We start from the raw sequence: 55349 nt of genomic DNA, 5'->3' as shown, positions 1-55349 counted from the left end.
TCGGACGGCGTACTCCAGAGGTTCTACGTCGGCCCGTGGGAGGAAGTGCTCGGTGCCTACCGGGGCCACGACCGACGGACCCTCGGTGACCGCGTGGGGGCCCCAGGCAAGCAACTGGGCCCACTGGTTGTGGTCGGGGACGCCGACGACGTACGACGTGGTTGCGCCGCGCAACGTCCACGTCTTCACTTGACGGCTCCGATCGCGAGCCCGCCGACGAAGTGCTTCTGGAACCGGAGGAAGACCGCGACCGTGGGGACCGCGGCGATCACGGTGCCGGCGGCGATCACGTTCCACGACGAGACGAACAAGCCTTGGAGACCGAGCAGCGCCGGTGTGACCGGCATCTTCTCGCCGGAGCGGATCACGGTGATCGACCACAACAGGTCATTGAAGATCCAGGTGAACGACAGAGCACCAAGGGCGGCAAGCGCGGGACGCGTCAGCGGCAGGATCACACTCGCGTAGATCTTGCCCGGCCCCGCACCGTCGATCGTCGCCGCCTCCTGGATCTCCCGCGGCAGATCCCGCATGAACCCGTGCAGCACGAACGTGTAGAACCCGAGCCCGAACCCGACATGAACGGCGATCAGCGCGATCAGTGTGTCGTAGTACCCGATCAGTTCGACGAACCGCGAGATCGGGATCAGCAGGATCTGCGGCGGCAGCAGGTTACCCATCAGCATGAGCAACAGGATCGTCCGCCGCAACGGGATGCTGTACCGCGCCAGCCCGTACGCCGCGATCGACGCCAGCCCCAGACTCAGCAGCACCGCCGGGATCGTCACCAGCAGACTGTTGATCAGGGCCCGGAACTCGTCCGCGTCCTCCCACGCCGACTTGTACGTCGAGAACGTGAACGAGTGCGGCAGTGATCCCAGCCCGTTCGCCGCCACATCGTCGAAGCTGCGGAACGAGATCACGATCACCCAGAGAATCGGCGCGACCCACAGAATGGAGACAAGCCCCATCGCCACGTGGTAGCCCGAGGTCTTCAGGCGGTTCATGTCTCCTCCCGGAAGGCACGGATCAGGTAGCCGAGGATCACGGCCAGGGCGAGCAGGAAGATCACCACGGCCAGCGCGGACGCATAGCCGAGCTGGGTGGACTGGAACGCGGTCGAGTACATGTAGGTGCTGAGCAGCTCGGACGAGTGGTACGGGCCGCCCTTCGTCATCGACCAGACGATGTCGAACGATCTGAGCGAGTCGATCACGATGACCGACAGCACGACCGAGTTCACACCCTTGAGCTGTGGGATCGTCACGAACCGGGTCCGCTGCCAGGCCGAGGCACCGTCGACCTTTGCCGCCTCGTACAGCGCGGGGTCGACGGCCTTCAAGCCGGCCAGGTACAGCACCATCACGTACCCGATCTGCCGCCACAGTGCCGGCACGATCACGGCGTACAGGGCGGTGTCCGGGTCAGCCAGCCACGGCCGGACGAAGTTGCCCAGACCAACAGACCGGAACACCGTGTCGACCAGGCCATCGGGTTGGTAGAAGACCCGCCAGATCAGGGCGGTGACGACCAGCGAGAAGACCACCGGGGTGAACAGAGCAGCCCGGTAGATGCCGACGCCACGACGTTCGCGCTGCAGCAGCAACGCCATCCCGAAGCCACCGATCACACTGAGTCCACCGAACAGCACCAGCCAGATCGCAGTGTTCTTCAGCGCGGTCCGGAAGATCGGATCCGACACCATGTCGCTGAAGTTGCCGAACCCGACGAACGACGGCGCCGACAACCCGTCCCAGTTCGTCAACGCCAGCCAGAACCCTTGCAGCGCGGGCCAGAACACCCACACCGCCTCGATCGCGAACGGCACCAGCACGAACGCCAGGATCAACGGCGACACCCGCCGCGGGCCGGAGCGCCTGGTACGGCGGGACGCGCCCCCGCCGGCCCGTGGTGCGGACCGGCCGGGAGCTGTCTCTGTCAGGGTGGAAGTCACGCCTTGAAGACCTTCTGGGCGGCGGTCTGCCAGGTCTTGAGGATCTGGTCGATCTGGTCCGGCTTGTCCAGGAACTTGGTCAGGGCGGCGTCGGCCGTCGGCTGGAGTGCGTCGCTGGAGTCGCGGTTGAAGAACTGGGTCAGCTCCGCCGCGCTCTCGATCATCGCCTTGCCCTTCTTCACCAGCGGCGTGTCCGCGGACTTGCCGTCCGGGTTCGCGGGGATCGCCGTACCGGACGAGCTCTGCACGTAGATCTCCTGCGCCTCGGCCGTCGCCAGCCACGTCATGAGCTTCTTCACGCCCTCGGGATCCTTCGCCTTCTTCGAGGCGAAGTACCCGTCCGTCGGCGCCTCTTCGGCCACCGGTACGGCGGGATCGATGATCGGGAACTGGAAGAAGTCGATGTCGTCCAGCGCGTCCTTCGGCGCGGAGTCGGCGAAGAAGGTGCCGATCAGGAACATCCCGGTCTTGCCGGCCAGCAACGCCGACGTCGCCTCCTGGAACGGGAAGGACTTGCCCTTGGGGTCGAAGTACGGCAGCACCTCGCGCCACTTGGTGAAGACCGCCTTCACCTTCGGGTCGGTGAAGTCGCCCTGGCCGGCCAGCAACTGGCGGTGGAACGGCGCGCCGTTGATCCGGATGTTCAGGTAGTCGAACCAGGCCGACGCGACCCACGGGGTGTCGCCGAGACCGATGCCGATCGGCGGGATGCCCTTGCTCTGGATCGTCTTGCAGACCGCGACGAACTCGGCCCAGTTCTTCGGCGGCGTGACGCCCCACTTCGCGAAGTTCGACTTGCGGTAGAACATGCCCCACCAGTAGTAGCTGGTCGGCACGAAGATCTTCTGCCCGGCGCTGCTGGTGGACAGCGTCTGCATCGACTTCGGGTAGTTCGTCATGCTGTCCCACACGCTCGACACGTCGAGCAGCAGGTCCTTCTTCGCGTACGAGTCCGCGACCGACCCGGCGTACCAGGTGTAGACGTCCGGCGGGTTGGCCGAGGTCAGGTACGTCGGCAACTGGGTCCGGAAGATCTCCGCCGCGACCGTGTTCAGCTTGACCTGGGACCCACCGGTCTTGTTGGCTGCACCCATTTTGTTGTAGGTGGCAACGAGCTTCTCCATCGCGGCCTTGGCCTGCTCGCTGGAGAGGTTCGACTGCAGCGAAAGCTCACCAGTGGCCGCGCTGCCGCTGCCCGGACTGTTCGTCGAGGTCGCGCACCCGGGCACCAGGGCAGCTGCCCCGAGCAGTCCGAGTCCCTTGAGGAAAGTCCGTCGATCTGCTGCCAGACCCGTCATACCCAAACTCCTGAGATCTGCTCGACCAGCGTGCCAGTCGAGTGAGTGGTGTGTTGCGGACGATCTTGCGGCGGACGGTCGCAGGTGTCAATATTAATTCGTAAATTACGAGCAAATCGCTTGACCTGGCATCGCCGTCACGGTCAACTGGTGCCTCGTTCATCGTTGGAAAGCTCTGCCCGGCATGCTTGGGTGGAGCTGGGCTGTGGAGGAGGCGCACGTGCGGCTGGGTGGGCGGGTGATCGTGGTGACCGGTGCCGCGTCCGGGATCGGTGCGGCCTGCGTGGAGCGATTCCTCGCCGAGGGCGCGTGCGTAGTCCAGGTCGACGTGCAGCCGTGCAAGGAGATGCCCGGCCAGGCGATCGCCGTCCTCGGTGATGTCTCGTCGCCGGACACCTGGGCCGAGGTCCGGTCCCGCGGCCGCGACGAGCTCGGTCCGATCGACGGCCTCGTCAGCAACGCCGTCTTCGTCGACGTGAAGCCGGCCCACGAGCTGTCGCCGCCGTCCTGGCAACGACAGCTCGATGTGAACCTGACCGCCGCCTTCCTCGGCTTCCAGACCTTGTACGACGACCTCGCGGCCGGCCGCGGGTCCGTCGTACTGATGTCTTCTGTGCACGCACTCGCCGGCCTCCCCGGCCATCCCGCGTACGCGGCGACGAAGGGTGCTCTGGTCGCACTCGGGCGACAGCTCGCGGTCGAGTACGGCGGTTCGATCCGCGTGAACACCGTGCTTCCGGGCCCGGTCGAGACCGCGATGTGGGAGCGTGTCGACGCCGAGAGCCGCGAACGCAGCGCGAAGGCGACGGCGGTCGGCCGGCTCGGGCAACCGGACGAAGTGGCTCAGGCAGTCGCGTTCCTGCTGTCGTCGGAGGCGTCGTACGTGACCGCCACCACGCTGGTGGTCGACGGCGGCTGGTCCGCGGTGAAGGACTCGGCGTGAGGGAGAACGGTGTGACGGGGATTCAGCGCGGCGTGACGCGGGGACTGCACGGCCAGATCGTCGAGGTGATGGCCCAGCGCATCCTGTCCGGGCAGATCCCGGAGGGCTCGACCATCAACGTGCCGGACCTGCAGGCCGACCTCGGTGTCAGCCTGACCGCGGTCCGCGAGGCGCTGAAGGTGCTGACGGCGAAGGGGCTCGTCGACGCGCGGCAGAAGCGCGGCACGTTCGTCCGGCCGCGGTCGGACTGGAACCTGCTCGACGCGGACATGATCCGCTGGCACTTCGACGACGACGTTCGGCCCGAACTGCTGGAGGAACTGCACGAGGTTCGCGGCATCGTCGAACCGGCCGCCGCCCGGCTGGCCGCGCTGCGGGCCGACGACTCAGACCTGACCGCCCTGGACGCCGCGCTCGAGGAGATGGCGTCGGCGACCGACGACCTCGCCGCGGCGATCGCCGACCTCGCGTTCCACCGGGCGCTGCTGGCGGCGACGGGGAACGAACTGCTGACCAAGATGGAAGTGATCATGGAGACCGGCCTGGCTGACCGCGACCGGTTGGTGCACAAGGTGAAACCGTCGGACGATCCGTTGCCGAGCCACCGCCGCGTGGTCGACGCCGTCCGGGCGCACGACCCGGTCGCCGCCGAGCAGGCGATGCGCGAACTGCTGGCGAAGGCGGCCGAGGACCTCACCGAGGTCCGCGGATCCTCCCCGCGTGGGTCGAAGCCGCGTTGGCGGCGCGCGTGAAGATCGAGAGAATCGAGACGTTCCTGGTCCCCCCGCGCTGGCTGTTCTGCCGGATCGAGACGAGCGACGGCGTGGTCGGCTGGGGCGAACCCGTGGTCGAGGGACGCGCCGAGGTCGTCCGGACCGCGATCGAGACGCTGTCGGAGTACCTGATCGGCCAGGACCCGCTGCAGATCGAGCGGCATTGGCAGGTGCTGACCAAGGGCGGCTTCTACCGCGGCGGTCCGGTGCTGAGCAGCGCGGTCGCCGGCATCGACCACGCACTGTGGGACATCGCCGGCAAGGTGTACGGCGCTCCGGTCGCATCGCTGCTCGGTGGACGGGTGCGCGATCGGGTCCGGGTGTACGCCTGGGTCGGTGGCGATGAGCCGTCCGCGATCGCCGATCAGATCGGCGAGCAGGTGGCGGCCGGCATGACCGCGGTGAAGATGAACGGCAGCGGACAGATCCAGCCGTCGCCGTCGGTTGCCGAGATCAACGGCATTGTCACTCGACTGACCGCGGCCCGGGAGGCCCTGGGCGACTCGCGCGATGTCGCGATCGACCTGCACGGCCGTGTCGGGGTGGCCGGGGCCCGGCGGATTCTGCACGCGGTCGAGGGACTGCAGCCGATGTTCGTCGAGGAGCCGGTGCTGCCGGAGCACATGGTGCATCTGGCGGAGGTCGTCGGCAGTTCGACGGTCCCGGTGGCGTTGGGCGAGCGGTTGTATCACCGGTCCGAGTTCGTCGCACCGTTGAACGCTGGGATCGCGGTCGTGCAGCCGGACGTCTCCCACGCGGGCGGGATCTCCGAACTGCGCCGGATCGCAGTGCTGGCCGACGCGCATGGCGCTCTGTTGGCGCCGCATTGTCCGCTCGGGCCGATCTCGCTCGCGGCGAGTCTGCAGGTGTCGTTCGCGACGCCGAACTTCCTGATCCAGGAGCAGAGCCGGGGCATCCATTACAACGTTGCGAGCGACCTCACCTCGTACGTCACGGACCCGACTCCGTTCACGTGGGTCAACGGTCATGCGGAGTGGAATCCCTTGCCTGGCTTGGGAATCACGGTCGACGAGGCCGCCGTCCGCGCCGCTGACCAGACTGGCCACGCCTGGCGTAACCCCGTCTGGACCCACCCAGACGGCTCCTTCGCCGAATGGTGAGCGAGCACACCGACTCCGTCGGTTCGGTGTCCGTCGACGGCGCCGATGGCGGCCGCTGGACCTCGCTCCGGCTCGCGGGCCGTGAGTGGCTCTGGTCCGGCCCCGGCCTCCTGACCGGTCCCCGGACAGGACACCAGGCCTTCACCGACGCCGGTGGGCTGGACGAGTGCTTCCCCACCGTCCGTGGAACCCCTGACCACGGCGGCCTGTGGAACCAGCCCTGGGAAACCTCTGTCACCTACGCCGGCACCACCCTGACTCGGAGGTTCACGGGTGACGCGGAGACTGTTGCCGTCGACTACAGGTTGCAAGCCCCTCCTGGGTTCCGCTTCATCTGGGCCGCTCACGCACTTCTCGACTGCGCTGTCGGCGCCACCATCTCAGCGCCGCCCGGCTCCGCCTGTCGCCTGTACCCGGAAGCAGCTGGCCTGCTGCCGACCCCTTGGCCCGCCAACGCGCCGTGGATCACCGCGACCTGGCCGCGGCCAGGCGGGATCGACCTCGGCACCTACGGACCGTCCGACGCGACGGCTGTCGGTGCCATCCTTGTCGACTGCCCGACCGTGAGTATCCGGGACCGCGGCGCCGAGCTCACCTGGACATTGAGTTGCCCCGGGCAACCGGTCTCGACCGCGTTGTGGCGCAACCTGGCCGGCTTCCCCGACGAAGCGCCGTACCGGAGTCTGGGGGTGGAGCCGATGCTGGGTCGCGTCTTCGACCTGGCCGAGGCTGGGCCGGACGACGCTGCCGTCGTCCCAGCGAGCGGTGAGCTGGCCTGGCGGTTGACCGCCTCCGCCAGGCCGGTCTGATGTCACCCGAGCGGCAGATCGAGCACGGCGTTCGGAACCGTGGTGCTGTTGGTTGTGCGGATGCTGTTGAGCTCGGTCGTGGTGAGGGCTCGCTTGTAGATGCGAACCTCGTCCAGCGCGCCGTCGAAGTGATGCGCGCCGTCGAGCCGCTGGCCGACGTACATCTTGAACGGCCGCCCCGGACTGACCGAACCGGTCGGCGCGGCGACGGCCGCGGCCTGAGTTCCGTCGACCCAGATGGACAGCGTGCCGGCGTGGCGTTGCAGGGCGACGTGGTGCCAGGCGTTGTCGTTGTAGGACTTGGTCGTCGCGACCGACGCGGTCTGGCCGCCGGTGGTGATCAAACCGCGGATCCGGCTGTCCCCCGGCTCGGCGCGCAACCAGAACTGGGAGAACTCGTTGATCCCGTAGCCCCAGAAGATCGCCTGGTTCGCCGTACTGGCGCCGTACTTGATCCACGCCATCGCGGTGAAGTCGCCGGCGCCGACCGCGAGCGACTCGGCGAACGGGAGCTGGATGGCGTCGTCGACGCCGTCGAGGTCACGGGCCTGGCCGAACTTGCCGGCGACCGAGCTGGTGCCGCCGCGCAGGTAGCTGTTGTTGCCGAGACCCGAGAGGTCCGGGGTGGTCGTGCCGAGCGGCGCGTCCGGGTGACCGATGTCGTTCTCGGTGAAGCGTGCGAAGCGGATCTGATCACGGGCGTCGACCGTGCCGCCCTCGTACAGCAGGCCGATCTCGCCGGTGTCGAGGATCGCCAGATCGGAGTACCCGGACCAGTCGCTGGTGATCCTGGTGCCGTCGGCAACAGACTGCCAGGTCTTCCCTTCGTCGAAGCTGGACCGGATCGTCATGTACCGGCGCCGTTCCGGATCAGCCGGTGCGGCGAACAGAATCCGGTTGTACTTGTCACCGCGATCGACCGCCCGCAACCGTTGCAGCGAGCCCTGCACGACCGGCGTGGTCAGCCCGGGGATCGTCGCGTACGGCGCCGCGTAGGTCTGGCCACCGTCGTTGCTCACCGCAAACATCCGGCTGACTCCCGCGCTGCCGGCGTTGTTCCGGGCACCGGCATAGATGCCGCCGTCAACCTTCTCGACGACGCTGATCTCCTGCGGAGTGGCGTCGGTGCGCAGGTCGGTAGCGCCCTTGTGCCAGGTCTCGCCGTGGTCGTCGCTGTAGACCAACTGGCCCGCGTTCTTGCCGGCTCCGTTGTCGTAGTTGGTACCGGCGACCAGCCGTCCGGCGTGCGCACCGCGGGTCAACTGGATCCCGTGCACCGGCCCGGTCGCGTACCAGCCCCAGGCCGGATCGTCGATCTGATCACCGATATTTCTGGCCTTGCTCCACGTTCTCCCGTCGTCGCCACTGAACTGCACGTACGGCGTCCGCGGGCGGGTCGTCGTACCGGGATCCATCGTGCTGAGCAGGACGATGCGGCCGGTCTCGTAGTCGACGATCGGCGCCGGGTTGCCGCGGGTGGCGACCGCGTTCGGGTCGGAGTCGGTGCCGGCCAGCACGGTCTGGGCCGCCGACCAGGTGCGGCCGTCGTCGTCGGACCGGCGCATCACCAGGTCGATCTCCTGGGAGTCGGCACAGTAGGACCGGCGGGCCTCGGCGAAGGCGAGCAGCGTGCCCGCCTTGGTCTTCACGATCGCGGGGATGCGGTAGCAGCCGTAGCCGGCGTCGCCTTTGTCGAAGAGCACGGTCTGGGTGATGGCCGCCTGGGCGGGTGCGGCGGGTACGGTCAACCCGGCGACGGCGAAGCCGATCGCCGCGGCGGCACTGATCAGGGCTCGGAGTCTGGGCATGGGCGGATGCCTCCACGTGAGCTGAACCGGACAACAGGACGTTGCTTGCCATTTCACGATGCAGTACTCCGAGGGTATAGGACGTCCTATGTCCGGAGCGATCCCCTAGCGTGGACTTTCGAGGAGGAACCATGGACCTGCTGACCGAACTCCGGCACCGCAAGGTGCTGGCCATCATCCGCACCGACGGGCCGGATCGCGCCCTGGACTGCGTCCGCACGCTGATCGACGCCGGGATCACCGCTCTGGAGATCTCCCTGACCACCCCGGGCGGCGTCGACGCGATCGCGAAGGCGCGCTCGGAGTACGACCCGACGATCCTCATCGGGGCCGGCACCGTCGTCACGGCCGCGCAGGCCGACGAGGTCGCAGCCGCCGGGGCGGGCTTCGTCGTCACCCCCGCGATCACCCGCGGCGCTCATCGCAGCGTGGACCTCGGTCTGCCCCTCCTGTGCGGAGCTCTCACCCCGACCGAGGTTGTCGCCGCGCTGGATCTCGGCGCCACCGCGGTCAAGATCTTCCCCGCCAAGGTCTACGGCCCTTCGTACTTCCGCGAGCTCCGTGCGCCGTTGCCCGAGGCTCCGCTCCTCGCCGTCGGCGGGGTCGATGCGCAGACCGCACCGGAGTACCTGGCTGCCGGCGCGCTTGCTGTCGGTGTCGGCTCGCCGCTGCTGGGGGACGCGGGCACCGGCGGATCCCTCACCGCTCTCGCCGACCGCGCCGCCGGGTTCCGCGCCACCCTCGGCGTTTGACCTTCCGCGCACCGCCCTCGACGTCTGAACCACTTCGGAGTTGTGAGATGACCGACCTCCTGACGATCGGCGAGACCATGGTCTCGTTGCGGACCGCTCGCCCGATGCGGCTGGGTGGTGACGCGCACCTGTCGATCGCCGGCTCGGAAAGCAACGTGGCGATCGGAGTGTCCCGGCTCGGACACCAGGCCGCCTGGGTAGGTGCTGTGGGCAACGATGAACCAGGGCGGCTGATCCAGCGCACGCTCCGGGCCGAAGGTGTCGACACGAGTCGGGTGCGATTCTCGGACGAGTCCTTCACCGGGTTCATCGCCTTCGACCAGCCGTCGCACGACATCACCCGGGTCAGCTACCACCGTCGCGGCTCGGCTGGTTCGACGATCACTGCCGACGAGTGCACCGCCGCTCTCGAGGCGACCCGACCGCGCCTGCTCCACGTCACCGGCATCACCCCGGCGCTGTCTGCGACCACTCGCGCCGCGACGCTGGCCGTCGTACGGAACGCTTTCGCCGCAGGCGTGCAGGTCTCACTCGACGTCAACTACCGCGCGCGGCTCTGGTCCCGCTCCGACGCGGCCACCGCACTCCGCGAGCTTCTCCCCCATGTCCACACGGTGTTCTCCTCGGACGACGAACTCGACATCCTGACCGATGCACCCGATGCGGTCGCCGACCTGCTCGGTTCGAGCAGCGTGGACCAGGTGATCGTGACGGCCGGCGGCAAGGGCGCCTGGGCTCACACCGCCTCCGGCACCATCCACCGGCCCGCCCTCCCGGTCACCGTCGTCGACAGCATCGGCGCCGGCGACGCCTTCGTCTCCGGCTACCTCTCTGCCACCCTCGACAACCTCTCCCCCGACTCCCGCCTCGACCGAGCCACCACCTCCGGCGCCTTCTGCGTCACAGCCACTGGCGACTGGGAATCCCTCCCCACCCGGCCCGACCTCACCCTCCTCACCCACACCCAAGGCACCGCCCTCCGCTGACGCCAACTGTGGGACCCTCGAAGTGGTGGGAGGGGGAGCTGTGGACGACGCGGCCGAGAGGTTTGGAACGAACAGCGAGTTGTACGCCGACACGTCGTTGACCGAAGGCGTCGACTACGGACGGCGGTTCCGGCGGCACGAGTGGTTCGACGACGACCTGGCCGGGCAGGCCGAGGTCCAACGGACGGCGATCCTGGCGCCGCACGGTGGAGGGATCGAGGCCGGTACGTCGGAGCTGTGCCTGGGGATCGCCGGCTACCACCCGGCCGACCTCGAACCGACACCGACGGACGGGCCGGTCCACGACTACTGGATGTTCGAGGGTCTGCGCTCGACCGGCAACGCCGAGCTGCATGTCACGTCGACCGGCTGTGACGACCACGTCGCCTCGTCCCTGACCGGTGGATCGCTGAACGCCGTTGGTCTGCACGGATGTACGACGGCTCAGGCCGAACTACCCGACGACACCAAGGCAGTTCTCGTCGGCGGTCGCAGCACCGCCTTCAAGTCAGCTCTCCTCGAGCGCCTGATCGAGAGCGGAATCCTGGCGATCGACGCCGCCGCCGTCCCGGACCTCAACGGCGACGAGCCGACCAACATCGCCAACCGCACACTGCTCGGCGCCGGTGCTCAGCTCGAACTGACCACTCCGCTGCGCCGGGCCATGTTCCGCATCAACACCCGCGAAGACCGCAAGAACACCACCCGGCAGCTCTTCTGGACCTTCACCACAGCCGTCCGCGCGGCCATCGCGGACCTCGAATCCAGCCAGCCCATCCCCTGACCTTGCGCACCTCACCGCTCATCGACGAGTTCGCCGTTCGAGGCGGAGGAGTCCGTGGCGAGGGACCAGGCTGCGACGGCCTCCGGGGACTGGGCGAGAGGGAAGGCGGCGGCCATGGCCTGCATCGAGGACCACTGCCACGTGTCGGAATAGGTGCCGTCTTCGAGGTGGACGAGGCGGGTCGCGACCAGCCCGGGGTGGGCGGCACGGATCGTGTCGATCACCCTGGCGCGGGCCTTCAGGAACTCGGCGACGTTCTCCGGAGCGACGCTGTAGTTGTGCACTCGTACGACGGCCTGCTCAGTGGTTGACATCAGTCTCTCCTTCTCCTTGGGGTACGTCGTTCTGACGTTCCCCAGCAAGGGAATGTGACTGCTCTTCGACCGGGAAGAGGATCGGGCTGAGCAGGTAGCGGGCGCGGCCCGGCGCGGCCTCGTTGGAGAGCACGGGGAGGATCGCAGCACGCATGCCCTCGATCAACCGCAGCAGTTCCTCGCGGCTCAGCCACACCGCATGCTGCCGATACCCGACCAGGTCCGAGATCGGATCGGCGCCGTCACGATCGAGATAGGCGTTGAACTCGGCCACCAAGGCAGCCACCGCCACTCCGAAACCTTGGCGATGATCGTCGACCGTCACCTGCTCGGCCATCTCCGGCGTGATCGACGCACGGTCGAGGCGAAGCCGGTACCGCCGCTCGACCGCGCCGCGCACCCGCCGCTCCTCGGCGACCTCGAGAATCCCGCCGCCGGCCAGCAGGTCGACGTGGCGGTAGAGCGTCGCCTTCGAGATGTCCGGGACGCGCTCGCCGAGCTCCGCCGTGGTCAGCATCCGGCCGCCGCGCAGTGCGTGCACGATGCGCAGGCGGACGGGATGACCGAGCAGTTCCAGCGGACCCATCCCGCAACGATCTCATGTCCTGCTACCTTTCTCAAAGACTGAGAAAGGTGAGCCGATGACCGAGTGGACCACCCCGCCGTACGCCGACCCGACGCGCTTCGAGGAGCACGACGTCACCCTCGGCTCCGGCGCCCGCGCCGTCCCCGGGACGCTGACCCGGCAGGCAACCCGCAGCACGGTCGGCGTCGTTCTGCTGTCCGGTGGCGGACCGTTCGACCGCGACGAGACCAGCGGACCGAACAAGCCGCTCAAGGATCTGGCCTGGGGATTCGCCAGCGCGGGCATCGCCGTACTGCGCTTCGACAAGATCACCCACACCCGCCCGGACGTGATGACCGAACCCGGCTTCACCCCGTACGACGAGTACGTGCCGCACGCGATCGCCGCCGTGCAGGTGCTCCGCGAGCATGCGGACCAGGTCTTCGTGGTCGGCCACAGCATGGGCGGCAAGGCCGCACCGAGGATCGCGAGTGAGGACCCGTCGGTCGCCGGCATCGTGATCATGGCCGGCGACACCCAGCCCATGCACCACTCCGCCGTACGCGTCATGAGCTATCTCGAGACAACCAACCCGGAGGCCGTGCCGCCCGGCACCGCTGAGCTGTTCCGACGCCAGGCAGCCGTTGTCGACAGCCCGGACCTCTCCGCCGACACACCCGCGACGGACCTGCTGTTCGGGATGCCCGGCGCCTACTGGCTCGACCTCCGTGACTACGACCCCGTCGTCACCGCGGCGAAACTCGACGTACCCATCCTCGTTCTGCAAGGCGGCCGCGACTACCAGGTCACCGTCGCCGACGACCTCCCGGGCTGGCGAGAAGGCCTCCCCGACGCCACCATCAAGGTCATCGACGCCGACAACCACCTGTTCTTCTCCGGCACCGGACCGTCCACGCTGAACGACTACGCGATCGCGCAGCACGTGGACTGGGCAGCCCTCACCGCCATCCTCGACTGGTTGCCCTGAGCAAGGGCTAGGACAGCAGCGAGGCCTCGGTCTCGACCTCCTCCTCGGGATCGAGCGGCAGGATGATCTTGAAGCGGGTGTTGCCGGGCTCGGACTCGACCCGGAGGTCGCCGTGGTGCTTCTTGACCACGATGCGCCAGGAGATGTCGAGGCCCAGGCCGGTGCCCTCGCCGATGGGCTTGGTGGTGAAGAACGGCTCGAAGATGCGGCGCCGGATCTCCGGCGGAATGCCGGGGCCGGTGTCGCCGATCTCGACGAGCGCGTACGCGCCGTCCCGCTTGGTCCGGATCGTCAGGGTGCCGTGCCCGCCCATCGCGCTGACCGCGTTGTCGATGATGTTCGTCCACACCTGGTTCAGCTCGGCGGCGTACGCCGGGATCGGCGGCAGGTCCGGGTCGAAGTCCTTCACGACGTCGTACCCCTGCAGCTTGCCCGACATCATCACCAGCGTGCTCTTCAGCAACTCGCGCAGATCAACGGTCTGGTACGGCGCCCGGTCGATCTGGGAGTACTGCTTCGCCGCTCCGACCAACGTCGAGATGCGGGTGACGGAGTCGTCGATCTCGTTCATCAGCGACTCGGTGTCGATCGTGTACATCAGCCAGCGGACCGCGCCCTCGAGGTACGTCGGCCCGACCGCGGTCAGCACCTCCTCCATCCACGGCACGTCCAGCCCGGCCGCGGAGAGCACCGGCGCGACGTCCCAACTGGCCTGGACGCCATGGTCGTCGAGCCAATCGGTCAGTGAGTCCTCGGCGTCGGACAGTTCCATCGGCGAGATGTCCTTGTCCTTGTTCTTCTCCAGCCGCTCGACCGCATCGTCCTGCAGCGCGACGATCTGGTGCAGCTTCGTCGCGTCCAGGGTGCCGTCGGCGAGCATCGCCAGCTTGGATCGCATCCCGGAGACTCGCTGCCGCAGTGTCGCGGCGGCCCGGACCGCCGCGGCGGCCGGGTTGTTCAGCTCATGCGTGAGACCGGCCGACAAGGAGCCGAGGGCAAGCAACCGCTCGCGCTCGCCCAGCGTCTCGTTGGTCCGGCGCATGCCCATCACGAAGCCCTCGATCAGGTGCACGGCCATCGGGAACCAGGTGTTCATCATCGTCGCCATCGTGTCGGCACCGATGACGAAGAACTCCGACGTCTCGGTCACCCGCATGGTCGCGGTGTAGGCCTTGCGGTCGGCGGCACCGAAGAACGCGTTGAACGCACCGGCGTAGACGCCACGCTGTCCGGTCCGGTTGATCTCCACCTCTTCGCCGTGCGACAGCTTGCACAGCCGGATCTCACCGGAGAGCAGGACGTAGCAGCAGGTCGCCGGGTCGCCCTCGTTGAACACGAGGCCCTCGGGGTAGGTCTCGACGTACCCGGCGTCGGACAGCCACTGCAACTGCTCGTCGGTGAGGCTCTCGAACAGGAAGAGCGTGCGCAGTTCGTCCGGGCTCAGCCGGCGCGCCTCGGTCTCGGCAGTCATCAGAGCATCTCCAGGTATCGGTGCACCAGTGTCACGGCCATCGCTCCGTCGCCGACCGCGGAGGCGACCCGCTTGACCGACTCCGCCCGTACATCGCCGGCGGCGAACACACCAGGCATGCTCGTCTCCAGGTGGTACGGCTCCCGGTCCAGCGCCCAGCCCGGCGGCTTGCCGCGCAGGTCAGGACCGGTGAGTACGAAACCGCGCTCGTCGCGGAGCAGGTCGCCGGGCAGCCAGTCCGTCCGTGGGGCCGCGCCGATGAACACGAACATCCACTCCGTGTCCACCTCGCGGCTCTCGCCGGTCGCACTGTTCTGCAGGGTGACGCGCTCGAGATGCTCCGAGCCCTTGCAGGACACCACCTGCGTACAGGTGTGGACCTCGATGTTGTCGATGTCGTCGATCTGATTGATCAGGTACGACGACATCGTCGCCGTGAGCGATGGTCCTCTCACCAGCATATGCACGGTCTTGGCGTGTTTCGAGAAATACACCGCGGCCTGGCCGGCGGAGTTCGCCCCGCCGATGATGTAGACCTCCTGGCCGGTGCAGCTCGGGCCCTCGGTGGTGGCGGACCCGTAGTAGATCCCGCGGCCGCACAGGTCGTCGACGCCGGGCGCGTCCAGGTGCCGGTAGGCCACCCCGGTCGCCAGGATCACCGAGTGGGACGAGATCTCGCTGCCGTCGGAGAACATCAGCTTGCGGGCCGACCCGAGCGTCTCGAGGCCGACCACCTGACGGGCGGTCAGCAACTCGGCGCCGAACCGGACCGCCTGCCGCCGGGCCCGATCGGTCAACTGCGCCCCGGACACACCGTCCGGGAAGCCCAGGTAGTTCTCGATCCGGCTCGACTGGCCGGCCTGACCGCCGGTCGCCAGCTGCTCGACGAGGACGGTCCGCAGTCCCTCACTGGCGCCGTACACCGCGGCGCCGAGGCCGGCCGGTCCGCCGCCGACCACGACCAGGTCGTAGAAGTCCTTCGTCGGTGAGGTGGAGAGCCCGACCTTGTCGGCGAGCTCCGCCTCGCTCGGGGCAACCATCACCGTGCCGTCCGGGGTGATCACCACGGGCAGGGTCGAACCGTCGATCCCGGCCGCGTCGAGGAGGCGCTTGCTCTCCTCGTCGTCGACGCTCAGCCAGCGGTACGGCACCGCGTTGCGGGCCAGGAAGTCGCGGGCCGTGAACGACGGCGCCGACCAGCGGTGACCGATCACCCGGGTCTCGTCGCTGGACGGCTCCGGGGTCGTCTTCCACAGGTCGAGCATCGCGTCGACGACCGGGTAGAGCTTCTCCTCCGGCGGGTTCCACGGCTTGAGCAGGTAGTGGTCGAGGTCGACCACGTTGATCGCCTGGATCGCGGCGTCGGTGTCGGCGTACGCCGTCAGCAGGACCCGGCGGGCGAGCGGGAACAGGTCCATCGCGGCCTCGAGGAACTCGATGCCGGACATCTGGGGCATCCGGTAGTCGGCGAGCAGCAGGGCCACCGGTTCACCACGCAGCTTGAGCTCGCGAAGGGCCTCCAGCGCCTGGGACGGGTGCTCGGCCCGGACGATGCGATTCTCCTCGCCGTACCGACGGCGAAGGTCACGGGCGATAGACCGGGAAACACCCGGATCGTCGTCCACGGTGAGGATCACCGGGCGGGTCGTCGACGCTGTCATGCCTCCTTCATACCAGCGCGAACCCACAAAGCGGGATCGGTAATCCACAGGCACTGGCCCGGTTCGCGGGGCTGGTCACGAACCGGGCCGGCCTGGGCGGGCCTCAGGGCAGGGCCGCGAGGTACGGCGCGTGGCTGTTCCGGAACTCCCAGTTGTAGTAGCGGTCCCAGTTGACCGACCACGTCATCAGCCCGCGGAAGGCCGGTGAAGCACCCCCGCGCAGGCTGTAACCGCCGCAGTTCTGGCCCTTCACCAGGCAGTCGAGCGCTTGGTGAACGACTGCCGGGGCGGTGTAGCCGTTGCCCGCGCTGACCGCCGCCGGAAGCCCGAACCCGATCTGGTCCTCGCGCAGTCCGGGGAAGGTCTGACCGGTGTTGGCGACCGGGAATCCGGCCTTGACCATGTCCGTCATCGCGATGTGGAAATCGGCTCCACCCATGGTGTGGTACTGGTTGTCGAGCCCCATCACCGGGCCGGAGTTGTAGTCCTGGACATGCAGCACCGTCAGGGCGTCGCGCAGTGCGTGGATCACCGGCAGGTAGGACCCGGTCCGGTTGTCGCCGCCACCCGCACCGCCGTAGAACTGGTAGCCGACCTGCACGAAGAACGTCTCCGGTGCCATCGTCAGCACGAAGTTCGCGCCGTACCTGGCCTTCAGCGTCTTGAGCGCCGAGATCAGGTTGACGATCACCGGTGTGGTCGGGTTGCGGAAGTCGGTGTCGCCGGAGTTGAGGTACAGCGAGTGGCCCTCGAAGTCGATGTCCAGCCCGTCCAGGCCGTACCGGTCGATGATCGCGCCGACCGAACTCACGAACGCGTCCCGGGCCGCGGTGGTGGTGAGCTGCACCTGCCCGTTCGCACCGCCGATCGAGATCAGCACCTTCTTCCCGGCCGCCTGCTTGGCCCGGATCGCGGCGATGAACTCCGCCTCGCTCTCGACGTTCGGGCACTCACTCGCCGGGCAGCGGTTGAACCGGATGTCCCCGGACGTGACCGACGTCGGTTCGCCGAAGGACAGGTTGATGATGCTCCACTCACTCGGTACGTCGGCCATCCGGACATACCCGGAGCCGTTGGCGAAGCTCGCGTGCAGGTAGCCGATCAGCGCGTGCTTAGGTAATCCGGTACTCGCGCAGCCGCCCGTCGTACCTGTCGTCGCCGCTGACTTGGCCGACTCCCCGACGCTGTTGTACGCCGCCACGGCGTACGTGTGACTGCTACACGTCTGCAGCCCGCTGAGGGTGGCCGTCGTACCGGTGACGGTCTGTACGACGTTCGAGCCTTCGTAGACGCGGTAGCCGGTGACTGTGCCGGTGGCTGCCGGCCAACTCAGGGAGATGGCGGTGTTCGTCGTACCGGTGACGGTCGGAGTGCCTGGAGCACTCGGAGCGCCCGGAGTACCGCCCGGACCGTCCAGACTGATGTCGTCAGCCTGGTACGCAGGTTGGCCGTACCAGCCATGCACGTAGATCTGGGCCGACGTCTGACTGGCGCCAGTAGTAAAGGACAGAGTCAGCTGCGTGTAGCTGGCTGCCGACGGCGTCCAGGTCGACGTGCCGCCGGTGACACCGAGGTAGACGTACGACCCCCGCACCCAGCCCGACAACGTGTACGACGTACTCGGCTGCACGGACACGGTCTGGCTGCACTGCGCGAAGTCGGAACTCGACACCGCTCCGTTCAGCGCGTGGCTGCCGCTGCGGACGGGGCTGGTGACGACCGATCCGCCGGAGCATGTCCAGCCACTCAGTGAGCCGGTCTCGAAGCCGGGATTGGACAGGATGTTCGCGGCCTGGGCCGGCACCGTGATGCCGGTCAGCAGGACCCCGACGACAACCGCAAGCCATCGTGCACGCATCAGACCTCCTCGAAGGTCCATTTAGTAGAGACGCTCCATAACTAGAGGTCAATGCGTCACCGGATCGGCTTCCCGACGTTGTCGGGAAGCCGCCTGCTGTTTGGCAGGTTTTCGCCAGCGGCTAGTTGAAGCCAAAACAGTGTGGTCGGCGCCGCGGGTTGGCAGGCTCTTCCGCGTCCGGGCTCGGGGGCGGGCGGCCGGGGCGACAGCCGCGGTCAGGACCTGAGGGACGCACATCCGCCCGTCCCTCCAGCACTGGAGGAATCGCGTGAACCACCTGTCCTTGCGTCGACGGACCGCGCTGATCGCGGCCGCCGTCCTCAGCACCGCCGCCTTCGCGGCGCCGGCCGGGAACGCCGTCACCACGGCTCCCGCGCCCGGCTCGCCGCCACCGGACGATCTCGCCACCTCGATGCGGCTGCCCCACTTCGCCCCCGGCCGGTACGTCGTGACCCTGGCCGACAAGCCACTGGCGACGTACTCCGGTGGTGTGGCCGGGCTGAAGGCCACCAAGCCGGCCAAGGGCCACAAGGTCGACACCGCGAACCCTGACTCGAAGCGCTACAGCAACTGGCTCGACAGCCGCCACAACACGGTCGCCGCGGCGGTCGGCGCGAAGGCGACCCGGCACTACTCGACCGCGGTCAACGCATTCGCCGCCAACCTGACCAGCCGGCAGGTCAGCGAACTCAGCAAGACACCCGGCGTCGTCGCGGTCACTCCGGACCAGTTGCACCAGGCCCTGGACGACAAGAGTCCCACCGACTTCCTCAAACTGTCCGGCAAGAACGGCGTCTGGTCCGCCCTCGGCGGTAACGCCGAAGCCGGCAAGGGCGTCGTGGTCGGCGTCGTCGACACCGGCATCTGGCCGGAGAGCGCCTCACTGTCCGGACCGAAGCTGGGCACCACGCCCGCCACTGCGGCCGACCCGTACCGGCCGTACCGCTCCGGCGACAACATCGTCATGCACAAGGCCGACGGCAACGACTTCACCGGCTCCTGCGAGGCCGGCGAGGACTTCACCGCCGACCTGTGCAACACCAAGCTCATCAGCGCCAAGTACTTCGGCGACGCCTGGCTCGGCGCCACTCCGCCCGAGGCCCGCGCCGACTACGCCTCCCCGCGCGACGGTGAAGGCCACGGCACGCACACCGCGACCACCGCGGCCGGCCGCGCCGGTGTGGACGTCGCGGAGAGCGGCATCAACTTCGGCACAATCTCCGGCGTCGCGCCGGCCGCCAAGATCGCCGTCTACAAGGCGTTGTGGACCGGCAAGGGCGGTGTCGGCTCGGGCGGCTACACGTCCGACATCCTCGCCGCGATCGACCAGGCCGTCGCGGACGGCGTCGACGTGATCAACTACTCGGTCGGCTCGATCTTCGAGTCCGCACACACGGACCCGGTACAGCTCGCCTTCCTGTCCGCGGCCTCGGCCGGCATCTTCGTGTCCGCAGCGGGCGGCAACTCCGGTCCGGAGCCGTCGTCGCTCGACAACACCTCTCCGTGGGTGACCACGGTCGGCGCGAGCACAGTGGCGCCGTACGACGCGACTGTGGTCCTCGGCAACGGCGAGAAGTACGCCGGACTGAGCACCTCCATCGCCACGGCGGTCGGCCCCAAGTCGCTCGTCACCGGTGCTGCCTCCCGTGTGGAGTCGGCGACCGAGTACGACGGTTCGCAGTGTCTGCCGAACACGCTCGACTCGGCCAAGGTCGCCGGGAAGATCGTGGTGTGCGACAGAGGCGTCGGAGCCCGGGTCGACAAGTCGGCTGAGGTCAAGCGCGCAGGTGGCGTCGGCATGGTGTTGCTGAACCTGACCGACCAGGACATGGTGGCGGACTCGCACGCAGTACCGACCGTGCACCTCAACACCCCGGGCTCGCTGTCTGTGAAGGCGTACGCCGGTACTGCCGGAGCCACCGCGCAGCTTGTGCCCGGAAACCTGACGGCACAGACCACGCCGTACCCGCAGATGGCGGACTTCTCCTCGCGCGGCCCGTCGCTGTCGAGCCATGGCGACCTGCTGAAGCCGGACCTTGCCGCGCCGGGTGTGAACGTCCTGGCCGCGGTGGCACCGCCCAGCAACGGCGGACACAGCTACGCCTTCCTCTCCGGTACGTCGATGGCCGCACCGCACATCGCCGGCCTGGCTGCTCTCTACCTGGCCAAGCACCCTGACTGGACTCCGATGATGGTCAAGTCGGCGCTCATGACGACCACCAGCGACGTCAAGACCGCCAGCGGCGCTGTCGACAACGACCCGTTCGCCCGAGGCGCCGGTGAGGTCCAGCCGTCGCGCATGCTCGACCCGGGTCTCGTCTACGACTCCGGTGACGTCGACTGGCTCGGATATCTGGAGGGCAGCGGTGTCAACACCGGCACCGGCGTACCCGCGATCGACCCCAGCAACTACAACGCACCGTCGATCGCCGTCGGCGAGCTGGTCGGCACGCAGACTGTCACCCGCCGCGTCACCGCGGTGAAGGGCGGTCTGTACCGCGCGACCGTGTCCGTCCCCGGCATGAAGGCTGTCGTCACTCCGTCGATCCTGAACCTGCAGGCCGGCCAGACGAAGTCCTTCACGGTCAAGCTGACCCAGGACACGGCCCCGTCGCACGACACCACCAGCGGCTGGCTGACCTGGCAGGGTGCCGGTACGTCGGTCCGCAGCCCGATCGCGGTCGTCCCGACCTCGGTCATCGCACCGACCAACGTCAGCGGCTCCGGCGCGGCCGGTTCGGTCTCCTTCGACGTCACTGCAGGCAAGGCCGGTACGCCGATCCACGCGTACGGCTTCGCGTCGGCGCCCCAGGTCCCGGGCGAGGTACCGGCGGGAGCCGCTGACGCGGACCTGCCGAACTACCCGGTCACCGTGACCGCCGGCACCAAGGCCGTGCAGTGGAACATCAAGACGGTCGACCCGGCCGGCAGCATCTGGATGGTGCTCTACAAGGTCGTGAACGGTCAGATGCAACTGCTCTCCTTCGAAGGCACCGGGGCGAACCAGGCCTCCGCGACGGTGGCAGCTCCCTCACCCGGCGTTTGGGGCGTGCTCGCCATCACCCTGTCGAACCCGCCGGGTGCCGACACCACGAAGTACACGATGCAGACCAACCTCGTGACCGGTGGCAACGCCCTCAAGGTGACGCCGTCGGTGGCACCGGCCGCCGGCAAGCCGTTCCAGGTCACGGCGTCCTGGTCGGGAGTCCGCACTGATCAGCGCTCCACCGGGTTCGTCGAGTTCCCGAACCGCGCCGGAACGGTGGTGACGGTGAACTAGATCCAGCGGCGGCGGGCGGCTTGAACGCCCGCCTGGAACCGGGTCTGCGCGCCGAGTGACTCCATCAGCGCGCGGACCCGGCGCTGGGTCGTCCGCGGACTGATCCGCAACCGCCGGCTGATCATGTCGTCGGTCGCGCCACCCGCGAGCAACAGCAGGATGTCCCGGTCCGGCGCCCGCAGTGCCGGCACCTCGCCGTTCGCCAGGAGCGCCGGCATCGGGATCGCCAAGGCCCACAGCATCTCGAACGTCGCGATCAACCCGTCCAGCAGTCCGGACGAGCGGATCAGCAGGTTGGACTCGGCCGGTGCCCGCTTGGTCAGCCCGATCAGCGCGGTGTGGTCGTCGCCGACCGCCATCTTCATCGGGACCTGCGCCAGCACCCGGCCGACCTCGCCCGCCGCCTGCAACTCCGGCAGCACACCCATGATGTCCTCGGACTCGAACACCTCGGTGCCGTAGATCGCCCGGTACTCGATCCCGACGGCGAGCCGCTCCAGCTCCAGCTTCTGCTGGGTGGACGGCGGCGTCGCGTACGGCGGCCGGTCCAGCACCCGGACCTGGCGGGTGGAGTTCCTCTGCAGATCCTCGTACGCCCGCAGCAGAGTCGGACCGTCCTCGATCAGCTCGATCTGATTGCCCTCCAGCACCGGAGTCCCTCGGGCGCCACGCAGTTCGTCGGCGACACCCCGCAGCCGCGCCAACTGGGCATCCAACTCGTCCAGCGGATCAACAACCTCGTCCGCCACCATCGCCATCCCTCCACCCGACCGAACCCAAACGAACCAACACTAAACCGGATCAGCACAGGGGCACCCGGTCAGGGACCGCAGCTGAGACAAGGCCACAGCCGGCCGCAGCGCGTACACAGGCCGTCCAGCCCCGGCGCCGGCAACCACACGGTCTCCACCGGGTCCTCGCGCCAGACCGCTCGAGCCGTGGCCGCCGCGGCACTGGCCCGCGCCGTCGCCGTGGCCGACGTGGTCCTGGCCGGTGTCGTGGCCGTGGCCCGGGCCGGCTTGGCCGGGAACCAGTGGACCTGGGTGCGTCCACCGGCACCGTGAACCGCCAGCAGAGCCTCGATCCCACCGTCCCAGGTGGACGTTCCGGGCCAGCGGCCGCGCCACCGGAGGGCGACGGTGCCGTCGGACCACTCCACACCTTCGGCCAGGGTGCCTGTGCCGCGCACGCCGGAGACGTCGGTGTGGCGCACCAACCGGAAGAGGCGAGCCTGCCGCTGCATCGTGTTCACCTCTGCAGAATCGCCCAGCACGCGCTGCCCACAACAGGTGTGGTCTGTGGGCTGTGAGAACAGCCCACACCCCCTCACAACCGGCCGAACTGCTGGGACTGGTTTTGTCGGTGGGGGCTTGTAGCTTCTGGACACGCACCGCAACCACCAGGTGTGGCAGTGAGCGGACGGGGGTGATCCTGTGGCTGAGGCAGCGCCTGTATCAGGGTTCGGCCGGGAGTTGCGGCAGTGCAGGCAGGCGGCCGGCTTGAGTCTGCGGCAGCTGGCAGCGCGGGTCGGCTACGACCACAGCTACTTGTCGCAGGTGGAGCGTGGCCGGAGACCAGGCTCTGCCGACCTGGCCCGGTTCTGCGATCGCGAGCTCGGCACCGGCAGTCGGCTGACCGGGACCTACCTGCGGGCACACCCCGAGCGGCCTGCAGCAGTGCGTCCGGTCGGCTCCGGTCTACCGGCCGCTTCGTTGGCGGCAGTGTGGGACGGGCTGGCCGGCGCTCTCGCCGGCGTGGACTGTGTGGAGGTGACTGGCGACATTCGCAGTGTTCCGCCGGCTCGGCTGCTGCCGGAGCTCCTGGCAGACCTTCAGGTGCTGCAGGCACAAGGATCGGACGGCTTCGGAGGTCGGGCGGCTGAGCTGAGTGTCCTGGTCGCCGAGACACTGACCGGGCTTGGCGAGCTGCGCGCGGCGAGGCGTTGGTGGTCCGCGGGCCGAGCGTTCGCGGACAGCTCCGGCGAGGTTTCGATTCGGAGCCTGGTGCGCGCGAGGGAGGCCATCAGTGGGCTCGCGGAGCGGCGACCGCTGCCGCAGTTGCTGGAGCTGGCGGAGGAGTCCTTGGCGTTCGCACAGCAGCTCCCGGCCGGCGGCGTACAAGCTCATGCTGTGCGGGCGCGGGTGCTGGCCCAGCTGGGCCGGCGGGCCGAAGCACACCGTGCCCTGCAGGAGCTGCTGAGCTGTTCCGATGCGTTGCCACCGGCAACCACGAGTCCTCTGGGCGACCTCGCGCCGTACGAGGTGCATGCCGCGGAGGGCAGAGTCTGCGCGAGCCTGGGGTACGGGACTGCGGGCTGCTTGATGCTGGGGCGCGCACTGGAGCTGTGCCCCGAGCAGAGAGTCGCAGAGCGGGCGCAGTTGGAGTTGGCGCTGGCCGAGTGCCTGGCCTTGGAAGGTGAGGTCGCGGCTGGTCTGGCGCTGGCCATGAGGGAGCTGGTCGAGCTCCCGGATGAGTGGCACACCTATTACCTGTACGACGAGGCCTGCCGGGTGCTGGCCGCCGCGCGGGACCGGGAGCCGGGGCTGGCAGCAGTGCGGGATCTGGAGGTTCTGGTGGAGCGGCGTACGTACGTGACCGGCCGCAGTGTGGGCAGCGGGTCGTGGTGAGGCATGACCCGGGAGTAGCGTGCAGCGGGTGACGAGTGAAACGCAGAGCACGACGGTGACCAGCGGGTGGGACTTCGCGGTCGAGTTGCGGAGTGATCCGGCGAGTGCGGAGGCGCGCTCGGCGATTCTCGCCAAGCCTGCCTTCGGGCAGTCGTTCACGGACCACATGGTGATGGCCAACTGGACGGACGACCGGGGCTGGCACGACCCGAAGGTCACGGCGTTCGCACCGCTCAGTGTGAGTCCGGCTGCCGCCGTACTGCACTACACACAGGAGATCTTCGAGGGTCTGAAGGCCTACCGGCATGCCGACGGGTCGGTGTGGGCGTTCCGCCCGGATCGCAACGCGACTCGATTCCTCAAGAGCGCTGAGCGACTCGCACTGCCGCAGGTGCCGGAGGACGCGTTCGTCTCCGCCCTGCGTGCGCTGGTGACGGTCGACGAGCCGTGGGTGCCCTCTGCCGAGCACGGCGAGACCAGCCTGTACTTGCGCCCGTACATGATCGCCACCGAAGCGGCGCTGAGCGTGCGACCGGCTCGGGAGGTGCTCTTCGGAGTCATCGCGTCGCCGGCAGGCCCGTACTTCGACACCGGCCCCAAGCCGGTCTCCATCTGGCTGACCACCTCGACTATCCGCGCGACGCCCGGTGGCACCGGCGCGGCCAAGTGCGGCGGCAACTACGCGGCCAGCCTGGCCGGTCTGGCCGAGGCTGTGGCCAACGGTTGCGAGCAGGTCGCCTTCGTCGATGCCGCCGAGCACAAGTGGCTCGAGGAGATCGGCAGCATGAACATGTTCTTCGTGTACGCCGACGGCCGCATCGCGACGCCCGAGCTGAACGGATCGATCCTCGAAGGAGTCACCCGCGCCTCGGTTCTGGAGCTGGCTGCCGATCTCGGTCACGAGGTCGAGGAGCGCCGGATCTCCGCGGACGAGTGGAAGGACGGCGTACGCAGCGGCGAGATCACCGAGGTGTTCGCCTCCGGCACCGCCGCGGTGATCACCCCGATCGGCCGCGTCGCCTGGCCCGACGGCGACCTGACCATCGGCGACCACACCGTCGCCCACGGCGTCGGCCCGGTCACCAAGTCGATCCGCACCACGCTCCTCGACCTCCAGTACGGACGCACCCCCGACACCCGCGGCTGGCTCACGCGCTTGGCGTGATCTGTAGCCCGACGGCTTCGGCCGCGGCCAGGACATTCACGTAGTCCCGGATGTGCACGATCCGGCCGTCCCGGACCCTGAGGACGACGATGTTCGGCAGGGTGACGGCGCGGCCGGTCGTGGTGACCGTGCCGGTCGCATCCTGCTCGACGATGATCACTTCCGGGTCGGCGGTCTCGTGCACCACGACGTTGCGGTAGACCTCATAGCGCAGCGGGGCCGACTCCCAGTTCGCCTCCAGGAACGAGCGGATCCCCGCCCGTCCAGGCGCGACGGCATACCCGGCGGGGTGAACGGAAACTCGTAGACAGCGTCCTCGGCGTACAGGTCGAGCATCTCGTCGATGGACTTGTCGATCGACGTCTGCTGGAAGCGTTCCAGCACCTCTCGTGGCAGCGGAACAGTGTCAGACACCTGGCATCCTCCAACTCGGAGTCGATGGCTCCTGTCGGCACGGGCAGTTAGGTTGAGCCTATGGCTGAGTCCAAGGGGAAGGCGAAGTCTCCGGCGATCGAGTTGGAGGTGGGCGAGCGGACGGTGCGGATCTCGAATCCGGACCGGGTCTACTTTCCTGCTCGGGGGGAGACGAAGCTCGATCTGGTGAAGTACTACCTGTCGGTGGGGGACGGGATCGTCCGCGCGCTGCGGGAGCGGCCGTGCATGCTGCACCGGTTCCCGGAGGGCGTCGCCGGCGAGAAGGTGCACCAGAAGCGGCTGCCGCACGGCGCGCCGCCGTGGATGGAGACCGTCCGGGTGAAGTTCCCGCGGTACAACCGGACCGCCGACGAGCTGTGCGTGACCGAGATCGCGCACGTGGCCTGGGCGGTGCAGATGTCCACCGTCGAGTTCCACCCGTGGAACTCCCGCCGCGCCGACACCGAGAAGCCGGACGAATGGCGGATCGACCTCGACCCGATGCCGGACTGCCCTTTCGACCGGGTACGCCGGGTCGCCCACGTCGCGCACGAGGTTCTCGATGACCTCGGTGCGGTCGGTTATCCGAAAACCTCAGGCGGGTCGGGGATCCACATCTACGTCCGGGTCGAGCCGACGTACGGATTCTCCGACGTACGCCGGGCCGCCCTGGCGTTCGCGCGGGAGGTCGAGCGACGCGCACCGGACGATGTGACGACGACGTGGTGGCGCAAGGACCGCGACCCGAAGAAGCTGTTCGTCGACTTCAACCAGAACGCGCGCGACCACACGATCGCGGCCGCGTACTCGGTCCGCGGTAACCCCGAGGGCACAGTCTCGACCCCGATCCGCTGGGACGAGGTGGACGACGTGGAGCCACGCGAGTTCACCATCGAGACGGTGCCGGCCCGCTTCGCCGAGCTCGGCGACCTGCACGAGACGATCGACGACAACGTCTACTCCCTCGACACCCTGCTCGAGTGGGCCGCCCGCGACGAACGCGAAGGCGCCGAAGAGCCGCCTCCGCCGGAGGACTAGCCAGCCCGCCGGACCTGCAGGCCATCACAAGCGTGGCGCTCTAAAGACCAGCCCGCGGAGGCGTGCCCGATCGCGCACATTGTGATGGCGTGGCGGTCCTATGGGTGGCCGGTGAGTCCGTGATGGAGGAGGTTCGTGAGGGTGTCGATGGCGGTTTCGTCCGGGATGGTCTGGCCGTTGGCGGGATTGACGACCAGCCAGGTGTAGGCGAAGCCCTCCATCAGCGCGTTCATCGCGGAGATCTGCACGAGCGGTTCGGCCGGTGGGTTCGGCAGATGGGCGAAGTGCTCGATCATGTGGGCGTCGTCGTCGGCCATGATCTGCTGCAGCCGCCGGCCGAGCTCCGGGTCGACCATCGCGGCCTGTTTCACCGCGATCATCTCCGGCAGGTGCTGCTGGTAGAACTGCCAGAACGCGGCCACGTGCCAGCGGATCGCTGAGATCTTGCTGAAGTCGGCGTCATGGCCGGCGACGTCGACGATCGTCTCGTCGGCCTCCGCGAGCATGTCCCTCAACAGCGCCTCGAGCAGTTCCTCCTTGCCCGCGAAGTGGTTGTAGAAGGATCCCGTCGCCCGGCCCGCGGCCGCGGTGATGTCGGTGATCTTCGTGTTCAGGTACCCGCGCTCGGCGAACACCTCCCGGGCGGCCTGCTTCAGCGCGGCCCCGGTCCCAGCCGCCCGTTCCCGGCGGCTCACCGTGTCGGTCACGACAACCTCCTTGACACCGAACCCTAGTCACGTTCATAGTGAATCCGAATTCAGTGAATCACAATTCAGTCAAGGAGACCAGATCATGACAGTTCTGATCGCGGGGGCGGGCCCGACCGGATTGACGCTGGCGATCGACCTGGCCCGGCGCGGCATCGCCGTCCGGCTGATCGACAAGGCGACCGAGTTCTTCAACGGCTCACGCGGCGACGGTCTGCAGCCGCGGACCCTCGAGGTGTTCGACGACCTCGGTGTCATCGACGAGATCCTGCGGCAGGGCCGGTCGCTGCCGACCATGAAGATCTACCTGGACGGCACGCCGGTCGACGAGCGCCGGATGGCACCGATCCTCGAGCCCACCCCGGACATCCCGTACCCGAACGCCTGGATGCTCGGCCAGTCGCGCACCGAGAAGATCCTGCGCGACAAGCTCGCCGAGTACGGCGTTCAGGTCGAACTCGACACCGCGATCGTCGGGTTCACCCAGGGCTCCGACTCGGTGACCGCCGAACTCTCCACCGGCGAGATGGTCGAGGCGCGATACCTGGTCGGTGCCGACGGCGGCCGGAGCTTCGTCCGCAAGCACCTCGGGATCGCCTTCGAGGGCACCACCGACGAGTCGATCCGCACACTCCTGGGGGACGTCGCGGCCGACGGCCTGGACCACGACTCCGGCTACTGGTTCGCCGGCAGGGACAACCCGATGTCGGGGATCGCCCTGACACCGCTGGCCGGCGGGGACCAGTTCCAGTTCGGTGCCCCGCTCGACTCCGACGACGCCGACACCTCGCTGGAGGGCCTGCAGGCGCTGGTCGATCGGTACGCCGGTCCGGGCGTGGCGAAGCTGCGGGATCTGACCTGGTCGACCGTCTGGCGGCCGAACGTCCGGTTGGCCGAGCGATTCCGGGTCGGCCGGGTCTTCATCGCCGGCGACGCCGCACACGTGCACCCGCCGACCGGTGGTCAGGGCCTCAACACCGGCGTTCAGGACGCGTACAACCTCGGCTGGAAGCTGGCCGACGAACGCGAAGAGGTGCTGGCGACGTACGAGACCGAGCGCCGGACCAACGCGGCTCGCGTGCTCGGGATCAGCGGAGAGCTGATGCAGAAGCATGTCGACGGCGACGAGTCGGCGATGGAGCGCGGCGAGAACACCCGCCAGCTCGACGTCTCCTACCGGGACCACTCGGACACTCGCGCCGTCACCTCCGGCGACCGCGCACCGGACGCACCGCTGGTAGATGCCGAGGGCAACAAGAGCCGCTTGTTCGACCGGTTCCGCGGACCACATCAGACCCTGCTGCGCTTCTCCCCCACCACCCCGTCGATTGGGGAGCACACCGTCGACATCGCTCGCGACGGCGGCGCGGCGTACACCAGCCCGGAGGCCTTCGCCCACTACCACGCCGAGGACGGCGACGAGATCCTGATCCGCCCGGACGGCTACCTCGCCTAGGATCGCTGGGATGGAGACCCTGGATCCGGCCGCCGCCTACGACCGCGCCGTCGGCCTCGCGACGCGGGGGCGGCGGCAGATCCTGGGGATCACGGGAGCCCCCGCGGCCGGCAAGTCGACGTACGCCGAGCAGCTGACCGCGAAGCTGGTCGGTGACGGGCACAGGGTCGCGCTGGTGCCGATGGACGGCTACCACCTCGCGCAGTCGATCCTGGACGAGCTCGGGCTGGCCGAAGTGAAGGGTGCGCCGCACACCTTCGACGGGTACGGGTTCGTTGCCTTGCTCAAGAGGTTGAAGGAGTCACCGGACGAGCAGATCTGGGCGCCGCGCTTCGACCGCGGGCTGGAGGATTCGATCGCCGCCAGCATCGGAGTCGGACCCGACGTCACCCTGGTCGTGACCGAAGGCAACTATCTGCTCTTCGACCAGCAACCCTGGGCAGCCCTCCGCACACTGCTCGACGAGTGCTGGTATGTCGAGGTGCCCGAACAACTGCGCCACGAACGGCTCGAGGCGCGGCACCGGCGGTACGGCAGGTCCGCCGAGGAAGCGCACGAGCGCACCTTCGGCACCGACGAACGCAACGCGCGACTGATCGCGGCGACCGCGCCGGCGGCCGACGCGGTCATTCACTTGTCCTGACAGACCCGGTCGATGAAGGCAGCCACACCGTCCAGGTAGAGCTGCAGACCGAAATCGAAGTCCTGGTCACTCTCGTCCTCGAAGCTGCCGACCTCGTCGAAGACGCCGGCCTCGACCAACCGGGCGACAGCCGGGTACTGCCGCGGGTCGGCCACCTGCCTGAGGGTGGCGCCGAACTGCTGAAACGCCGCCGGATTCTCGTCGTACCCCGCGGCCAGGTCGAAGGCCATCCGGACCTCGCCCTGCACGTAGGTGATCAGGCCCATCACCACACCGACCTTCGCCTCCTCCGGCAGGCCGGTGTCGTTCAGTACGCCGAGCGCGGCGTCGAACCAGGCGAGGTTGTTCGGGCCGGCCGGCGGACCGGAGATCGGGATCTTCGCGTACCACCGGTGCTTGCGGATGGCGGCCAGCACGTTGTCCGCCCAGAACGTCAGCCCGGTCCGCCAGTCGACCCCCTCGGGCATCGGGTCCGGGCGCTCGATCGCCGCGTCCGACATCAGCACGAGCAGGTCGTCCTTGCTCTTCACATGCCGGTAGAGCGCCATCGTCGAGTTGCCGAGCCGCTCGGCGACACGTGCCATCGAGACCGCACCCAGATCGTTCTCCGCGTCGGCGACCTCGATCGCGGCCCGGACGATGTCGTCGAGGGAGAGCGACGGCTTCGGTCCCCGCCGCGGCGCCTCCCGCAACCGCCACATCAGCGCCACGTCCGGGGGCAACTCGTTCTTCTCCACCGGCTCAGTTTAGGGCTTGCCGAGCGATATAGCGTATCTGCTACGCTATTTAGCGTATTCGATACGCAGTAAGGAGGGGACGATGATCGTCGAGGCAACCGGGCTGCGGAAGTCCTACGGCGCGACCGAGGTGCTCAGCGGGGTCGACCTGCGGGTGCCGGAGGGGTCCGTGCACGCACTGCTCGGGCCGAACGGCGCCGGCAAGACGACCATCGTGCGGATCCTGACCACGCTGACGAGGCCGGACGCCGGCCGAGCGACCATCGGTGGGTACGACGTCCTGCGCGAGCCGGCCCAGGTCCGCGGGGTGATCAGCCTGACCGGGCAGTACGCCGCGGTGGACGAGAACCAGACCGGCCGGGAGAACCTGGTCATGGTCGGCCGGTTGATGCATCTCGGCCGGCCCGCCGCACGTCGGCGTACCGGCGAACTGCTGGAGCGGTTCGGGCTGACCGACGCGATGGACCGGCGGGTGAAGACGTACTCCGGCGGGATGCGGCGGCGGCTCGATCTGGCCATGAGCCTGATCGCGCGGCCGCGGGTGATCTTCCTGGACGAGCCGACCACCGGGCTCGACCCGGCCAGCCGGTCGACGATGTGGGACGTGATCGGTGAACTGGTCCGGGACGGGACCACGATCCTGCTCACCACGCAGTACCTCGAGGAGGCGGACCGGCTGGCCGACCGGATCGTGCTGCTCGACCATGGCCGGATCGTCGCCACCGGCACCGCCGACGAGCTCAAGACCCAGATCGGCGGCGAACGCATCGAGCTCCGCTTCGCCGACGAGGTGCAGTTGCTCAAGGCAACCGGAGTACTGGACGGCGTCGCCGATGATCTCGTGCTGAACATTCCGTCCGACGGTACGGCGGCGCACCTGCACCACGTGCTCGACGTACTGCGCGACAACGGCCTGCAGCCGGAGCGCGTCTCGTCGCACCGGCCGACCCTCGACGACGTCTTCCTCGCCCTCACCGCCTAGGAGTCCGCCATGTCCCATCACGGAGTCGCCGCCGGGTTCTCGGACACGGTGACGATGATCGACCGCAGCGTCCGGCTGTCCCGGCGCAACGTCGAGACGCTGTTCGTCTCGATCCTGCTCCCGCTGCTGATGATGTGCCTGTTCGTGTACGTCTTCGGCGGCGCGATCAGCACCGGCACGGAGTACATCAACTATGTCGTGCCAGGCATCCTCCTGCTCACTACCGGGTACGGCGCCTCGTCGACGGCGATGGTGGTCGCGGACGACATGCACAGCGGGATGATCGACCGCCTGCGCTCGTTGCCGATCCGCAGCTTCGCCGTGCTGACCGGGCACGTCACCGCGAGTGTCGCCCGTAACTCCGTGTCGACGGCGATCGTCGTACTCGCGTCACTGGCGATGGGGTTCCGGCCTTCGGCGAACGCCGGCGAATGGCTGGCCGCGATCGGCTTGCTGCTTCTCTACGTGCTCGCGTTGTCGTGGCTGGCGGCCGGCCTGGGCGTGATCGCCAGGTCGGTGGAGTCGGCCAGCACGTTGAGCTTCTTCATGTTGTTCCTGCCGTACCTGAGCAGTGCGTTCGTCCAGCCGGAGACCATGCCGTCATGGTTGCGGCCGATCAGTGAACACCAGCCGATCACGCCGGTGATCGAGACCGTGCGCAGCTTTCTCATCGGCGCACCACTGGGGAACAACGGCTGGATCGCACTCGCGTGGTGTTGTGGTCTACTCCTGTTCTCGTTCACGTTGGCGACGTCGTTGTACAGGCGCCGGACGAGCCGCTGATCGCAAGTTACATCCCGTTGACCGAAACGTGTTCGAAAGGATTCGGACGTGACCCCTCACTCGGGTTAGTGTCGAGGTCCCCCCCAACGTGTGGTGGTCCCACTCCCCCCGGGACCCACACGGACAAGCGCCCCGGTCATTGACCGGGGCGCTTCGTTTTGTCAGAAGACGAGCAGCGTTCTCAGCAGGAGACCGGCAGCGCGTGCAGGCCGCGCGTGCGGATCGAGTCCCGCCAGCGCAGGTCACTGCGCGGTACGCCGAGGTGCAGACCTGGCACGTGATCCAGCAACGCCTCCAGCGCGATCGCGATCTCCAACCGCGCCAACGGCGCACCGAGGCAGTAGTGGATCCCGTGCCCCAGCGCGAGGTGTCCGCCGACCGCGCGATCGAAGTCGACCCGGTCCGGGTCCGGGAAGCGTTCCGCGTCCCGGTTCGCCGACGAGATCCCGAGCAGGACCGTCTCCCCCGCCGGAATCACCACGCCATCGATCTCCACGTCCTCGATCGGAAACCGCCTGATCGCCAGCGGCGCCGGGCCGTCGTACCGCATCAGCTCCTCGACCGCGGCCGGGAGCTGCGACCGGTCCGACCGCAGCCGCTCCCACAAGGCCGGCGCGTCGAGCAGTGCGACCGTCGCGTTCCCGATCAGGTGGACGACGTTCTCGTACCCGGCGAACAGGATCAGGAAGATCAGCGAGGTCAGCTCGTCGTCGCTGAGCCGATCGTCGTCGTCCCGCGCGGCGATCAGGTCACTGACCAGGTCGTCGCCCGGGACCGCCCGCTTGCCCTCGATCAGTCCGGCGAAGAACCGCAGCATCGCCCCGATCGCGGCCCGCGCCTCGTCCGGTCCCGGCGGCGCGAGCATCGTGTCCGTCCACGCGCGGAAGTCGGTGCGCGCATCCTCGGGTACGCCGAGCAGATCGCAGATCACCGCGATCGGCAGCGGCGCGGCGTACTCCGCCACCAGGTCGGCCTGCCCACGACGTACGACGGGGACCAGCAGTTCGTCCGCCGTACGGCGGATGGGTGCGGCGAGCGACTCGATCCGGCCGGGCGTGAAGGCGCGGGTGACGAGGGAGCGGATCCGGGTGTGGTCCGGCGGGTCCATGTTGAGCAGGTTGGCATCGAGGGCGGGCGGCAGGTTGAGGCCGCGGTAGTTGCCGGGGAGGGCGTTGCGCTTGTCGACGGACAGTCGCGGATCCGCGAGTGCCCGGCGGACGTCGTCGTACCGGGTGACGAGCCAGGAGGGGCTGCCGTCGGGGCCGGCGACACGGTGTACGGGTCCGGTTCGGCGGAGGGCGGAGTAGGCGGCGTACGGATCGCTCGGAGTGATCGTCACCGGCCCAAAAATACCGGCAGAAAAGTTTGTCGAGGTGTGTCGAATCCGGGCCCTCTTCTCCGACGTATCAGTGAGAGCGACCAAAGGAGAGGGTCAGAATGAACATCACCGCCACCACCGACAGCACCGTTCGCACGATGATCGTCACCATGCTGGCCGAGGGCAACCCGGTCTGGTACGTCGCCGGCATGGTCAACATGCGAAGCCACGACGTCTACGTGATCGGCCGCGCGGCCGGCTACCCGGACAAGGCCAAACTGCGCCGAGCCGTGTGGGCCTCGAAGAACCGCACCCGCGTGCCGCAAGCCGCCTGACACCCGCTCAGGTCGCTCCACAAACACCGTCGGCCGCTGCTGTCCCCGGACAGCAGCGGCCGACGTCTGTTCTCACCGGGCGAAGCCGGCGCGCAGGTCCCGGCCGTTCACCACGAAGGCGACCGGCACGATGGCCAGCGCGCAGACGGCCTGCATCGCCGCGAACCACCCCGGGCACAGCCCCGGGATCAGGTCCACCCCGACGATCGCGATCGGCATGACGATCGAGATGATCCGGACGCGGATGTACGCCCACCGCGCTCCGCGGGCGGCTCTGGTGAGGAGCCAGTAGGCCACGACGGACGTCACGAGCACAGCGCAGGACCGGCCCCACAGGAAGCCCGGCACCGCCTGATGTCTGGCCGCGCGGACCACGACCGTGGCGACGACGACCGCGCCGAGCAGGCCGTACACGATGACGAACCGCTTGGCCCGGTTGAATGCTTCGACCTGCTTCTGACTGGTAAGAGTTGGCATGTCCTAGACGCTAGAAACCGCAGGTGGGACCCGGTATGTGGCTGGCCGCACGGTTGGGTGGGGCTAGCCCTACTTCCACTCGGATTGCGCCGATTTCACGCTCTCGGTGGTGCACAGTGGCAGGACCAAGCCGTAGTGAGAAAGAGGTTCTGATGTCGTGGGTTGCGAGTGCCTGCGTAGGGTTCGTCCGGTCGTGCGTCGTCCTGGTCGTCAGCATGCTGGTGCCTGCCGTCTGGGCTGCCGGGGTGGCGGTGGCGGTCTGGTGGCGGAGCCCCTGGACGTGGATCGCGCCGTTCGTCTGGGCCTGCCTCGGCACTCTGCTGCTGCTCCGGCCGGTCGCCGGGATCGTCCGGTCGTTGCTGGCCCGGTGGACGGGCACGGTGATCCCGGACGGGTACCGGGAGCTGGGGGCGGTGACGCAGCTGTCCACCGGCTTCTGGTGGAACGGTCACTCGTACGAGAAGACGCGCCGTGACGCCGAGAAGGACCTGCGGCTGCGCGTGCGGTGGACCGATCCGGCGAACTGGCGTGATCTGAGGTGCTTGGCGATCCTTGCGGTCACCGCCGGCCTGACCGCGGCGGTTCCGCCGGCCGGGATCGTGGCAGCCGTCCTCGGATTCGCCCAGTCGATGCCTGTGCTCGGAGTGGCCGGACTGGTCGTGGCGGTCGCCAGTGCGCCGTACGCCTGGCGTCCGTTCGGGCCGATCGCCGTACGCTTCCTGCGTCCGACCCCGTCGATGGCTCTGGCGAACCGGGTCGACGAGCTGACCGCGCAGCGGGCCGACGCGACGGTTGCCCAGGCCGCTGAGATCCGCCGGATTGAGCGGGACCTGCACGACGGAGCGCAGGCTCGCCTGGTATCGCTCGGACTGTCGCTGGCGACCGCGGAGAAGCTGATGGAGACCGACCCGCGTGCGGCGAAGGCACTGCTGAAGGACGCCCGGGTCGGCGCGGCCACGTCGCTGTCCGAGCTCCGCGAACTGGTCCGCGGCATCAACCCACCGGTGCTGAACGAGCGCGGACTGGTCGACGCCGTACGTGCCCTGGCGATGGACACCCCACTGGAGACGGCCGTCAACGCAGGCGGCGAACTGCGGCTGGATCCGCCGATCGAGTCCGCCGTGTACTTCGGGATCGCCGAGCTGCTGACCAACGCGGTCAAGCACGCGCAGGCGGATCACGCGGAGATCGCGATCTCCCATGACGGCACCGGCATCGTCGTACTGATCGAGGACGACGGCCGTGGCGGTGCCCGGATCGAGGACGCGGGCGGCCTCGCGGGACTGCGCCGGCGGCTCGCGGCGTTCGACGGCACCCTGGAGCTGACCAGTCCGAACGGCGGCCCGACGCGTGCGAGGATGACGGTGCCATGCGAATCCTTGTAGCCGAAGACCTCTACCTGCTGCGGGACGGGATGGTCCGTCTGCTCGAGGCCTACGGGCACGAGGTGGTGGCGACCGCGACGACCGGCCCGGAGACCCTCGATGGACTGCGGAAGTGGCGGCCGGACGTCTCCGTGATCGACGTACGGATGCCACCGACGCAGACGGACGAGGGTCTGAAGGCCGCGCTGGCCGCCCGCCGAGAGGTCCCGGGGCTGCCGGTCCTGATCCTGTCGCAGCATGTCGAGCAGCTCTATGCGCGTGAGCTCCTGACCGACGGCGCCAGCGGTGTCGGGTACCTGCTCAAGGAGAGCGTGTTCGAGGCCGATCAGTTCATCGACGCCCTCGAACGGGTCGCGGCCGGCGGGACGGCCCTGGATCCGGCCGTCGTCGCCAAGCTGCTGTCCAGTGGTACGTCGAGCAAGCGCCTCGACCGGCTCACCGAGCGCGAGCTGTCCGTGCTCGGTCTGATGGCCGAGGGTCTGTCCAACCAGGCGATCTGTCAACGCCTGTTCATCAGCGAGAGCGCCGTCAGCAAGTACACGACGTCACTGTTCGGCAAGCTGGGCCTCGCCGACGACGACACCAGCAACCGCCGTGTGATGGCCGTACTCGCCTACCTCGGACTCGCCGGCTCCTGAGCCCGGATCTTCAGCTGATCCGCGAAGAAGCGTTCGACGGTGGGCAGGATCTTGCGGCCGGAGTGGGCGGCGCCCTCGACCATGTCGAAGGTGATGTCGAGGCCGTGCGACCGGTAGTTCCGCTCCAGGGTGCGCAGGCGCTCGATCCGTGTGGTGCCGGTGAGCTCGGCGCCGTCCATCCAGTTGGACTCGCCCGGGTTCATGATCTCCCAGCTCTCCACGTCCTCGGAGCCGACCACCAGCTGGATCGGCACCCGGCGGAGCGCGTCGAAGTCGATCGGCTGACCGAACTTCTCCTCGAACCCCTTCGTCCCGAGCCACCACGGCAGCGTGTCGTCCAGCTGCGTGATCCGGCCGGGCGCACCGATCGACGCGGCGGCCAGACGCTCCGGGTGCAGGTAGAGGAACCGGTGCGTGAACTGCCCGCCACCGGAGAAGCCGTGCAGGTAGAACCGCTCGGCCGCCACCGGGAACCGGTCCGCCACCTCGTCCACGATCGCCAGCAGCATCCGGTCGAACCGGATCCCCTGGTACTCGATGAACTTGAAGTTGTGCAGGTCGTCGGGGTCGACCAGACCGGCCGGGAAGATCGGCGTCAGCACCACGACGCCCTGCTCTTCGGCGAACTCCTCCAGCTGGTTGCGGTACGTCGCCGCGGACCGAGCGGTCCCGTGCTGGACCACGACGAGCGGCGCGCGGTCGTCGTTGGTGAGCCGCTGCGGCACGTACAGGCAGTAGTGCAGACGCGGGTCCACCTGGGACGCGAAGATCGGGGTCTTGCCACGCTGGTACACGGTCGAGGTGTTCGCCATGGACTTCCTTCGGTGAGTCTACGATGTGTTACAGAACTCAGAATCTTGGATGATTCGTTACAGTCGCTACGGGATCGGATAATACACAGATGGCCGATGAGGTAACAGGGGTTACACGGAATCCGGCGCTGGCCGACCTGCGTCGCCGGATCCGGGACCACTGGGACGAGTTCACACCCGCGTCCCGCGCGGTCTGCCGGTCGCTGTCGGAGATCTCGCCGGAGCGACTGCTCTACCTGTCCGCGCAGGAACTCGGCCAGGCGAGCAAGACCAGCAACGCCACGGTGATCCGCACCCTGCAGTCCCTCGGGTACGCCGGCCTGGCCGAGCTGAAGGACCGGGTGGCGACGCCGTTCCGATCGACGACCCACCGGGAGGAGCGGCTGCGGGACCGGATGGAGGCCACCGGCGGCGATCCCAAGCACGTGTGGGACCGGGTCATCACGGAGTCGATCGAGCGGATCGAGTTCCTGAACCAGCACATGGCGATGGACAAGTACCAGGAAGCGGTCCGGCTGATGCTGGGCGCGCGCGAGTTGGTGATCTACGGGTTCGGCGCGAACTACGTGGCGGCGGAGTACCTGATGCTGAAGCTGCGGCGGTTCGGCCTGCGCAGCCGGTGCATCCGGACAGCCGGGTTCCAGCTCGCCGACGACCTGCTCGGCATCGGGTCGGAGGACGTCGTGATCGTGATCGCGCCGGGCCGGCTCATCATCGACGGCGAGGTCGTGATCGACCGGGCCAGGGCGGTCGGTGCCGGGATCATCCTGCTCAGCGAGGAGCACGTGGCCGAGCGGCTGGCGAACGACGTGACGGTGGCGATCCACGTACCGAACACGGTCACCGGGATCACCGCGGAGATGCTGACGACGATCGTCACCGCGGACGCACTGGCGCAGGCGGTGGCCGCGGCGGACGCCGAGCGCACGCTGGAGACGTCGCACACGCTGGAGTCCCTGCGGCAGCAACTAGGTTTCTGATCGGGGTTGTTGCTTCCTTTGCGACTCTTCGGCGATCTCAGATTGCGACGGCCGGGCCGGTGCGGTCACCGATAGCATCGATCCGGACCCATTCGACCCCGCGGAGGATTACCTGATGATCTTCATCACCGCCAAGTTCCGGGTGAAGCCGGAGCACGCCGAGAACTGGCCTTCGATCACCGCCGACTTCACTGCGGCGACCCGCGCCGAGCCCGGCTGTCTCTGGTTCGACTGGTCCCGCTCACTGGACGACGCGAACGAGTACGTCCTGGTCGAAGCCTTCGCCGACGACGAGGGCGCCACCGCACACGTCACCTCCGACCACTTCAAGGCAGCCCAGCAACACCTCCCGCCCCACCTGGTCGAAACCCCCCGCATCGTCAACTTCAAGCTCCCCCAGTCCGACTGGTCCGAACTCGGCGAACTCGCCGTCAAGTAGCTCAGCCCGCTCCGACGACGCTGGTGTTCTGGGCGGCGGCGATCTCCCAATCGCTGCCGTCCTTGGCCAGGAAGTACACCGGGCTCCCGAGCGCACCCGTCGTATCGCCACGCTCGACGTAGGTCTGGTTCACGTTCACCACAGCGATGTCCGGCCGCACGAACAGCAGATGGTCGGGCTCGTACGTCGCGTAGGAGTCCTTCATCGCGCCGGGGAGCACCTGCTGGGTGAATGCCTCGATCGTGTCGCGCCCGTACAGCCGCTTGCCGTGCCCGGTCACCCACACCGCATCCTTGCGGAACAACGAGATGAACCCGTCGACATCCTCGTTGCCTTGCACCTCCTGCACCTTGGCCACCAGCGCCACGATCGCGTCGACATCAGCCTGACTGGGAACCGCACCCTCGATCCTCATGCGACGATCCTGCAAGCTGAAGCGAGCTTGAGGTCAAGCGAGGCCGGCGTCGCGGGCTTTGACGATGGCCTGGGCTCGGTCGGTCACGCCGAGTTTGGCGAACACGTTCGTGATGTGGTTGCGGACGGTCTTGTCCGAAACGACCAGGTGGCGGGCGATCTCCGTGTTGGATCGGCCGAGCGCGATCTGGGTCAGGATCTCCTCCTCGCGGTCGGTGAGCATCGGGAACGGGCCCGCCCGGGTCGTACGACGCTCCGCGGTGAGACGCCCCAGCACCAGGCCGGCGACGTCTGCACCGAACACGGCCTCCCCCACGGCCACGGCACGCACGGCCTTCAGGATGCGATCTCCAGACGCGCCCTTGACCAGATAGCCGCGAGCGCCCGCGTGCAGAGCAGCGAGCACCGACTCCTCGTCGTCGAGCATGGTCAACACCAGTACGGCGACCTCCGGCGCGTCGTCGGTGAGCCGCCGGGTGGCGGCGATCCCACCGGAGCCAGTCATGTGCAGGTCCATCAGAACCACGTCGGGCTTGAGTTCGGACACCAGTGCGACGGCACTGTCGCCGTCGCCTGCCTCGGCCACAACCTCAACGTCGGACTCCTCGGACAGCACACCGACCAGACCCCGGCGGAACACCGGATGGTCGTCGGCGACCAGGACGCGGATCACGGTCGGCTCACCGTTGTGGTTGGGAAAGATGCGGCGACCTCCGTGCCCAGGCCGGGCCGGAAGGTCACCGTGCAGACACCGCCCAGTTCCTCGGCCCGCTCCCGCATCGAGGTAAGGCCGGTGCCAACTCCCCGGGCAGGCTCACCACTTCCGTCGTCCGCGACGCGCAGGTCCAGCCGGGTGCCGTCGTACCGCAACTGCACCTCGCACCCGGTCGCCTGCGCGTGCCGGAGTGTGTTCGTCATCGCCTCCGTCGCGATCCGGTACGCCGCTACCTCCAGGGCTGATGACAGCTCGCCTGATCCGTCCAGTTCGTCGACGGTGACGACCAAACGTCCGCCGGAGCGCATGGTGAGCAGGTCTGCCTGGTGACGCAGGGCGCTGACCAGGCCCGCGTCCAAGGCCGGTGGTCTCAGGTCCGCGACGATGCGCCGTACCTCGTCGACGCAGTCGGTGACATCACCGCGGAGCTCGCGCAGCAGCGCGGACGCCTCTGCGCGGTCGCGGACGACGACTCGATCGGCGGTCTCCAGGCCGAGGGAGATACCAGCCAGCGCCGGCCCCAGACCGTCGTGCAGGTCTCGCCGGATCCGTCGGCGTTCCTCCTCCCGCGATGTGACGACACGTTCCCGCGACCTGCGGAGTTCGCGGCTTGCGCGTACGCCGTGCGCCGCGACGCCCGCCTGCCTGGCGAACGCCTCGAGCAGACGGCGGTCGGACGCGGCCAGTTCCTGCTCGCCCCGGCGGAGGCCGACGACGAGCAGTCCGACCTCCTCGCCGACGTGGTTGAGCGCGAAGGAGGCGACATGGTCCGGCCGGGTGCCGGAGGTGAAGGCCGGGCTGTCCTCGCCGGCCAGGCGCACTTCGGCGTACGGGAGGTTGAGCGCTGTGCGGACCCCTTCGACCGTGGCCGGCAGCACGGCATCGGTGTCCAGCGCTGCACTCAGCCGATCGCCCAGAGTGGTCAGTGCCGACATCGGATCGCGGCGGTCGCCGTACATCAACCGATCGACGACAGCCTGCACCCGTCGGCGGGCACCAGCCAGCAGCATGGCGGCGACGGCAGCGATCACCGCGGGCACGAGACCGGCGTCGGACTTCGAACCGAGGAGGGCTGCCACAGCGAGGTAGACGCCGAGCGCGACCGCTGTGAGCGCGACATAGACGACAGTCCGGGACAGCACGAGCTCGATGTCGAACAACCCGTTGCGCACGATGCCGACGGTCAGGCACGCGACGGCAGCAACGTTCAGGATGAAGTGGACGTACTGCGGCGCCGGGATGAACGACGCAGGTCCGGCGAAAGCGACAGCGGCCACGAACCAGGACGACTGCCGGCGTTCCCTGGCATCCGCGTGACGCATCCGCACGACGATGGCCACCACAGCGGCCACACCGACCAGGAGCACGACAGCGAAGCCGACCGCGACGAGGGCGATATTCACGGAATCAGCTACCGGCAGATCCAGGGCGTTGCTGACGTCGGGGAAGCCTGCGTCGTCGACTGCCGCCTGAGTGGTCCCGAACGCGAGCACTGCCAGACAACCGGCCACCAGCGCGGCCCGGGCCGGCCAGCGCCATCGCGGCGACGGTAGGTGGCCGTCCGGATACAGCAGCGGTACGGCGGCAAGTGTCGCCAGGAAGGGCGGGAGCCACAGTACGGCGGCCAGCCACGCAGCCAGGCCCCCGAGTGGCAGTGATGTCGCGATCGTCGCGTACTCAGAACAGACCGAGCCGACCAGGCCGCAGATGGCTGCCGCGCCGAGAACCCAACCGAGGCGGTTGCCCGGCTGGAACCGCAGTACCAGAGCGCCGACGACGCCGAACGCAAGACCGGCCAGCCACTGGTTCGCACGGTTCCCGTCGAGCAGCTCGGCGGGCGCCGTGACGGTGGTCAGTGCGAGCGCCAGCGCGGTGATCGCGAGCGCGCCGGTGGCCCCGGCGACAACCACCGGGGCCAGAGGCCACTGCCGAATGCTCATCTCAAGCTCAGTGTGCGCGCACCCAGCGGCGTTTGTGCGGCGTGCGCACATATCCGGTGAGGATCGCCCAGGCCAGCACCAGCCCGCCGGCGAGAGCCGCTACGTGACCCGCGACGCCCATCGACAAGCCGATGTCCAGGACCACGAAGCTCACTCCGAACACCACCACGAGCCGCGGCACGTACGGCGACCGCCACAGCGCGATGTTGATCAAGGCGGTGCCGAACAGGGCTCCACCGAGGAACATCACCAGCAGAACCGCACCGGGGATCCCGGGCGAGCTGATGTCCAGGATGGCTGCCGCCGCGTCCTGATGCCCGGCTCTCGCGGTCCACAGCGCTGCCAGCTCGGCGCCTTGGATCGCTGCCAGGCCGGTCATCGCAGCCGTGAGGCACACTGCCGCGGCGGTTGCGATCTTGCGTGAGTGCCGGCGCGCGATGGTCACCATCACCAGCACCTGCCCGAGCAGGAACGCGACGGCGAGCAGGCCGGCGGCTTTCGACAACGCGATCCGGTCGGGGTGGGCCAGCCACCAGGCGATCCGGCTCGCGTTGTCCTCGGTGGCTGCGGGTTCGAGCAGGAACTCCGCGACCTGCAGAGCGGCACCCACGGTGACCAGCAGTGCCGCGGCCCAACGGACCCGTCCGGTGAACACCGGCGACGGCCGGTCTTCCGTCCGGGTGTCTTCGACGATGACGGTCATGATGATGTGCTCCCTGTGGTCGACTGACTGTCGATCACGAGCGTCTGCCAGGACCTGCCCCAACCACACGGGACTCAGGTCCCAACTCTGCTCTGGGACCTCGCAAATATCGTTCGCACGGCGGGCCGGCCCTCACATACCGTGCACTGGTTGGCGAAGCGGAGAGGCGTGACCATGGCACCGAGGAACGTGACCCGGGATCAGCTGGCGGGTGCGGCGCAGGCCGCGCTGGGTGGCGGGCGTCGGCTGGAGGTGGCCGAGCGCCTCACCGGCGGCACCACGAAGGGCGTGTACCGGCTGACGATGGACGACGCGACGACCGCGATCGCCTACCTGTGGGACGAGGCCGAGAACTACTGGCCGGAGACCGACTGGGACGGCGACCTCGCCAATCCCTTCTCCCCCGGCGTCGGGCTCGACCTGTACGAGACAGTGCACGCGCGGCTGGACGAGCTGGGACTCCGGGTCCCCGTCCTGTATCTGAGCGACCGCGACCGCACGCACTACCCGGCCGACATCGCCGTCGTCGAGGACTTCCCCGGCGAGAACCTGATGGAGCGGTTCGCTCGCGACCCTCGTGCCGTGAAGCCGACCATGGACCGATTCCGCGAGGCCCTGGAGGCGATGCGGAGCTACCGCGCACCGACGTACGGCAAGATCGCGCACATCGACCGGGGCGGAACGCCACGAGGATCGTCGTGCGAGGGAGTCGTCCTCGAGTTCGCGCTGCGCTGCGTCGCACAGGCGGCCGCGCGTGATACGAGGGCGGCCAACGCCCGCGACCGCTTGGAGGAACGGCTCCGCGAGCTCGCCGCGGCAGTGCAGCCCCGCGCCGAGTACTCCGTGGTCCACGGCGAACTGGGGCTCGACCACGTGCTGGTGGACCGCGACGGAAACCCTGTCCTGATCGACGTCGAGGAGATGCTGTACTTCGACGTCGAATGGGAGCACGCGTTCATGCTCAACCGTCTCGGCGACGACTATCCGCAGGTGGCGGTCCCCGACCTGGACGAGGACCGCCTCGCGCTCTACACGCTCGCCGAGCACATCTCGCTGACGGCGGGCCCGCTACGCCTGCTCGACGGGGACTACCCCAACCGCGCCTTCATGCAACGGATCATCGAGTACAACCTTGGCCAAGCCCTGCTGCTGTCCTCGGCCGGCTGACTACGAGCCGTACAGGGTGTTGAAGTTGTCGCGCAGGACCAGGTCGGCCAGCTCACCGTCGCCGGCGGCCTCGCGTAGGCGAGCGACCTCGCCGACGTAGTCGCCCCACGGCTCGTCGCTGGCGAACAGCACCCGGTCCTGGCCGATCCCGCGCCGCTCGATCTCGCGGACCAGCCAACGCGGCGCGAAGCCGATCGCCCAGCTGGTGTCGGTGTAGACCTGCTTGCCGGCCTCGATCCAGTTGAAGAACCGCTCGTTGATCAACTTGATGTGCCCGCTCATGCCGCCGCCGAAGTGCACGAGGTGGATCTTGACGTCATCTCCGTAGCGGTCGACCAGCTTGCCGATCTGGTCGATGTCGGACGCCGCACCGGGCGAGGTGTGGACGTGTACGACGAGGCCGCGCTCACGTGCGGTGCCGAAGATCTGCTCGAGCTGCGGAGCGCACTCCGGATCCTCGACAGCCCCGCCCAGCAGGAAGCTGGTCTTCAGTGCGACCACGCCCGGCTCCCCGGCCAGGGCGAGCGCCGCGGCGGTGAGCTCGGCGTCCTGCGGCCGCGGCGAGACCCACAACCCGCAGCGGATGCGATCGTCCTTGGCCGCCGCCTCGATCACCAGGGGATTGAACCCGAAGGACACCGATGCGTCGGGCACCCCGTAGTTGGGCAACACGAGCGCCCGCTCGGCGCCCTCCCGATCGAGGTCCTCGATCAGCTCGGCGACCGTAGCCCGAGCCAGGATGTCCGGATTGGCCGGCGGCCCGCCGTAGAACGGGAACGCAGGCATGATGCCCAGGTGGCGATGCGCGTCATTCGTCAGCTTCTCGGTCATCCTCAGACGGTAACCGCAGAAGATTTCCTATGCAATAGCAATCTCTACTATCCGACACAACCGGCCGGCTGCACCTATAGGCTGAAGGCGACCGAGCGCAGGATCAGCGCCGCGACGAAGACCACGGTGAACGCGAGGTCGATCGCCAGACCGCCGGCTCGCAACGGCGGCAGCCTGCGCCGTACCGGCGCGATCACCGGCTCCGTCCAGGCGTGTGTCACCGAACGCACCCGGCCGGCCCGCTGTCCGCCGCTCGCCAGCACACCCGTCCAGTCCAGCACCATCCGGACGATCAACAGCAGAATGAACGCCGTCAGCGCGTACCCGACCAGGTCTCCGATGATGCTCATGACCAATCTCCTCCGTGAGGGCCGCACCGGCCATCTCACCAGTATCAACGTCGCCGGCCACGTCGAAGTGTCCTCGCGCCCATCTTCTTAGCCGACTATCAGACAAAGAAGGCCCGGACCTGATGGTCCGGGCCTTCTTCGCCAGCGGAGGCCATGCTCGGCCCGTTGCTTACTGCTGGGGTTCTGATGGTGCGTTGCGAGGCATCAGGGCAACGATCGGGAGGCTGAGGACCGTAATGGCCAGAACGACGATGAGAGTGACCTGCATCGCGTGGGCCAGTCCGGAGGTTGCGGCGTGGAAGAAGACCGACGTGACCGCGGCCGAGCCGATCGCTGATGCGAGTTGCTGGATCGAGCTGAGCGAGCCGCTGGCGCTGCCGGCTTCGTCAGGCCTCGCGTCGCCGAGAGCGATGTTGGGGATCGCGGTGAAGGTGAGGCCGGTGCCGATGCCAACAACGACGAACGCCGGGGCCAGCGCCCAGATGCTGACGTTCGTGCCGAAGTGGTCGACGAGGGCGAGGACCCAGCCGGAACCGACGAGGGCTACGGCGAGGCCGATGACGACGAGCCTGCGACCGAGCTTGGTGACCAGGCCGCCCATGGCGGCGAACGCGGCGGCGATGAGCCCCACGGTGAGCGGCACCAGGCCGAGCGCGGCGTCCCGCGGGCTGGCGTGCAGCCCCTCCTGCAGGAACAGCGACAGTACGAAGATCAGGCCGGTGCCGGCGGCGAAGGCGGCCAGGCCCACGAGCATTGCGGAAGTGAAACCCCGGTTCTTCAGCAGCGAGGGCATGATGAGCGGGTGGGCTGCGGTGCGCTGACGGTAGGCGAACGCCGCGAAGAACAGGACGCCGACGGTGATCGAGGTGACGGGGACGACGCTCCAGCCGTTGGTCGAGCCCTCGATCAGGCCGTACAGCAGCCCGATCATCGCGACCGCAAGGAGGCCGGAGCCCCAACCGTCGACGACGGTGGAACGGTCGCCGTCGTCACGCGGCAGGATCTTGGCGGCCATGACCAGCCCGATGCCGCCGAGGACGAGGTTGATGAGGAAGATCGGGCGCCAGGACAGACCGAACAGGTCGGCGCTGATGATGAATCCGGCCAGGACCGGGCCGCCGACACTGGACAGACCGAGAACCGGGCCGAACAGCCCGAACGCCTTGGCGAGCATGTCGCGGCTGAACGCCTTCGTCATGATCGCCATGCCTTGCGGGATAAGTAAGGCCCCGAACGCTCCCTGGGCGATCCGGGCGGCGATGAGCAGGGCCGGGTCAGGTGAGAACCCGGCGACTGCCGAAGCCAGGGTGAACCCGCCCATGCCGATCAGGAACAGCCTGCGTTGGCCGAACTTGTCACCCAGCCGTCCGCCGACCAGGAGCAGGACACCCATGGCGAGCATGTACGCCGGTCCCAACCACTTGATCAGACTCACACCGCCGTGGAGCTCGTCGGCGATGGTGGGGGCCGCGATGTTCGTGACGGTCGCATCGATGACATCGAGGGCGTCGGCAAGCAGAACCAGTCCCAGGATCGTCCACAGCCGGCGACTCGAGCGGTGGGTGACGACTGTGCGCGGCTCCGTCAAGGTAGTCATGAGGAACGTCCTTCCCTACGCAGGGGCGCCCCTCCTGGGCGGCCTCTCACCCCCACTACGAACGGCCCAGACCAGATCCGACACCGCTAGATATTCGTAGCGATCTTTCCGGCGCGCGTGTCGTCGGCCGCCCGTGGTGTCGGAGCGCGGTCCTCAGCCGCATGCGACAGCCAGACACGTCGCGGCCAACAGCCCACCAAGAAGGCGCGTGTCTACGGCCGCCGCAACCCGGTGCCGCCGAATCCTGCGCTGTTGCTCGGCCGGCGCCCGTCGCTCACTGGAACGGCCGTACCTCGATCTTCCGATCGCAGACCTTCGACGCCTCGGCGGCGAGCTTGAGCACCACATCCAGATCGGGGGCCTCCCACACCCAGATCCCGGCGAGGTACTCCTTCGACTCCACGAAAGGCCCGTCGCTGAACACCGCCTGCTCGCCCCGGTTGTCGATGACCGTGGCCTCGTCGGTGTCCGCGAGTCCGCCCGAGAAGACCCAGTAGCCCTCGGCGATCAGCCGTTCGTTGAACACGCTGATGGCAGGCCGCCTGTCCGTGCTGCCGGGATTGCTCTTGTCGTCGATCACAGAAACCAGGTAACGCATCTCAAGATCATCTCCTGTGGTGTCAAGACAGCGTGGTTCGGCAGTCAGGGACTTCAGCCCGTTGCACCCCAGTCTCGCGCCCTGTCCGAGGCCGCCTCACCCCTGCCACGAACACCACCACCCCGATCCGACACCCCTCCCGGATCCCTACGGAGATTTCCGGCGCTCCAGGATCGATCCGACCGCATGTGGGTGCTCGCAGCAACCACCGCCATGCGACGTTCCAAGCTCGCCGAAGTGCGGACGGTCCGGCCAACTCGTGAAGAACAAACCCGCAGGTCAGGCCCACACGAAGCAAGAGGCCCGGACCTAATGGTCCGGGCCTCTCCTTTGGTAGCGGGGGCAGGATTTGAACCTGCGACCTCTGGGTTATGAGCCCAGCGAGCTACCGAGCTGCTCCACCCCGCGTCGTTGTGTCTTTAGTTTAGGGGATCGAGGCTGAGCATCCAAATCGGCTCCCGGTGTGGCTCCTGGCGGCCGAAAATCCGTGTCAGTGGCGGGTGCTGCGGCGTACCGTCCGGGTATGTCCCGACACCTCATCCGCCCGTTCCGGGAGGCGGACCTGCCCGCGGCCGCCGGACTGCTCGCGGAGCGGCACAAGGAGCATCGCAAGCGTCACCCTCTGCTGCCTGCGGAGTACGAGAGCGAGCGGCTCGCGCTGGTCGAGGTGACTGCGCTGTGGGAGAGCGAGAGCGCGTCCGGCGCCGTCATGCTCGAGGATGGCGAGCTGACCGGCTACCTGCTGGGCGCACCCAAGCCGTCCACGACGTGGGGCCCGAACATCTGGGTCGAGGCAGCCGGCCACGCCGTACGTGAGCCCGAACACATCCGCGATCTGTACGCGGCCGCGGCCACGAAGTGGGTGGACGACGGCCGCATCGCCCAGTACGCGCTGGTGCCGGACGATCCGGAGCTGCTGGATGCGTGGTTCCGGCTGGCGTTCGGCTCTCAGCACGCGCATGCGATCCGTCCGGCGCCGACGACTCCGCTACCGCAGTACCGGGGCCTCACCGTACGGCGTGCTGTTCGCGACGACATCGCCGTACTCGCGCAACTGGATCTGGTGCTGCCGCAGCATCAGGGACTCTCGCCGGTGTTCTCCGCCGGGGAGATGCCCACGATGCAGGAGGCGCTGGACGATTGGGAGGAGTCGATCGACGATCCGGACTACGCGACCTTCGTGGCCGAGTACGACGGGCGCGTGATCGGCTCGTCGATCGGATGTTCCCTGGACAAGTCGAGTTCGCACAGCGGGTTGGCCCGGCCGGACAACGCCGGCTTCCTCGGGTTCGCCGCCGTACTGCCCGAGGCCCGCGGTCACGGCGCCGGCCGGGCGCTGGGTGAGGCCGTCCTGCAGTGGTCGGCCGACACCGGGTACACGTCGGTGGTGACCGACTGGCGGGTCACGAATCTGCTGTCGTCACGGGCCTGGCCGAAGCTCGGGTTCGAGCAGACGTTCCATCGGCTGCACCGGCTGATCGGGTACTGACCTCGCGTTGTCCACAGGTTCGAAATCGCGCGTCGGGGAGAGCCGCGATCGCTGCATCTTCTTGGGCAGGAACGCCTTGCAGCAAGCGAGGCGTCGAGGTCCAGGAGGTAGTCATGTCGTGTTCGTCCCGTCGTTCCCGATTCGTGCCGTCGACCCGTCGTATCGTGATCGGGAGCGCCGCGGTCCTCGCCTCATTCGGCGCCTGGACCACCACGGCGACGGCGAGCAACGTCGAGCCGCGCCCGGGGTATTGCGTGACTCCCCCATCGACCGAGCAGAAGGCGGACATCTTGGACGGCTTCGTGATCGAGAACCTCCCCGCCGGTCTTGGGACGCCGAGCGACTTCGAGTACGAGTGGGAGGACGTGAGGTTCCACAGCCGGGTCTGGGAGACCGGCCCGGATCCCGAGGGTGCGTACCGGGTCGACCTGACCGCGAAGACGCTGCGCGGTGACAAGCTCACCGACCTCGAGGCCCTGAAGACCTTCCTGATCGAATACGAGGAGAAGGATCCGGACGGCTGGGAGCTCCGCGCGGTCAAGGTCGGCGAGTACGACGGTCTGGCCGCTGGGGACGAGGTGTTCTACTTCGTCTCGCCGGGTGTCGCGGCCGAGGTGTCGATCGACCACGAGCGCTTCACCGACGACGACCTCTTCAACACCGCCACCGGCTTCCACCCGGAGACCACGACCTGAGTCAGTAGCCTCGGGCAACGAAACGGGGCGGCGACCCCGATGGTTGTCGGTGTCGCCGCCCCGGTCGCAGCCCGTGGGTCAGCCAGTCGGTGACGTCGGCGGACTAGATGGAGCCGGCGTCGACGGTGTCCCACTGGGCGTGGGAGTCGGCGGTGTGACTACCGCACCGGCCGTCACGGCCTTGTCGATCGCCTGCTTCATCTTGTTGACCTGAGCCTGATAGCCGGCCAGGTCACCCTTCGTCAGGGCAGCCTGCGCAGCCGTGTACGCGGCCTGCGCTTCGGCGAGCGCTTGCTTGACCGTCTGGTTCTGCGTCGACGTTGGTGGCGGCTTGGAGCCTGGCGGCTCTTCACCGGTATCGACGCTGGTGTTGAAGACCTTGGTCAGCGCCTCCTGCAGCGTCCCGCCGTAGGCGACCCGATCACCGAAGGAGACCAGCACGTACCGGAGCACCGGATAACTACCGGCTCCGCTCGTCCGGACCGAGTAGACCGGCTGGACGTAGAGCAGACCACCGCCGAGGGGAAGCGTCAGCAGGTTGCCGAACTGCGCTCTCGCGCCACTGCTCGGTTGGTTGATCGGGAGCAGCGCCTGTCTGATCCCTTCGTCGGTCTGGAACTTGTTGAACACCTGTCCTGGACCGGGGATCTGCACGTTGCCGGGCAATCGAAGTATTCGGAACTTGCCGTAGTCCGGTGAGGTCGCCTCCGAATCGACGGCCATGAATGCGGTCAGGTTCTCCCGTTCCGCGTTCGGCACGTACACCGACGTCAGAGAGAACTTGGGCTCGGTCTGACCGGGCATCCGCAGCGAGAGATAGAAGGGAGGCTGGTTGCTTTGCACCGACGAGTCACTACCGGACGAGACCGCGGTCGGGTCGGCCGGAACACGCCACAGGTCGCTGTTCTGGTACCAGGTGCCGGAGTCCGTCACGTGGTACTTGGCCAGCAGGTCGCGCTGGACCTTGAACATGTCCTCCGGGTAGCGCAGGTGGGACATCAGCGACGGCGAGATGTCGGAGCGCGGCTTGACCGTGTTCGGGAAGGCCTTCATCCACGTCTTCAGCACCGGGTCGTTCTCGTCCCAGGCGTACAGCTCGACCGAGCCGTCGTACGCGTTGACGACCGCCTTGACCGAGTTGCGGATGTAGTTGATCTCCTCGCTCGGCTGCTGCGCGATGGTGCCGCGGCCGGTCGTGGTGTCCCGGGTGCTGTCGTCCAGCGCGACCTTCTCCGCGTACGGGTAGTTCGCCGAGGTCGTGTAGCCGTCGACGATCCAGACCACCTGGTTGTCGACGATGGCCGGGTACGGGTCGCCGTCCGGCGTCAGCCAGGGCGCGGCCTTCTCCACCCGCTCGCGCGGGTTGCGGTCGTAGAGGATCTTCGAGTCGGGGTTCACCCGGCTGGACAGCAGGAGGTTCGCGTCCCGGAACTTGGTTGCGTACAGCAACCGGTTGAAGAAGGTCCCGACCGCGACGCCGCCCTTGCCCTGGTAGGTGTTCAGCGTCGGGTCACCGCCGCTCTTGCCTTCCGGAGTGTCGAGCTCGACCGGCGAGCCGCCCTTCGGGCCTCCGACGATCGAGTAGTCCGGGGACTGCTCACCGAAGTAGATCCGGGGCTCGTAGTCGCCGAGCTGACCGGTCGGTGGCAGGTCCTTCTCCGACCACACCGGCGTACCGTCCTCGGCCCGCTGGTTACCGTTCGCGGCGACCACGCCGTAGCCGTGGGTGTAGACGGTGTGGTCGTTGTTCCAGTTGCGCTGGCCGGCCGGCAGGCGGTCGACCTGCACCTCGCGGACCGCGATGACGGTGTCGCTGACCTTGTCGCCGATCTTGTAGCGGTCGACGTCGAGGTCGGTCGGGAACGAGTAGAAGCCACGCACCTGCTGCAACTGCTCGAAGGTCGGGCCGACCACGCTCGGGTCGATCAACCGGATGCCGGGCAGTACCTCGGCGTCCTGCGTCAGCTCCGACGGGGTCGCCGTCTGCTTGGCCTGGTAGTTGATCACCTCGGCGCCCTCCAGACCGTAGGCCTGGCGCGTCGACTCGATGTTCTTGGTGATGTACGGCGCCTCACGCACCGGCTCACTCGGGCGCACCCGCAACTGCTGCAGGGCTGCCGGCCACAACGCACCGAGGAGGATCGCCGACAGAATCAGTACGACGGTGCCGACACCCGGCAGCAGCCAGGTCCGCCGCACCACGTTGGCGAAGAACAGACCGGCACACAGAACTGCGATGACTGCCAGGATCTCCTTGCTGGGCAGGACCGCGTGGTCACCGGTATAGGAGATACCTGTGAACAGCTTGGCGTCCGACGTCGTCAGGCCGAAACGGTCCAGCCAGTAGCTGAAGGCCTTCAGCAGGACGAGCAGGCCCAGCAGCACCGAGAATTGCACCTGCGCGGCCCCGGAGGCCTTCTGCCCCTTCGCGGACGGCCGGAATCCGCCGTACAGGTAGTGCGTGATGATCGCCGCGACGAGCGACAGCAGCACGATCGAGTAGCCGAAGCCGAGCAGGACGCGCAGCCATGGGTAGTCGAAGACGAAGAACGCGATGTCCTTGTTGAAGTGCTTGTCGGTGACGCCGAACGGGGTCCGGTTCCGCCAGGCGAGGAAGACCTTCCACTCGCCCGACGCGGCCGAGCCGCCGAAGACCAGCATCAAGGTGGCGACCACGCCGATGGCGATCTTGCCGCGCTGCTGGAGCAGATCGCCGTACCGCTCGAAGCCCGGGCTGGGCGACGGCGCGAGCGCGACCCGCGGCCGCGTGCGGAAGGCGATGACGATGTTCGCGACAACGGCAGCCGCCATCAGCAGACCGACCACGAAGAAGAGCAGTACCCGGGTCCCGAGCACCGTGCCGAACACGGAACCGAGGTCCACCGAGCGGTACCACAACCGCTGGGTCCAGATGTCGGTGAAGACGCTGAAGAGGATCAGCAGCACGATCAGTGTCGCGATCGTCGGCAGCAGGGCCCGGGGCCGACCACCACCTGTTCGCCGCGGCCGCCGCGGCTCCTCCGGCATGTCGTAGACGCCGTCGCTCATGGTCGGTTCTCCTCGTTGTCATTCACGCCATCGACCCCAGGTCCTCGGCCAGGCCGACTGCCGACCGAAGGCTCGAATGTCAATGACAGTACTTCGCACAGCGTGGGGACCAAGTCCGCGCCGGTCAGTACGGCGCTGTCCTCGTCGTGGGAGCGGAGCCGGACCGCACCGAAGCGGCTGCCCTCGCGCAGGACCGCCGCGACCATCCGCACCTCGTGGCGGCGGGGGTCGCTGCCGGCCATCCGGGCGAGCTCGGCGTCCGAGTCGGCGCTGGACAGACCTGCTTCGGCCGTGGCCGGCAGCACGATCCGCTCGATCGACAGCGCGCAGCCGCTGACCCCGTCGGGCCACTCGATCCGGCCTAGCGCGTCGGCCAGGTGCTCGTCCTCGAGACTGCCGGGGAGCTCTCCCTGGGCGACCGGGGTCAGCGGCTGGGAGGCGTCGTCGGCGCCGAGTTCCGCGGCCAGTTGCGGTTCGGCACGCAGTAGTTCGTCAGTGGGGACCAGCGCGAACAGTTGCGCGGGCTGGTCCCAGCCCGCGCTGCTCACGTGCTTCTCGATCTCGATCACCGCGCGACTGAGCGCGTCGGGAGGCAGAGTGCCTACGGAATCCATGCCGTCAGCTCTCCCCTTCGGCCGGCCGGTACGTTCACGGTGCTCACGGTGCGCACGAGGGGACCTTCCCCTGTCCGGCGACTGCTGCCTTGATGGCGGCGATCGCCTCGGTCAGTGTGGTGATCTTCACCAGTTGGATGCCCTTCACACCGGCGTGCATTGCCGCCTCACAGTTGTCGGCGGGCACCAGGAAGATGGAGGCGCCGTCGTTCTTGGCACCGGCGATCTTCTGCTGGATGCCACCGATCGGGCCGACCTGGCCGAGCGCGTCGATCGTGCCGGTGCCCGCGATGTGCTTACCGTCCAGCAGCGGACCCGGTGTGAGCTTGTCGTAGATGGCCAGTGCGAACGCCGTGCCCGCGCTCGGGCCGCCGATGTCCTGGCCGAGGTTGACCGTCACCTTGACCGGGGAGTCGACGCCGATCGTGATGCCGACCATCGGTCGGGTCTCGTCGCCAGGTGTGGCGGCGGTCTTCACCTGAATGGTCTGCTCCACCTTGTCTCGCCGGACCAGGAACGCGACGTTCTCGCCGACCTTGTGCTTGCGGACGTACTCGCCGACCTGCGGGACCTGCGACATCGCGACACCGTCGACGGCCAGGACGACGTCGCCTGGCTTCAGCTTGCCCTCGGCCGGAGTGTCCTTGGCGACCGTCGAGACCTTGGGGTGGTACGGGACCTCGGCTGCCTGCAGGGCGGCGGCGATCGCGCTGTCCTGCGAGCCGGTCATCTCGGCGGTGTTCTGCTCCTCGACCTGGTCGGCGCTCTGGTCCGGCGGGTAGATGATGTCGCGCGGGAACAGATCGTTGTGCGGGTCGAGCCAGTTCCGCATCGCCTGCGGGAGCGTGAGCTCACGCCCGGGCGAGGTGACAGACACGGTGGTCAGGTCCAGTTGGCCGCTGGTCGGGAACGTGTCGTGCCCGGTGATCTCGATGACCGGCTTGTTGTTGCTCGACGTACCGAGGGTGTCCTTCACCGGCCCAGGGCTGAACGAGACGAAAGGCACCGAGAAGACGGTGACCAGCCCGAGCGAAACGACCAGCACGATGATCGAAGTGACCAGTGTTGCGGTACGACGTGTCACGAACCCTGCCCTGCGATCTTGGTGGAACCGAACATCTCGGTCGTACCGAGCTTCTCGATGGCGTGTGTCTTTGCTGAACCCAACGTCCCACCGGCCCGAAGCGTCCCCGCCGGCCCGAGTCGGTCCGCCGTACGCGACTCGCTCGCCGAGTCCGGCGCGTCAGGAGAGGAGGGGTTGGCGACGTGATCGGACTTGTCAGCCTTGTTTACGTCCGTCTTGTCCGCGTCGGTCTTGGGCGCGCGGTTCAGGCCGCGGCGGCGGCGTTCCGGGGTGGCGCGGGGACCGGGAGCGGCGAGTGCGTCGTTGAAGCGACGGAAGTCCTCGACCGAGTCGAAGGCGCCACCGGACCGGCGTGGACCGCGGCTCCGCCCGCGCCAAGCCGCCCAGCACATCGCCAGCAGCGTGGCGACGACCGGGAACACCAGCCACGCCAAAACCTTCATCCGGCCACCTTCATGGGCCCAGCGTACGTGTCAGTGAGCGCCGACCCACTCGCTGGCACCGTCGGTGAAGTGCTGGTGTTTCCAAATCGGGACCTCCGCCTTGAGGTCGTCGATCAACCGCCGGCAAGCGGCGAACGCGACATCCCGGTGTGCGGCGGCCACCGCGACGATCACGGCGGTGTCCCCGATCTTGAGGTCCCCGGTCCGGTGTACGGCGGCCAGCGCGGTCACTCCGGGGTGGGCACAGACACGCTCCGCTACAGTCCGCAGGTGGTTCAGGGCGTCCGGGTGCGCCTCGTAGCTGAGCTGGTCGACCGGCTTCTCGTGATCGTGGTTCCGCACGGTGCCGATGAACAGAGCCGTCCCGCCGGCGGTCGGATCAGCCACAGCAGCCAGCACCTCGTCGGTGGACAGGACGTCCTCGCGGATGTCCAGCAGCCTGATCGCGTCGCTCATCCATTCCTCATTCCCGCTGGGAAACCACCCCGAACACGTACCACGAACCAACCCCCACACTCCCGATTCTCCCCCACCCAGCCCCCAACTCCCACCACCGGACCCCTGAGGCCTCCCGCCGGACGCCGAGATCACCGCGCTGAGCCATCTCCCGCGCACGCTCCGCACATGGACCCGCTGCAGGTTCCGGCGGCGAGTCCGGCCTGGCCGACTGTTGCCTCCACCCCGCAATTCGGGGCCGTTGGCGCGGCCTCACGGCGGGGTGCCGGTCTGCCGGCGGCGAACAGGAGCAGTAATGCGTTCGCCGGGGGAGGAACGGGTCGGTGGAACCAGTACGTTGGAGTAGTACGCCCCACCCGCACAGGAAGGCCCACTCCGATGAGCGACGAACCGGACAACCCGTTCAAGGGAACTCCGTTCGAGGCCATGTTCCAGCAGTTCTCCGGTGCGGCCGGCGCGGGCGGCGCTCCCGACCTGAATGCGATCTTCGCGCAGGTCCAGCAGCTGCTCAGCGGTTCCGGCGACGGCAGGCCGGTGAACTGGGATCTGGCCAAGGACATCGCACGCAAGACGGTTTCCGCCGCCGGAGACCGCTCCGTCACCCCCACGGATACCGACCGAGTAGCGGACGCGGTCCGGCTCGCCGAGCACTGGCTCGACGAGGCGACAACGCTGCCCGAAGCGTCCACCACCTCCGCGGCCTGGAGCCGGGCGGAGTGGGTCGAGAACACGCTGCCCGTGTGGCAGACCGTGGTCGACCCCGTCGCCGAGCACGTCGCCGGCGCGATGGGTAACGCCCTTCCCGCCGAGGCACAGCAACTCGCCGGGCCGATGGCCGGCATGCTCCGCCAGTTGGGCGGCTCGATCTTCGGCGCCCAGGTCGGCCAGGCACTAGGCGAGCTGG

Annotated in this window: 55 protein-coding genes, 1 tRNA gene and 1 pseudogene (2 of these 57 cut by a window edge); 25 read left to right on the top strand and 32 right to left on the bottom strand. The window is 68.2% G+C overall.

Annotation, left to right across the window (positions count from 1 at the left end; translation table 11 throughout):
• The 4 genes in view from ACGFH6_RS41475 to ACGFH6_RS41460 are tightly spaced (each overlapping or abutting the next) and all read right to left on the bottom strand, a layout consistent with a single transcriptional unit that may run on beyond the window.
• Positions 1-189 carry the 5' end (the start) of an alpha-galactosidase gene (locus ACGFH6_RS41475; RefSeq protein WP_393396240.1) on the bottom strand. 1815 nt of this gene lie to the left of the window's left edge, so only the first 189 of its 2004 coding nucleotides appear in the window; the start codon lies at positions 187-189; the stop codon falls past the left edge of the window.
• Entirely contained in the window at positions 186-1007 is an 822-nt protein-coding gene (locus ACGFH6_RS41470; RefSeq protein WP_393396238.1) for a carbohydrate ABC transporter permease, read from the bottom strand. The genes ACGFH6_RS41475 and ACGFH6_RS41470 overlap by 4 nt, the downstream gene beginning before the upstream one ends.
• Positions 1004-1954, bottom strand: coding sequence for a carbohydrate ABC transporter permease (locus ACGFH6_RS41465; RefSeq protein ID WP_393396236.1), 951 nt, complete (start codon positions 1952-1954; stop codon positions 1004-1006). The genes ACGFH6_RS41470 and ACGFH6_RS41465 overlap by 4 nt, the downstream gene beginning before the upstream one ends.
• On the bottom strand, positions 1951-3252 hold the full coding sequence (locus ACGFH6_RS41460) for an ABC transporter substrate-binding protein (RefSeq protein ID WP_393396234.1): 1302 nt from the start codon (positions 3250-3252) through the stop codon (positions 1951-1953). Before ACGFH6_RS41460 ends, ACGFH6_RS41465 begins: the two co-directional genes overlap by 4 nt.
• A 205-nt stretch (positions 3253-3457) precedes the next feature.
• Between ACGFH6_RS41460 and ACGFH6_RS41455 the strand changes: the two genes are divergently transcribed.
• From ACGFH6_RS41455 to ACGFH6_RS41440, 4 genes are read left to right on the top strand one after another with little or no spacing between them, the layout of a single operon-like run.
• On the top strand, positions 3458-4195 hold the full coding sequence (locus ACGFH6_RS41455) for an SDR family NAD(P)-dependent oxidoreductase (RefSeq protein ID WP_393396231.1): 738 nt from the start codon (positions 3458-3460) through the stop codon (positions 4193-4195).
• A gap of 11 nt (positions 4196-4206) precedes the next feature.
• The gene (locus ACGFH6_RS41450; RefSeq protein WP_393396229.1) at positions 4207-4947 is read left to right on the top strand and encodes a FadR/GntR family transcriptional regulator; all 741 of its coding nucleotides are present in this window, start codon (positions 4207-4209) and stop codon (positions 4945-4947) included.
• Entirely contained in the window at positions 4944-6089 is a 1146-nt protein-coding gene (dgoD, locus tag ACGFH6_RS41445; protein WP_360457488.1) for a galactonate dehydratase, read from the top strand. Before ACGFH6_RS41450 ends, dgoD begins: the two co-directional genes overlap by 4 nt.
• Positions 6083-6898, top strand: coding sequence for a hypothetical protein (locus ACGFH6_RS41440; protein WP_393396226.1), 816 nt, complete (start codon positions 6083-6085; stop codon positions 6896-6898). The genes dgoD and ACGFH6_RS41440 overlap by 7 nt, the downstream gene beginning before the upstream one ends.
• Before the next feature lie 2 nt (positions 6899-6900).
• Here the strand turns inward: ACGFH6_RS41440 and ACGFH6_RS41435 are convergent, their stop codons facing one another.
• Entirely contained in the window at positions 6901-8706 is a 1806-nt protein-coding gene (locus ACGFH6_RS41435) for an exo-alpha-sialidase (protein WP_393396224.1), read from the bottom strand.
• Between the two features lie 131 nt (positions 8707-8837).
• Between ACGFH6_RS41435 and ACGFH6_RS41430 the strand changes: the two genes are divergently transcribed.
• From ACGFH6_RS41430 to ACGFH6_RS41420, 3 genes are read left to right on the top strand one after another with little or no spacing between them, the layout of a single operon-like run.
• The gene (locus tag ACGFH6_RS41430; protein ID WP_393396222.1) at positions 8838-9458 is read left to right on the top strand and encodes a bifunctional 4-hydroxy-2-oxoglutarate aldolase/2-dehydro-3-deoxy-phosphogluconate aldolase; all 621 of its coding nucleotides are present in this window, start codon (positions 8838-8840) and stop codon (positions 9456-9458) included.
• A 47-nt stretch (positions 9459-9505) separates the two neighbouring features.
• On the top strand, positions 9506-10444 hold the full coding sequence (locus ACGFH6_RS41425) for a sugar kinase (RefSeq protein WP_393396220.1): 939 nt from the start codon (positions 9506-9508) through the stop codon (positions 10442-10444).
• A gap of 25 nt (positions 10445-10469) precedes the next feature.
• Positions 10470-11228 carry a poly-gamma-glutamate hydrolase family protein gene (locus ACGFH6_RS41420; protein WP_393396218.1) on the top strand — a complete coding sequence of 253 codons (759 nt, stop codon included), beginning with the start codon at positions 10470-10472 and terminating at the stop codon, positions 11226-11228.
• 11 nt (positions 11229-11239) lie between these two features.
• Here the strand turns inward: ACGFH6_RS41420 and ACGFH6_RS41415 are convergent, their stop codons facing one another.
• Together ACGFH6_RS41415 and ACGFH6_RS41410 are read right to left on the bottom strand one after the other, a co-directional pair.
• Entirely contained in the window at positions 11240-11542 is a 303-nt protein-coding gene (locus tag ACGFH6_RS41415; protein WP_393396216.1) for an antibiotic biosynthesis monooxygenase, read from the bottom strand.
• Positions 11529-12128, bottom strand: coding sequence for a helix-turn-helix domain-containing protein (locus ACGFH6_RS41410; RefSeq protein WP_393396214.1), 600 nt, complete (start codon positions 12126-12128; stop codon positions 11529-11531). Before ACGFH6_RS41410 ends, ACGFH6_RS41415 begins: the two co-directional genes overlap by 14 nt.
• Positions 12129-12183: 55 nt before the next feature.
• Between ACGFH6_RS41410 and ACGFH6_RS41405 the strand changes: the two genes are divergently transcribed.
• The gene (locus ACGFH6_RS41405; protein WP_393396212.1) at positions 12184-13095 is read left to right on the top strand and encodes an alpha/beta hydrolase family protein; all 912 of its coding nucleotides are present in this window, start codon (positions 12184-12186) and stop codon (positions 13093-13095) included.
• A gap of 7 nt (positions 13096-13102) precedes the next feature.
• Here ACGFH6_RS41405 and ACGFH6_RS41400 read toward each other — a convergent pair whose 3' ends face one another.
• From ACGFH6_RS41400 to ACGFH6_RS41390, 3 genes are all read right to left on the bottom strand, one after another.
• The gene (locus tag ACGFH6_RS41400; RefSeq protein WP_393396210.1) at positions 13103-14566 is read right to left on the bottom strand and encodes an ATP-binding protein; all 1464 of its coding nucleotides are present in this window, start codon (positions 14564-14566) and stop codon (positions 13103-13105) included.
• On the bottom strand, positions 14566-16227 hold the full coding sequence (locus ACGFH6_RS41395) for an FAD-dependent oxidoreductase (RefSeq protein WP_393396208.1): 1662 nt from the start codon (positions 16225-16227) through the stop codon (positions 14566-14568). Before ACGFH6_RS41395 ends, ACGFH6_RS41400 begins: the two co-directional genes overlap by 1 nt.
• A 103-nt stretch (positions 16228-16330) precedes the next feature.
• Positions 16331-18085 (bottom strand): chitinase, encoded by a 1755-nt coding sequence (locus tag ACGFH6_RS41390; protein WP_393396206.1) that lies wholly within the window; start codon positions 18083-18085, stop codon positions 16331-16333.
• Between the two features lie 268 nt (positions 18086-18353).
• Between ACGFH6_RS41390 and ACGFH6_RS41385 the strand changes: the two genes are divergently transcribed.
• A complete protein-coding gene (locus ACGFH6_RS41385; RefSeq protein WP_393396204.1) occupies positions 18354-21365 on the top strand; it encodes a S8 family serine peptidase in 3012 nt (1003 codons plus the stop codon).
• On the opposite strand, the gene ACGFH6_RS41380 is transcribed toward ACGFH6_RS41385, so the two are convergent.
• Both ACGFH6_RS41380 and ACGFH6_RS41375 read right to left on the bottom strand, forming a co-directional pair.
• On the bottom strand, positions 21362-22123 hold the full coding sequence (locus ACGFH6_RS41380) for a hypothetical protein (protein ID WP_393396202.1): 762 nt from the start codon (positions 22121-22123) through the stop codon (positions 21362-21364). The genes ACGFH6_RS41385 and ACGFH6_RS41380 overlap by 4 nt on opposite strands.
• 62 nt (positions 22124-22185) lie before the next feature.
• Positions 22186-22617, bottom strand: a complete 432-nt coding sequence (locus ACGFH6_RS41375) for a hypothetical protein (protein ID WP_393396200.1) — start codon at positions 22615-22617, stop codon at positions 22186-22188.
• 181 nt (positions 22618-22798) lie between these two features.
• Between ACGFH6_RS41375 and ACGFH6_RS41370 the strand changes: the two genes are divergently transcribed.
• Positions 22799-23992 (top strand): helix-turn-helix domain-containing protein, encoded by a 1194-nt coding sequence (locus ACGFH6_RS41370; RefSeq protein WP_393396198.1) that lies wholly within the window; start codon positions 22799-22801, stop codon positions 23990-23992.
• Between the two features lie 19 nt (positions 23993-24011).
• Positions 24012-25157, top strand: coding sequence for a branched-chain amino acid aminotransferase (locus ACGFH6_RS41365; protein WP_393396196.1), 1146 nt, complete (start codon positions 24012-24014; stop codon positions 25155-25157).
• Here ACGFH6_RS41365 and ACGFH6_RS41360 read toward each other — a convergent pair.
• Positions 25141-25425: pseudogene (locus ACGFH6_RS41360) on the bottom strand (nuclear transport factor 2 family protein); the annotation flags it as partial. The gene ACGFH6_RS41365 and the pseudogene ACGFH6_RS41360 overlap by 17 nt on opposite strands.
• A 206-nt stretch (positions 25426-25631) precedes the next feature.
• On the opposite strand from ACGFH6_RS41360, the gene ligD reads away from it, so the two are divergent.
• Positions 25632-26609, top strand: coding sequence for a non-homologous end-joining DNA ligase (ligD, locus tag ACGFH6_RS41355; protein ID WP_393396194.1), 978 nt, complete (start codon positions 25632-25634; stop codon positions 26607-26609).
• Positions 26610-26707: 98 nt separating this feature from the next.
• Here the strand turns inward: ligD and ACGFH6_RS41350 are convergent, their stop codons facing one another.
• Entirely contained in the window at positions 26708-27316 is a 609-nt protein-coding gene (locus ACGFH6_RS41350; protein ID WP_393396192.1) for a TetR/AcrR family transcriptional regulator, read from the bottom strand.
• An 85-nt stretch (positions 27317-27401) separates the two neighbouring features.
• Between ACGFH6_RS41350 and ACGFH6_RS41345 the strand changes: the two genes are divergently transcribed.
• Positions 27402-28772, top strand: a complete 1371-nt coding sequence (locus tag ACGFH6_RS41345; protein ID WP_393396190.1) for an FAD-dependent monooxygenase — start codon at positions 27402-27404, stop codon at positions 28770-28772.
• Positions 28773-28782: 10 nt separating this feature from the next.
• Positions 28783-29415, top strand: a complete 633-nt coding sequence (locus ACGFH6_RS41340) for a nucleoside/nucleotide kinase family protein (protein ID WP_393396188.1) — start codon at positions 28783-28785, stop codon at positions 29413-29415.
• Here ACGFH6_RS41340 and ACGFH6_RS41335 read toward each other — a convergent pair.
• Positions 29403-30152: a TetR/AcrR family transcriptional regulator gene (locus ACGFH6_RS41335; protein WP_393396186.1), complete on the bottom strand. Its 750-nt coding sequence runs from the start codon at positions 30150-30152 to the stop codon at positions 29403-29405. The two genes, ACGFH6_RS41340 and ACGFH6_RS41335, sit on opposite strands and share 13 nt — an antisense overlap.
• An 82-nt stretch (positions 30153-30234) precedes the next feature.
• On the opposite strand from ACGFH6_RS41335, the gene ACGFH6_RS41330 reads away from it, so the two are divergent.
• Both ACGFH6_RS41330 and ACGFH6_RS41325 read left to right on the top strand, forming a co-directional pair.
• Positions 30235-31134, top strand: a complete 900-nt coding sequence (locus tag ACGFH6_RS41330; RefSeq protein WP_393396183.1) for an ATP-binding cassette domain-containing protein — start codon at positions 30235-30237, stop codon at positions 31132-31134.
• A gap of 9 nt (positions 31135-31143) precedes the next feature.
• On the top strand, positions 31144-31917 hold the full coding sequence (locus ACGFH6_RS41325) for an ABC transporter permease (protein ID WP_393396181.1): 774 nt from the start codon (positions 31144-31146) through the stop codon (positions 31915-31917).
• Positions 31918-32098: 181 nt separating this feature from the next.
• On the opposite strand, the gene ACGFH6_RS41320 is transcribed toward ACGFH6_RS41325, so the two are convergent.
• Positions 32099-33256, bottom strand: a complete 1158-nt coding sequence (locus ACGFH6_RS41320) for a cytochrome P450 (protein ID WP_393396179.1) — start codon at positions 33254-33256, stop codon at positions 32099-32101.
• 98 nt (positions 33257-33354) lie between these two features.
• Here ACGFH6_RS41320 and ACGFH6_RS41315 point away from each other — a divergent pair, with 98 nt between their 5' ends.
• Positions 33355-33570: a hypothetical protein gene (locus tag ACGFH6_RS41315; RefSeq protein WP_393396177.1), complete on the top strand. Its 216-nt coding sequence runs from the start codon at positions 33355-33357 to the stop codon at positions 33568-33570.
• Positions 33571-33642: 72 nt separating this feature from the next.
• Here ACGFH6_RS41315 and ACGFH6_RS41310 read toward each other — a convergent pair whose 3' ends face one another.
• Positions 33643-34047: a hypothetical protein gene (locus ACGFH6_RS41310; protein WP_393396175.1), complete on the bottom strand. Its 405-nt coding sequence runs from the start codon at positions 34045-34047 to the stop codon at positions 33643-33645.
• A gap of 152 nt (positions 34048-34199) precedes the next feature.
• Between ACGFH6_RS41310 and ACGFH6_RS41305 the strand changes: the two genes are divergently transcribed.
• Positions 34200-35432 carry a histidine kinase gene (locus tag ACGFH6_RS41305; RefSeq protein ID WP_393396173.1) on the top strand — a complete coding sequence of 411 codons (1233 nt, stop codon included), beginning with the start codon at positions 34200-34202 and terminating at the stop codon, positions 35430-35432.
• Complete coding sequence (locus ACGFH6_RS41300) at positions 35417-36070, top strand: response regulator (RefSeq protein WP_393396171.1); 654 nt, start codon at positions 35417-35419, stop codon at positions 36068-36070. The genes ACGFH6_RS41305 and ACGFH6_RS41300 overlap by 16 nt, the downstream gene beginning before the upstream one ends.
• Here the strand turns inward: ACGFH6_RS41300 and ACGFH6_RS41295 are convergent.
• Complete coding sequence (locus ACGFH6_RS41295) at positions 36046-36882, bottom strand: alpha/beta hydrolase (RefSeq protein ID WP_393396169.1); 837 nt, start codon at positions 36880-36882, stop codon at positions 36046-36048. The two genes, ACGFH6_RS41300 and ACGFH6_RS41295, sit on opposite strands and share 25 nt — an antisense overlap.
• Positions 36883-36971: 89 nt before the next feature.
• On the opposite strand from ACGFH6_RS41295, the gene ACGFH6_RS41290 reads away from it, so the two are divergent.
• A complete protein-coding gene (locus tag ACGFH6_RS41290; RefSeq protein WP_393396167.1) occupies positions 36972-37862 on the top strand; it encodes a MurR/RpiR family transcriptional regulator in 891 nt (296 codons plus the stop codon).
• A 115-nt stretch (positions 37863-37977) separates the two neighbouring features.
• On the top strand, positions 37978-38301 hold the full coding sequence (locus ACGFH6_RS41285; protein ID WP_393396165.1) for a putative quinol monooxygenase: 324 nt from the start codon (positions 37978-37980) through the stop codon (positions 38299-38301).
• A gap of 1 nt (position 38302) precedes the next feature.
• Here ACGFH6_RS41285 and ACGFH6_RS41280 read toward each other — a convergent pair whose 3' ends face one another.
• Genes ACGFH6_RS41280 through ACGFH6_RS41265 form a run of 4 tightly spaced genes read right to left on the bottom strand, consistent with a single transcriptional unit; the run spans position 38303 to position 42073 of the window.
• Entirely contained in the window at positions 38303-38716 is a 414-nt protein-coding gene (locus ACGFH6_RS41280) for an SgcJ/EcaC family oxidoreductase (RefSeq protein ID WP_393396163.1), read from the bottom strand.
• Between the two features lie 33 nt (positions 38717-38749).
• Positions 38750-39388, bottom strand: coding sequence for a response regulator (locus tag ACGFH6_RS41275; protein WP_393396161.1), 639 nt, complete (start codon positions 39386-39388; stop codon positions 38750-38752).
• Entirely contained in the window at positions 39385-41370 is a 1986-nt protein-coding gene (locus ACGFH6_RS41270) for a histidine kinase (protein WP_393396159.1), read from the bottom strand. Before ACGFH6_RS41270 ends, ACGFH6_RS41275 begins: the two co-directional genes overlap by 4 nt.
• Before the next feature lie 7 nt (positions 41371-41377).
• Complete coding sequence (locus tag ACGFH6_RS41265) at positions 41378-42073, bottom strand: hypothetical protein (protein ID WP_393396157.1); 696 nt, start codon at positions 42071-42073, stop codon at positions 41378-41380.
• A 174-nt stretch (positions 42074-42247) separates the two neighbouring features.
• Between ACGFH6_RS41265 and ACGFH6_RS41260 the strand changes: the two genes are divergently transcribed.
• The gene (locus ACGFH6_RS41260; RefSeq protein ID WP_393396155.1) at positions 42248-43240 is read left to right on the top strand and encodes a phosphotransferase; all 993 of its coding nucleotides are present in this window, start codon (positions 42248-42250) and stop codon (positions 43238-43240) included.
• Here ACGFH6_RS41260 and ACGFH6_RS41255 read toward each other — a convergent pair whose 3' ends face one another.
• From ACGFH6_RS41255 to ACGFH6_RS41235, 5 genes are all read right to left on the bottom strand, one after another.
• Positions 43241-44071: an amidohydrolase family protein gene (locus tag ACGFH6_RS41255; RefSeq protein WP_393396153.1), complete on the bottom strand. Its 831-nt coding sequence runs from the start codon at positions 44069-44071 to the stop codon at positions 43241-43243.
• A 74-nt stretch (positions 44072-44145) separates the two neighbouring features.
• Positions 44146-44421, bottom strand: a complete 276-nt coding sequence (locus ACGFH6_RS41250) for a YggT family protein (RefSeq protein WP_393396150.1) — start codon at positions 44419-44421, stop codon at positions 44146-44148.
• Positions 44422-44590: 169 nt separating this feature from the next.
• Positions 44591-46018 carry an MFS transporter gene (locus ACGFH6_RS41245; protein WP_393396147.1) on the bottom strand — a complete coding sequence of 476 codons (1428 nt, stop codon included), beginning with the start codon at positions 46016-46018 and terminating at the stop codon, positions 44591-44593.
• A 274-nt stretch (positions 46019-46292) separates the two neighbouring features.
• On the bottom strand, positions 46293-46616 hold the full coding sequence (locus ACGFH6_RS41240; protein WP_393396144.1) for a YciI family protein: 324 nt from the start codon (positions 46614-46616) through the stop codon (positions 46293-46295).
• Between the two features lie 331 nt (positions 46617-46947).
• A tRNA-Met gene (locus tag ACGFH6_RS41235) sits at positions 46948-47024 on the bottom strand.
• Positions 47025-47139: 115 nt separating this feature from the next.
• On the opposite strand from ACGFH6_RS41235, the gene ACGFH6_RS41230 reads away from it, so the two are divergent.
• Both ACGFH6_RS41230 and ACGFH6_RS41225 read left to right on the top strand, forming a co-directional pair.
• Positions 47140-48105, top strand: coding sequence for a GNAT family N-acetyltransferase (locus tag ACGFH6_RS41230; RefSeq protein WP_393396141.1), 966 nt, complete (start codon positions 47140-47142; stop codon positions 48103-48105).
• A 113-nt stretch (positions 48106-48218) separates the two neighbouring features.
• Positions 48219-48800 carry a hypothetical protein gene (locus tag ACGFH6_RS41225; protein ID WP_393396138.1) on the top strand — a complete coding sequence of 194 codons (582 nt, stop codon included), beginning with the start codon at positions 48219-48221 and terminating at the stop codon, positions 48798-48800.
• Between the two features lie 78 nt (positions 48801-48878).
• On the opposite strand, the gene ACGFH6_RS41220 is transcribed toward ACGFH6_RS41225, so the two are convergent.
• The 5 genes from ACGFH6_RS41220 to ACGFH6_RS41200 are packed head-to-tail and all read right to left on the bottom strand — an operon-like array spanning position 48879 to position 54445.
• A complete protein-coding gene (locus ACGFH6_RS41220; RefSeq protein ID WP_393396135.1) occupies positions 48879-51848 on the bottom strand; it encodes a UPF0182 family protein in 2970 nt (989 codons plus the stop codon).
• On the bottom strand, positions 51845-52462 hold the full coding sequence (locus ACGFH6_RS41215; RefSeq protein ID WP_393396132.1) for a PPA1309 family protein: 618 nt from the start codon (positions 52460-52462) through the stop codon (positions 51845-51847). The genes ACGFH6_RS41220 and ACGFH6_RS41215 overlap by 4 nt, the downstream gene beginning before the upstream one ends.
• Positions 52463-52505: 43 nt before the next feature.
• A complete protein-coding gene (locus ACGFH6_RS41210) occupies positions 52506-53546 on the bottom strand; it encodes a PDZ domain-containing protein (protein ID WP_393396129.1) in 1041 nt (346 codons plus the stop codon).
• Positions 53543-53989, bottom strand: coding sequence for a hypothetical protein (locus tag ACGFH6_RS41205; protein ID WP_393396126.1), 447 nt, complete (start codon positions 53987-53989; stop codon positions 53543-53545). The genes ACGFH6_RS41210 and ACGFH6_RS41205 overlap by 4 nt, the downstream gene beginning before the upstream one ends.
• A 30-nt stretch (positions 53990-54019) precedes the next feature.
• The gene (locus tag ACGFH6_RS41200) at positions 54020-54445 is read right to left on the bottom strand and encodes a molybdenum cofactor biosynthesis protein MoaE (RefSeq protein WP_393396123.1); all 426 of its coding nucleotides are present in this window, start codon (positions 54443-54445) and stop codon (positions 54020-54022) included.
• A gap of 378 nt (positions 54446-54823) precedes the next feature.
• On the opposite strand from ACGFH6_RS41200, the gene ACGFH6_RS41195 reads away from it, so the two are divergent.
• Positions 54824-55349 carry the 5' end (the start) of a zinc-dependent metalloprotease gene (locus ACGFH6_RS41195; protein ID WP_393396120.1) on the top strand. Its footprint extends 791 nt past the window's final position, so 526 of the gene's 1317 nt are visible here — the first part of the coding sequence; its start codon is at positions 54824-54826; the stop codon falls past the right edge of the window.

The organism is Kribbella sp. NPDC049227 (genome assembly GCF_043197265.1).
GTDB lineage: Bacteria > Actinomycetota > Actinomycetes > Propionibacteriales > Kribbellaceae > Kribbella.
Note: the sequence above shows the minus strand (reverse complement) of the source record. Positions and strands in the feature narration are given on the sequence as shown.

Excerpts from the sequence above, each read along its gene's own strand:
- ACGFH6_RS41470 (WP_393396238.1), bottom strand. The coding sequence starts at position 1,007 with ATGAACCGCCTGAAGACCTCGGGCTACCACGTGGCGATGGGGCTTGTC.
- ACGFH6_RS41460 (WP_393396234.1), bottom strand. The coding sequence starts at position 3,252 with ATGACGGGTCTGGCAGCAGATCGACGGACTTTCCTCAAGGGACTCGGA.
- ACGFH6_RS41440 (WP_393396226.1), top strand. The coding sequence starts at position 6,083 with ATGGTGAGCGAGCACACCGACTCCGTCGGTTCGGTGTCCGTCGACGGC.
- ACGFH6_RS41435 (WP_393396224.1), bottom strand. The coding sequence starts at position 8,706 with ATGCCCAGACTCCGAGCCCTGATCAGTGCCGCCGCGGCGATCGGCTTC.
- ACGFH6_RS41430 (WP_393396222.1), top strand. The coding sequence starts at position 8,838 with ATGGACCTGCTGACCGAACTCCGGCACCGCAAGGTGCTGGCCATCATC.
- ACGFH6_RS41425 (WP_393396220.1), top strand. The coding sequence starts at position 9,506 with ATGACCGACCTCCTGACGATCGGCGAGACCATGGTCTCGTTGCGGACC.
- ACGFH6_RS41415 (WP_393396216.1), bottom strand. The coding sequence starts at position 11,542 with ATGTCAACCACTGAGCAGGCCGTCGTACGAGTGCACAACTACAGCGTC.
- ACGFH6_RS41410 (WP_393396214.1), bottom strand. The coding sequence starts at position 12,128 with ATGGGTCCGCTGGAACTGCTCGGTCATCCCGTCCGCCTGCGCATCGTG.
- ACGFH6_RS41405 (WP_393396212.1), top strand. The coding sequence starts at position 12,184 with ATGACCGAGTGGACCACCCCGCCGTACGCCGACCCGACGCGCTTCGAG.
- ACGFH6_RS41400 (WP_393396210.1), bottom strand. The coding sequence starts at position 14,566 with ATGACTGCCGAGACCGAGGCGCGCCGGCTGAGCCCGGACGAACTGCGC.
- ACGFH6_RS41395 (WP_393396208.1), bottom strand. The coding sequence starts at position 16,227 with ATGACAGCGTCGACGACCCGCCCGGTGATCCTCACCGTGGACGACGAT.
- ACGFH6_RS41390 (WP_393396206.1), bottom strand. The coding sequence starts at position 18,085 with ATGCGTGCACGATGGCTTGCGGTTGTCGTCGGGGTCCTGCTGACCGGC.
- ACGFH6_RS41380 (WP_393396202.1), bottom strand. The coding sequence starts at position 22,123 with ATGGCGATGGTGGCGGACGAGGTTGTTGATCCGCTGGACGAGTTGGAT.
- ligD (WP_393396194.1), top strand. The coding sequence starts at position 25,632 with ATGGCTGAGTCCAAGGGGAAGGCGAAGTCTCCGGCGATCGAGTTGGAG.
- ACGFH6_RS41345 (WP_393396190.1), top strand. The coding sequence starts at position 27,402 with ATGACAGTTCTGATCGCGGGGGCGGGCCCGACCGGATTGACGCTGGCG.
- ACGFH6_RS41340 (WP_393396188.1), top strand. The coding sequence starts at position 28,783 with ATGGAGACCCTGGATCCGGCCGCCGCCTACGACCGCGCCGTCGGCCTC.
- ACGFH6_RS41330 (WP_393396183.1), top strand. The coding sequence starts at position 30,235 with ATGATCGTCGAGGCAACCGGGCTGCGGAAGTCCTACGGCGCGACCGAG.
- ACGFH6_RS41325 (WP_393396181.1), top strand. The coding sequence starts at position 31,144 with ATGTCCCATCACGGAGTCGCCGCCGGGTTCTCGGACACGGTGACGATG.
- ACGFH6_RS41315 (WP_393396177.1), top strand. The coding sequence starts at position 33,355 with ATGAACATCACCGCCACCACCGACAGCACCGTTCGCACGATGATCGTC.
- ACGFH6_RS41310 (WP_393396175.1), bottom strand. The coding sequence starts at position 34,047 with ATGCCAACTCTTACCAGTCAGAAGCAGGTCGAAGCATTCAACCGGGCC.
- ACGFH6_RS41305 (WP_393396173.1), top strand. The coding sequence starts at position 34,200 with ATGTCGTGGGTTGCGAGTGCCTGCGTAGGGTTCGTCCGGTCGTGCGTC.
- ACGFH6_RS41300 (WP_393396171.1), top strand. The coding sequence starts at position 35,417 with ATGCGAATCCTTGTAGCCGAAGACCTCTACCTGCTGCGGGACGGGATG.
- ACGFH6_RS41295 (WP_393396169.1), bottom strand. The coding sequence starts at position 36,882 with ATGGCGAACACCTCGACCGTGTACCAGCGTGGCAAGACCCCGATCTTC.
- ACGFH6_RS41290 (WP_393396167.1), top strand. The coding sequence starts at position 36,972 with ATGGCCGATGAGGTAACAGGGGTTACACGGAATCCGGCGCTGGCCGAC.
- ACGFH6_RS41285 (WP_393396165.1), top strand. The coding sequence starts at position 37,978 with ATGATCTTCATCACCGCCAAGTTCCGGGTGAAGCCGGAGCACGCCGAG.
- ACGFH6_RS41280 (WP_393396163.1), bottom strand. The coding sequence starts at position 38,716 with ATGAGGATCGAGGGTGCGGTTCCCAGTCAGGCTGATGTCGACGCGATC.
- ACGFH6_RS41270 (WP_393396159.1), bottom strand. The coding sequence starts at position 41,370 with ATGAGCATTCGGCAGTGGCCTCTGGCCCCGGTGGTTGTCGCCGGGGCC.
- ACGFH6_RS41265 (WP_393396157.1), bottom strand. The coding sequence starts at position 42,073 with ATGACCGTCATCGTCGAAGACACCCGGACGGAAGACCGGCCGTCGCCG.
- ACGFH6_RS41260 (WP_393396155.1), top strand. The coding sequence starts at position 42,248 with ATGGCACCGAGGAACGTGACCCGGGATCAGCTGGCGGGTGCGGCGCAG.
- ACGFH6_RS41255 (WP_393396153.1), bottom strand. The coding sequence starts at position 44,071 with ATGACCGAGAAGCTGACGAATGACGCGCATCGCCACCTGGGCATCATG.
- ACGFH6_RS41250 (WP_393396150.1), bottom strand. The coding sequence starts at position 44,421 with ATGAGCATCATCGGAGACCTGGTCGGGTACGCGCTGACGGCGTTCATT.
- ACGFH6_RS41245 (WP_393396147.1), bottom strand. The coding sequence starts at position 46,018 with ATGACTACCTTGACGGAGCCGCGCACAGTCGTCACCCACCGCTCGAGT.
- ACGFH6_RS41240 (WP_393396144.1), bottom strand. The coding sequence starts at position 46,616 with ATGCGTTACCTGGTTTCTGTGATCGACGACAAGAGCAATCCCGGCAGC.
- ACGFH6_RS41230 (WP_393396141.1), top strand. The coding sequence starts at position 47,140 with ATGTCCCGACACCTCATCCGCCCGTTCCGGGAGGCGGACCTGCCCGCG.
- ACGFH6_RS41225 (WP_393396138.1), top strand. The coding sequence starts at position 48,219 with ATGTCGTGTTCGTCCCGTCGTTCCCGATTCGTGCCGTCGACCCGTCGT.
- ACGFH6_RS41220 (WP_393396135.1), bottom strand. The coding sequence starts at position 51,848 with ATGAGCGACGGCGTCTACGACATGCCGGAGGAGCCGCGGCGGCCGCGG.
- ACGFH6_RS41215 (WP_393396132.1), bottom strand. The coding sequence starts at position 52,462 with ATGGATTCCGTAGGCACTCTGCCTCCCGACGCGCTCAGTCGCGCGGTG.
- ACGFH6_RS41205 (WP_393396126.1), bottom strand. The coding sequence starts at position 53,989 with ATGAAGGTTTTGGCGTGGCTGGTGTTCCCGGTCGTCGCCACGCTGCTG.
- ACGFH6_RS41200 (WP_393396123.1), bottom strand. The coding sequence starts at position 54,445 with ATGAGCGACGCGATCAGGCTGCTGGACATCCGCGAGGACGTCCTGTCC.